At 68.2% G+C, this 56,862-nt stretch carries 50 protein-coding genes, 1 tRNA gene, 3 pseudogenes and 1 riboswitch (1 of these 55 cut by a window edge); of the genes and pseudogenes, 32 read left to right on the top strand and 22 right to left on the bottom strand.

Annotation, left to right across the window (positions count from 1 at the left end):
• Positions 1-59 precede the first annotated feature (59 nt).
• The 3 genes from BG28_RS03835 (at position 60) to BG28_RS03825 (ending at position 2,270) form a co-directional block, all read left to right on the top strand.
• Entirely contained in the window at positions 60-392 is a 333-nt protein-coding gene (locus tag BG28_RS03835; RefSeq protein WP_036474361.1) for a heavy-metal-associated domain-containing protein, read from the top strand.
• A 122-nt stretch (positions 393-514) separates the two neighbouring features.
• The gene (locus tag BG28_RS03830; protein ID WP_084479414.1) at positions 515-886 is read left to right on the top strand and encodes an SHOCT domain-containing protein; all 372 of its coding nucleotides are present in this window, start codon (positions 515-517) and stop codon (positions 884-886) included.
• Positions 783-2,270, top strand: a complete 1,488-nt coding sequence (locus BG28_RS03825; RefSeq protein ID WP_036474360.1) for a multicopper oxidase family protein — start codon at positions 783-785, stop codon at positions 2,268-2,270. The genes BG28_RS03830 and BG28_RS03825 overlap by 104 nt, the downstream gene beginning before the upstream one ends.
• A gap of 195 nt (positions 2,271-2,465) precedes the next feature.
• On the opposite strand, the gene BG28_RS03820 is transcribed toward BG28_RS03825, so the two are convergent.
• The 10 genes from BG28_RS03820 to BG28_RS03775 form a co-directional block, all read right to left on the bottom strand.
• Complete coding sequence (locus BG28_RS03820) at positions 2,466-3,236, bottom strand: enoyl-CoA hydratase/isomerase family protein (RefSeq protein WP_036474358.1); 771 nt, start codon at positions 3,234-3,236, stop codon at positions 2,466-2,468.
• 74 nt (positions 3,237-3,310) lie between these two features.
• Positions 3,311-4,462 carry a 1,2-phenylacetyl-CoA epoxidase subunit PaaE gene (gene paaE, locus BG28_RS03815; RefSeq protein WP_036474357.1) on the bottom strand — a complete coding sequence of 384 codons (1,152 nt, stop codon included), beginning with the start codon at positions 4,460-4,462 and terminating at the stop codon, positions 3,311-3,313.
• The gene (gene paaD / locus BG28_RS03810) at positions 4,462-4,965 is read right to left on the bottom strand and encodes a 1,2-phenylacetyl-CoA epoxidase subunit PaaD (RefSeq protein WP_036474417.1); all 504 of its coding nucleotides are present in this window, start codon (positions 4,963-4,965) and stop codon (positions 4,462-4,464) included. Before paaD ends, paaE begins: the two co-directional genes overlap by 1 nt.
• Before the next feature lie 20 nt (positions 4,966-4,985).
• Positions 4,986-5,813, bottom strand: coding sequence for a 1,2-phenylacetyl-CoA epoxidase subunit PaaC (paaC, locus tag BG28_RS03805; RefSeq protein ID WP_036474356.1), 828 nt, complete (start codon positions 5,811-5,813; stop codon positions 4,986-4,988).
• Complete coding sequence (paaB, locus tag BG28_RS03800) at positions 5,810-6,109, bottom strand: 1,2-phenylacetyl-CoA epoxidase subunit PaaB (RefSeq protein ID WP_036474355.1); 300 nt, start codon at positions 6,107-6,109, stop codon at positions 5,810-5,812. The genes paaC and paaB overlap by 4 nt, the downstream gene beginning before the upstream one ends.
• Before the next feature lie 65 nt (positions 6,110-6,174).
• Positions 6,175-7,206: a 1,2-phenylacetyl-CoA epoxidase subunit PaaA gene (gene paaA, locus BG28_RS03795; protein ID WP_084479413.1), complete on the bottom strand. Its 1,032-nt coding sequence runs from the start codon at positions 7,204-7,206 to the stop codon at positions 6,175-6,177.
• Between the two features lie 309 nt (positions 7,207-7,515).
• On the bottom strand, positions 7,516-7,833 hold the full coding sequence (locus tag BG28_RS03790) for a hypothetical protein (protein WP_152539195.1): 318 nt from the start codon (positions 7,831-7,833) through the stop codon (positions 7,516-7,518).
• A gap of 13 nt (positions 7,834-7,846) precedes the next feature.
• The gene (locus BG28_RS03785; RefSeq protein WP_051500946.1) at positions 7,847-8,377 is read right to left on the bottom strand and encodes a GNAT family N-acetyltransferase; all 531 of its coding nucleotides are present in this window, start codon (positions 8,375-8,377) and stop codon (positions 7,847-7,849) included.
• A gap of 54 nt (positions 8,378-8,431) precedes the next feature.
• Positions 8,432-8,716, bottom strand: a complete 285-nt coding sequence (locus BG28_RS03780; protein WP_036474353.1) for a DUF3253 domain-containing protein — start codon at positions 8,714-8,716, stop codon at positions 8,432-8,434.
• Between the two features lie 82 nt (positions 8,717-8,798).
• On the bottom strand, positions 8,799-9,977 hold the full coding sequence (locus BG28_RS03775) for an acyl-CoA dehydrogenase family protein (protein ID WP_036474352.1): 1,179 nt from the start codon (positions 9,975-9,977) through the stop codon (positions 8,799-8,801).
• Positions 9,978-10,166: 189 nt separating this feature from the next.
• On the opposite strand from BG28_RS03775, the gene BG28_RS03770 reads away from it, so the two are divergent.
• The 10 genes and pseudogenes from BG28_RS03770 (at position 10,167) to BG28_RS03725 (ending at position 21,051) form a co-directional block, all read left to right on the top strand.
• Entirely contained in the window at positions 10,167-10,964 is a 798-nt protein-coding gene (locus BG28_RS03770) for an enoyl-CoA hydratase/isomerase family protein (RefSeq protein WP_036474350.1), read from the top strand.
• A 60-nt stretch (positions 10,965-11,024) separates the two neighbouring features.
• Positions 11,025-12,149 (top strand): TAXI family TRAP transporter solute-binding subunit, encoded by a 1,125-nt coding sequence (locus BG28_RS03765; RefSeq protein ID WP_235180952.1) that lies wholly within the window; start codon positions 11,025-11,027, stop codon positions 12,147-12,149.
• Positions 12,139-14,145, top strand: a complete 2,007-nt coding sequence (locus BG28_RS03760) for a TRAP transporter fused permease subunit (protein ID WP_084479411.1) — start codon at positions 12,139-12,141, stop codon at positions 14,143-14,145. The genes BG28_RS03765 and BG28_RS03760 overlap by 11 nt, the downstream gene beginning before the upstream one ends.
• Before the next feature lie 15 nt (positions 14,146-14,160).
• A pseudogene (locus BG28_RS03755) lies at positions 14,161-14,981 on the top strand (enoyl-CoA hydratase/isomerase family protein).
• A gap of 81 nt (positions 14,982-15,062) precedes the next feature.
• Complete coding sequence (locus BG28_RS03750; RefSeq protein ID WP_051500943.1) at positions 15,063-15,944, top strand: 3-hydroxyacyl-CoA dehydrogenase family protein; 882 nt, start codon at positions 15,063-15,065, stop codon at positions 15,942-15,944.
• Between the two features lie 48 nt (positions 15,945-15,992).
• A complete protein-coding gene (locus tag BG28_RS03745; RefSeq protein ID WP_036474346.1) occupies positions 15,993-17,207 on the top strand; it encodes a CaiB/BaiF CoA-transferase family protein in 1,215 nt (404 codons plus the stop codon).
• On the top strand, positions 17,204-17,665 hold the full coding sequence (locus BG28_RS03740) for a thioesterase family protein (protein WP_084479410.1): 462 nt from the start codon (positions 17,204-17,206) through the stop codon (positions 17,663-17,665). The genes BG28_RS03745 and BG28_RS03740 overlap by 4 nt, the downstream gene beginning before the upstream one ends.
• Before the next feature lie 56 nt (positions 17,666-17,721).
• On the top strand, positions 17,722-18,951 hold the full coding sequence (locus BG28_RS03735) for an acyl-CoA dehydrogenase family protein (RefSeq protein ID WP_036474345.1): 1,230 nt from the start codon (positions 17,722-17,724) through the stop codon (positions 18,949-18,951).
• Between the two features lie 42 nt (positions 18,952-18,993).
• Positions 18,994-20,194, top strand: a pseudogene (locus tag BG28_RS03730) (acetyl-CoA C-acyltransferase).
• A complete protein-coding gene (locus BG28_RS03725) occupies positions 20,194-21,051 on the top strand; it encodes a 3-hydroxyacyl-CoA dehydrogenase family protein (RefSeq protein WP_036474344.1) in 858 nt (285 codons plus the stop codon). The pseudogene BG28_RS03730 and the gene BG28_RS03725 overlap by 1 nt, the downstream one beginning before the upstream one ends.
• An 18-nt stretch (positions 21,052-21,069) precedes the next feature.
• Here BG28_RS03725 and BG28_RS03720 read toward each other — a convergent pair whose 3' ends face one another.
• The 6 genes from BG28_RS03720 to BG28_RS03695 all read right to left on the bottom strand — a co-directional run bounded on the left by BG28_RS03720 (position 21,070) and on the right by BG28_RS03695 (position 27,575).
• Entirely contained in the window at positions 21,070-22,023 is a 954-nt protein-coding gene (locus BG28_RS03720) for a LysR family transcriptional regulator (protein WP_036474343.1), read from the bottom strand.
• Positions 22,024-22,082: 59 nt separating this feature from the next.
• Entirely contained in the window at positions 22,083-23,471 is a 1,389-nt protein-coding gene (locus BG28_RS03715) for an SPFH domain-containing protein (RefSeq protein WP_036474342.1), read from the bottom strand.
• Positions 23,472-23,975: 504 nt separating this feature from the next.
• On the bottom strand, positions 23,976-24,596 hold the full coding sequence (locus tag BG28_RS03710; protein WP_036474341.1) for a TetR/AcrR family transcriptional regulator: 621 nt from the start codon (positions 24,594-24,596) through the stop codon (positions 23,976-23,978).
• A gap of 21 nt (positions 24,597-24,617) precedes the next feature.
• The gene (locus BG28_RS03705) at positions 24,618-25,949 is read right to left on the bottom strand and encodes an AMP-binding protein (protein WP_051500942.1); all 1,332 of its coding nucleotides are present in this window, start codon (positions 25,947-25,949) and stop codon (positions 24,618-24,620) included.
• 4 nt (positions 25,950-25,953) lie between these two features.
• The gene (paaI, locus tag BG28_RS03700; RefSeq protein WP_051500941.1) at positions 25,954-26,415 is read right to left on the bottom strand and encodes a hydroxyphenylacetyl-CoA thioesterase PaaI; all 462 of its coding nucleotides are present in this window, start codon (positions 26,413-26,415) and stop codon (positions 25,954-25,956) included.
• Positions 26,416-26,579: 164 nt separating this feature from the next.
• The gene (locus BG28_RS03695) at positions 26,580-27,575 is read right to left on the bottom strand and encodes an NAD-dependent epimerase/dehydratase family protein (RefSeq protein ID WP_051500940.1); all 996 of its coding nucleotides are present in this window, start codon (positions 27,573-27,575) and stop codon (positions 26,580-26,582) included.
• A gap of 103 nt (positions 27,576-27,678) precedes the next feature.
• On the opposite strand from BG28_RS03695, the gene BG28_RS03690 reads away from it, so the two are divergent.
• Positions 27,679-28,494, top strand: a complete 816-nt coding sequence (locus tag BG28_RS03690; RefSeq protein ID WP_036474340.1) for a hypothetical protein — start codon at positions 27,679-27,681, stop codon at positions 28,492-28,494.
• Positions 28,495-28,583: 89 nt separating this feature from the next.
• Here BG28_RS03690 and BG28_RS03685 read toward each other — a convergent pair.
• Positions 28,584-28,672: transfer RNA gene (locus tag BG28_RS03685), tRNA-Ser, on the bottom strand.
• 139 nt (positions 28,673-28,811) lie between these two features.
• Here BG28_RS03685 and BG28_RS03680 point away from each other — a divergent pair.
• Positions 28,812-30,884: an FAD/NAD(P)-binding protein gene (locus BG28_RS03680; protein ID WP_036474339.1), complete on the top strand. Its 2,073-nt coding sequence runs from the start codon at positions 28,812-28,814 to the stop codon at positions 30,882-30,884.
• Here the strand turns inward: BG28_RS03680 and BG28_RS03675 are convergent.
• Positions 30,859-32,346, bottom strand: coding sequence for an FAD-binding oxidoreductase (locus BG28_RS03675; protein WP_051500939.1), 1,488 nt, complete (start codon positions 32,344-32,346; stop codon positions 30,859-30,861). The genes BG28_RS03680 and BG28_RS03675 overlap by 26 nt on opposite strands.
• 93 nt (positions 32,347-32,439) lie before the next feature.
• On the opposite strand from BG28_RS03675, the gene BG28_RS03670 reads away from it, so the two are divergent.
• The gene (locus BG28_RS03670; protein WP_036474337.1) at positions 32,440-33,423 is read left to right on the top strand and encodes a linear amide C-N hydrolase; all 984 of its coding nucleotides are present in this window, start codon (positions 32,440-32,442) and stop codon (positions 33,421-33,423) included.
• Here the strand turns inward: BG28_RS03670 and BG28_RS15600 are convergent.
• Positions 33,371-33,727 (bottom strand): hypothetical protein, encoded by a 357-nt coding sequence (locus BG28_RS15600; RefSeq protein WP_161634791.1) that lies wholly within the window; start codon positions 33,725-33,727, stop codon positions 33,371-33,373. The genes BG28_RS03670 and BG28_RS15600 overlap by 53 nt on opposite strands.
• A gap of 451 nt (positions 33,728-34,178) precedes the next feature.
• Positions 34,179-34,312: riboswitch (SAM riboswitch) on the top strand.
• Between the two features lie 131 nt (positions 34,313-34,443).
• Here BG28_RS15600 and BG28_RS03655 point away from each other — a divergent pair.
• The 11 genes and pseudogenes from BG28_RS03655 to BG28_RS16680 all read left to right on the top strand — a co-directional run.
• Positions 34,444-35,880 (top strand): O-acetylhomoserine aminocarboxypropyltransferase/cysteine synthase family protein, encoded by a 1,437-nt coding sequence (locus BG28_RS03655; protein WP_235180951.1) that lies wholly within the window; start codon positions 34,444-34,446, stop codon positions 35,878-35,880.
• A 15-nt stretch (positions 35,881-35,895) separates the two neighbouring features.
• Positions 35,896-37,047, top strand: a complete 1,152-nt coding sequence (locus BG28_RS03650) for a homoserine O-acetyltransferase (RefSeq protein WP_051500937.1) — start codon at positions 35,896-35,898, stop codon at positions 37,045-37,047.
• 126 nt (positions 37,048-37,173) lie between these two features.
• Positions 37,174-38,313 carry an acetamidase/formamidase family protein gene (locus tag BG28_RS03645; protein WP_084479409.1) on the top strand — a complete coding sequence of 380 codons (1,140 nt, stop codon included), beginning with the start codon at positions 37,174-37,176 and terminating at the stop codon, positions 38,311-38,313.
• Positions 38,314-38,342: 29 nt separating this feature from the next.
• Complete coding sequence (locus BG28_RS03640; protein ID WP_152539194.1) at positions 38,343-39,677, top strand: amidase family protein; 1,335 nt, start codon at positions 38,343-38,345, stop codon at positions 39,675-39,677.
• Positions 39,664-40,155 (top strand): 2-oxo-4-hydroxy-4-carboxy-5-ureidoimidazoline decarboxylase, encoded by a 492-nt coding sequence (gene uraD, locus BG28_RS03635; RefSeq protein WP_036474333.1) that lies wholly within the window; start codon positions 39,664-39,666, stop codon positions 40,153-40,155. Before BG28_RS03640 ends, uraD begins: the two co-directional genes overlap by 14 nt.
• 52 nt (positions 40,156-40,207) lie before the next feature.
• Positions 40,208-41,449 (top strand): alanine--glyoxylate aminotransferase family protein, encoded by a 1,242-nt coding sequence (locus BG28_RS03630; protein WP_152539193.1) that lies wholly within the window; start codon positions 40,208-40,210, stop codon positions 41,447-41,449.
• Positions 41,446-42,705, top strand: coding sequence for an allantoate amidohydrolase (locus BG28_RS03625; protein ID WP_036474329.1), 1,260 nt, complete (start codon positions 41,446-41,448; stop codon positions 42,703-42,705). Before BG28_RS03630 ends, BG28_RS03625 begins: the two co-directional genes overlap by 4 nt.
• Before the next feature lie 7 nt (positions 42,706-42,712).
• Complete coding sequence (locus BG28_RS03620) at positions 42,713-43,636, top strand: MurR/RpiR family transcriptional regulator (RefSeq protein ID WP_084479406.1); 924 nt, start codon at positions 42,713-42,715, stop codon at positions 43,634-43,636.
• Positions 43,637-43,745: 109 nt separating this feature from the next.
• Complete coding sequence (gene uraH, locus BG28_RS03615; RefSeq protein ID WP_036474327.1) at positions 43,746-44,072, top strand: hydroxyisourate hydrolase; 327 nt, start codon at positions 43,746-43,748, stop codon at positions 44,070-44,072.
• Positions 44,073-44,162: 90 nt separating this feature from the next.
• Positions 44,163-45,101: a factor-independent urate hydroxylase gene (gene pucL, locus BG28_RS03610; protein ID WP_036474325.1), complete on the top strand. Its 939-nt coding sequence runs from the start codon at positions 44,163-44,165 to the stop codon at positions 45,099-45,101.
• Between the two features lie 156 nt (positions 45,102-45,257).
• Positions 45,258-46,462, top strand: a pseudogene (locus BG28_RS16680) (uracil-xanthine permease family protein); the annotation flags it as partial.
• Here BG28_RS16680 and BG28_RS16070 read toward each other — a convergent pair.
• Positions 46,369-46,683, bottom strand: a complete 315-nt coding sequence (locus BG28_RS16070) for a hypothetical protein (RefSeq protein WP_235180950.1) — start codon at positions 46,681-46,683, stop codon at positions 46,369-46,371. The pseudogene BG28_RS16680 and the gene BG28_RS16070 sit on opposite strands and share 94 nt — an antisense overlap.
• Before the next feature lie 38 nt (positions 46,684-46,721).
• Between BG28_RS16070 and allB the strand changes: the two genes are divergently transcribed.
• The 3 genes from allB (at position 46,722) to BG28_RS03590 (ending at position 49,140) form a co-directional block, all read left to right on the top strand.
• The gene (gene allB, locus BG28_RS03600) at positions 46,722-48,152 is read left to right on the top strand and encodes an allantoinase AllB (protein ID WP_084479418.1); all 1,431 of its coding nucleotides are present in this window, start codon (positions 46,722-46,724) and stop codon (positions 48,150-48,152) included.
• A gap of 7 nt (positions 48,153-48,159) precedes the next feature.
• Positions 48,160-48,465 (top strand): helix-turn-helix domain-containing protein, encoded by a 306-nt coding sequence (locus BG28_RS03595; protein ID WP_051500933.1) that lies wholly within the window; start codon positions 48,160-48,162, stop codon positions 48,463-48,465.
• A 141-nt stretch (positions 48,466-48,606) separates the two neighbouring features.
• Complete coding sequence (locus BG28_RS03590) at positions 48,607-49,140, top strand: NTP transferase domain-containing protein (protein ID WP_051500932.1); 534 nt, start codon at positions 48,607-48,609, stop codon at positions 49,138-49,140.
• Here the strand turns inward: BG28_RS03590 and BG28_RS03585 are convergent.
• Positions 49,098-53,207: a molybdopterin cofactor-binding domain-containing protein gene (locus BG28_RS03585; RefSeq protein WP_084479404.1), complete on the bottom strand. Its 4,110-nt coding sequence runs from the start codon at positions 53,205-53,207 to the stop codon at positions 49,098-49,100. The genes BG28_RS03590 and BG28_RS03585 overlap by 43 nt on opposite strands.
• A gap of 3 nt (positions 53,208-53,210) precedes the next feature.
• Positions 53,211-54,254, bottom strand: coding sequence for an XdhC family protein (locus BG28_RS03580; protein WP_036474323.1), 1,044 nt, complete (start codon positions 54,252-54,254; stop codon positions 53,211-53,213).
• Between the two features lie 179 nt (positions 54,255-54,433).
• On the opposite strand from BG28_RS03580, the gene BG28_RS03575 reads away from it, so the two are divergent.
• The gene (locus BG28_RS03575; protein ID WP_084479402.1) at positions 54,434-55,843 is read left to right on the top strand and encodes an amidohydrolase family protein; all 1,410 of its coding nucleotides are present in this window, start codon (positions 54,434-54,436) and stop codon (positions 55,841-55,843) included.
• A gap of 90 nt (positions 55,844-55,933) precedes the next feature.
• Positions 55,934-56,862, top strand: the 5' portion of a protein-coding gene (locus BG28_RS03570; protein WP_036474321.1) for an ABC transporter substrate-binding protein. The gene runs 139 nt beyond the window's last position; only the first 929 of its 1,068 coding nucleotides appear in the window; it begins with the start codon at positions 55,934-55,936; its stop codon lies beyond the right edge, outside the window.

Here is a 56,862-nt window from a genome sequence, read left to right as displayed (position 1 = left end):
GGTATATACCGGGAGTGGATGTGCTGTCCGGCCTCGTCCAAGACATGAGGGAGACCGTCATGACCGAATCCACCCGCACCGCGCTGTCGATCGTCGACACCGGCTGCTCGTGCTGCGCCCCAGCCGGCGACGCGGCGATCCCCACTGGGCGCCAGAGTGCAGACCCCCGCGGGACGCCGGTCGGCGCCGAGACCTACCAGGTGGAGGGAATGACCTGCGGACATTGTGCAGATTCCGTCACCGAGGCGGTGAGCTTCCTGAACGGGGTGAATGACGTCCGGGTCGAACTCGTCGCCGGAGGGGCCTCGCTCGTCAGCGTGACCGGGCTCGCCTCCACCGACGCCGTGCGGGACGCCATCGAAGCGACCGGCTACCGCGTGCTCAACGGCTGACCGATCCCCGAGAGGGCGCGGATGCTCCAGGAGCTCTCGGAACATACCTGACCACCCCGGGGCGTCGCACTCATGCGGCCGCCGGTGAAGAGCGATGGACCGATCGACGAAGGAGGACCGCGATGATGTGGGACACCGGAATGGGAGCGGGCATGGGCTGGATGTGGCTCTTCTGGATCCTGCTGATCGTGGGAACGGTGGTGCTGGTGGTCGTGCTTGTGAAGGCCTTCACCGGCGGTTCCACCGACGGGAGCCGACAGGGTGGTTCCGCTCCGGCGACCGGGGCGCTCCCGCGCCGGTCCCGACAGATCCTCGAGGAGCGCTACGCGCGCGGGGAGATCAGCACGGAGGAGTACAACGAACGATTGCGGACCCTGGAGATGGTGACCGGTGAGCCCGCTGACACGCCGGGAGCTGCTGGCCCTGGGTGCGGTCGGGGCCGGTGCCGCGGCCGTGGGCGCGGGCGGGCTGTGGTGGACCAGCCGCGGCGGTGAGACCCTCGGCGGCGGCAGGGCGCTGCTGCAGCCCGAGGTGCTGACCAGCCGGGACGGGGTCCTGGACCTGGCCCTGGAGGCCGCTCCCACCCGAGTGCGGATCGGGGCGCGCGAGGCGAGCGTGCAGGCATTCAACTCCTCGCTGCCCGGACCCACCCTGCGGATCCGGGGCGGGGACACCCTCCGGGTGGCGATGACCAACGGCCTGGAGGCCCCGACGAACCTGCACGTGCACGGGTTGCACGTGTCCCCCGAGGGCAACGGGGACAACCCCTTCGTGAGCATCGAACCTGGTGAGTCCTTCGACTACGAGTACGTCCTGCCACAGGACCACGCTCCCGGCACCTACTGGTACCACCCGCACAGGCATGGGCACGTGGCCGATCAGATCGCGGCAGGGCTCTACGGGACCATCGTCGTCGAGGATCCGGATCCTGTCCCGGTGGCCCGGGAGCGCGTCCTGGTCGTCTCCGACATCACCTTGGACGGCTCCGGCAACCTCACCGAGGTCTCCCCGCCGCAGCGGATGATGGGCCGGGAGGGTGAGACCGTGCTGGTCAACGGCCAGGTCCGCCCTGAGGCCGCCGCGGCGCCGGGGGAGCGGGAGCTGTGGCGGGTCGTCAACGCCTGCCCTTCCCGGTACCTGCGCCTGACCCTGGACGGGCAGGGGCTGCGACTGCTGGGCCGAGATGTCGGCCGGCTGCCCGAGCCGGTGGAGGTGACCGAGGTGATGCTGGCCCCCGGCAACCGCGTGGAGCTGCTGGTGGACACCCGCGAGGGGACCTCCACGCTTCGCACCGCCCCGGTGGACCGCGGGAGCATGGGCGGCATGATGGGCGGGGCCGCACCCGGGGAGGGCCCCGGCGACGACGAGCCGATCAACCTGCTCATCCTTGAGGTCGCCGGGGATCCGGTCGAGGAGCCCGGACCCGTGCCGGCGGGCACGGCCCTGCGGGACCTGCGCGATGAGCCGGTCGACGCCCGACGCACCCTGGACTTCGACATGGACATGGGCATGGGCATGGGCGGGATGAGAGGCATGAGCGGTCCCGGGGGGATGATGTCATTCACGATCGACGGGCGCGAGTTCGACGCCGAGCGCATCGACCAGCGGGCTCAGGTGGGCACCGTGGAGGAGTGGACCCTGATCAACTCCAGTCCCATGGATCACCCGATGCACCTGCACGTGTGGCCCATGCAGGTCGTGGCAGACGGCGACCGCGACGTCTCCGGACCGCGGTGGCAGGACGTGGTCAACATCCCGGCCTTCGGGGAGGTGACGGTCCGAGTGGCCTTCGAGGCCTTCAGCGGCCGCACCGTCTACCACTGCCACATCCTCGACCATGAGGACCTCGGCATGATGGGCGCCATCGAGGTTCGATGACGTCGCGGCATATTGCGGCACACGACGCCGGACCACGACGCAGGAGCGCGACTCACGACGGCACAGGACAGACAGCCGGAACGCGGGCAGACAGCCGGTCCTGGACCGGATCCCTGGCTCATTCACCGGTCCATCGGCTCCATGTGGGAGGTTTCTGATGACGCGTCGGATCATTGAGGACGCGTCGAGCTTCCATCAGCTCCCGTGGAACACCGGCTTGCGCTTCTCCTGGAACGCGGCGAAGCCCTCGGTGTAGTCCGCAGAGTCGCACAGCCGACCCTGCGCGTGGTTCTCCGCGTTCAGGGACTCCCACAGGCCGATCCGCTGGTCCCTCACCGCGGCCACCAGGGCTTTGGACTCGCGGAACGCCAGAGTGGCCCCGGCGGCGGCCACGGCCGCCTTCTCACGGGTGAACTCGAGCAGCTCCTCGGCCGGAACCGCACGGGAGAAGAGCCCTGCGGTCACGGCCTCCGCGCCTGACATCAGGTCAGCGGTGTAGATCAGATCCAGGGTCCGGTGCGCACCCAGGCGCTCCACGAAGAGCGCATGTCCGCCCGAGTCCAGCGTGGCCCCGAGAGCGGCGAAGGGGGAGCCGATCTTGGCGTTCTCGGCCACGTAGACCACATCGGTGGCGATGGCCAGGCCCAGGCCCACCCCGAGGCAGGCTCCCTGCACGGCGGCGAAGGTCGGCGCGGGGAACTCGGCCATGCGGCGCATCAGCGGGGTGACCTTCCCCTGCAGGTAGCCCAGCGCGTCGTCGGTGGCGGGCACGACGTCGGAGATGTCCCGTCCGGCGCAGAAGCCCTTGCCCTCACCGCGCAGCAGCAGTGCCCGGACTCCTGCCTGCTCAGCCTCTTGGTAGGCGGCATCGAGGTCATCGAGCGCCTGCTCATCCAGGGAGTTGAGCTTCTTCGGCGCGTCCAGGACGATCTCGGCGACGCCGTCGGTGATGCTCAGCTGAATCATGGAGGCTCCTGGTGTGAGGGCTGGGCGTGGGGGCTCAGGGAGAGGTCTTCGCTGAGGTGCGAAGCGGGTTGGACTCAGGCGTCGTAGTCGACCACGAGCTGCTTGGAGGTCGGCCGGGTCTGACAGGTCAGGATGTATCCGGCCTTGACCTCGTCGGCCTCCAGCGCGAAGTTCTCCTCCATCTCGAAGTCTCCGGAGACCACCTTCGCGCGGCAGGTGCCGCAGACCCCTCCGGCGCAGGCGAAGGGCACGTCGGGTCGGGCGCGCAGCGCGGCGTTGAGCACGGTCTCTCCCGAGCCCGCCGGGGAGGCGACCGCTCCGGTGAGCCCGTCGAGGGTGAACTCGATCGCGATGTTGTCACCCTTCGGGTCGGCCTCGACCTTGCGGCCCTGCTGGCCCTCGGGGCGGTCCGGGCGTCCGGTGGTGAAGAGCTCGAACCGGATCTTGTCCTCCTCCACCCCCCGGGCGGCCAAAGAGTCCCGGGCCATCTGGACCAGCTCGAAGGGTCCGCAGAGGAACCACTCGTCGGTGTCTGGGACACGCAGGACCTTGTCCAGCAGGTCGCTGAGCTTCTCCTCGTCGATCCGGCCGGTGAGCAGCGGGTTGATCCGCTGCTCGCGGCTGAGCACATGATGGACCGCCAGTCGCGCGGGGTAGCGGTCCTTGAGGTCACCGAGCTCCTCGGCGAACATGACATCTCCGGCGGAGCGGTTGGCGTAGATCAGGTCGAAGGTGGAGTCCTTCGAGGCGGCCAGCACCGATCGGGCGATGGCCATGATCGGGGTGATCCCGGAACCGGCGGCGAAGGCGACCAGGTGCACATCGGAGCGCAGCGCCACGGCCTCCTCGGCGAGCTTGGCCGGGTTGTTCATCGAGGTGATCGCGGTCTTGGAGACGAACGCCCCGGAGGGGTTCATCACCTCCATCTGATCCCCTGGCTTGAGCGACTCATTGGCCCAGTTCGAGAACACACCGCCGATGTCGCGCTTGATCGCCACCCGGATCTCACCGGGTGTCGGCTCGGTGCAGATCGAGTAGGAGCGGCGGATCTCCTGGCCGTCGAGCTCGGTGCGCAGCGCCACGTATTGACCCGGCGCGTAGTCGAAGTCCTCGTGAAGCTCCGGGGGCACCGCGAAGGTGACCTCTACGGAGTCTGCGGTGAGCGGGCGCACCTCGGAGACGGTGAGCGTGGAGAAGGTCGCCCGGCGGCGGGTGGTCGTCGACATCAGTGCACCTTGAAGTGGTCAAAGGGCTCCAGGCAGGCCCGGCACTGGTACAGCGCCTTGCATGCGGTGGAGCCGAAGCGGGTCATCTCACGAGTATCGGGGGAGTCACACCGTGGGCACTTCACGCTCAGGCCCACGCGGACCGGCCCCAGGGCTGCCTTGCCGGTGGGTGGGGCGATGCCGTATTCACGCAGCTTCGTCTTGCCCTCCTCGGTCATCCAGTCGGTGGTCCATGCCGGGTGCAGCACGGTCTCGATGCGCACCTTTTCGTGTCCGGCATGACGCAGCGCCGCTGTGACATCGGCGTTGATCGTGTCCATGGCCGGGCAGCCGGAGTAGGTCGGGGTGATCACGACGACGGCGGTGCCGTCCTGCTCCACCCGGGCCTCGCGCAGGATCCCCAGATCGGCGATGCTGAGCACCGGGATCTCTGGATCATTGACGCTCGCGGCGACCTCCCAGACCGAGGCGCCGGGGGGCAGGGTCACAACTTCGGGTCCCATCACTGCCATGAGTGCTCCTCTCACCAGGTGGCTCCGGGGTGCTGGCGGGCCAGCACCTGCATCTCGGCCAGAATCAGTCCGCGCTGTTCGGAGTGCCGCCCGGAGCGGTCGGCTCCGTGGGCGCCGGACATGTCGGGGATGCTCAGCCCTGCCTGCTCGATGACCTGGTGGAGCCGGGTCAGCGTGGGTTCACGCAGGGTGGAGGGCAGTACCGCGATATCCCCGAGCTCGGTGATCGGCTCCACGTCGGTGAAGAGCTCTTCGACGTAGGACCAGACCGAGTCCAGGCCGGCCTGGACGCGTCGGGCGGACTCCTGAGTGCCCAGGCCCAGCCGCAGCATCCACTGGGCGGCGTGATCCTGGTGGTAGTCCACTTCCTTCAGCGCCTTCTCGGCGATGGCCGCGAGGGTGGTGTCGGTGGAGTGCACCAGCCGGCTGTAGAGCTCGTGCTGGTAGAAGCTGAAGATCAGCTGACGCGCGATGGTCTTGCCGAAGTCCCCGTTCTCCTGCTCCACCAGGCGGCAGGAGCGGAAGTCCTCTTCGGGGCGGAAGTACGCGAGGTCATCCTCGGACTTGTCCCAGGCGGTGCCGGCGTAGGTGAGCAGGAACCGGGCGTGACCGAGCAGGTCCAATGCGATGTTCGCCAGGGCGACATCTTCCTCCAGCTCAGGGGCCCGGGACACCCAGGCGCCCAGACGCTGGGAGAGGATCAGCGCGTCGTCGCCCAGCAGCAGCGCGTACCGTGCGGTGGCGTCCTCGGCCTTGGCGCCGGAGGCGGCGATCTCCTCGGCGGTGATCGCCTCGCCCTGGGACTGGCGGGTGGCGGAGTCATGCGATGCGAAGCTCACAGGTGCTTCACCCCTTCGGACTGGGTGTAATACGTGGCATGGCGGTAGCTCTTGCCCTGGGCAGATTCGAAGTAGGCGCCCTTGGAGTCGGGGTCCGAGGCCATGATCGCCGCGGCCGGCACCACCCACACCGAAGTCCCCTCATTGCGCCGGGTGTAGAGGTCCCGGGCGTTGCGGATCGCCATGGTGGCATCCGGGGCGTGCAGCGAGCCCGCGTGCACATGGGAGAGCCCGCGCGAGGACCGGATGAAGACCTCCCAGAGGGGCCAGGAGCTTGAATCTGCGCTGGAGGTCATGGCCTCGCCTTTCTAGCGGTGATGTCGGGGGAGTGCAGCTGCACCGGGAGCGCAGCGGGTGAGGCTCAGGCGCCGATCAGGGCGGCCTGGTCGTGGTCCTCGTTGCGGGACGCCCGGTTCGCATACGCGACCGCCGCCTCGCGGACCCAGGCGCCCTCGTCGCGCGCCTTGCGGTAGTGCTCCAGGCGCTGCCGGCTCAGCGGGCCGTTGCCCTTGATGACGGCGAAGAACTCGTCCCAGTCCAGGTCGCCGAAGTCGTAGTGGCCGCGCTCCTCGTTCCACTTCAACTCGGGATCCGGCAGGGTCAGACCCAGGGCTTCGACCTGAGGGACCAGCATGTCCACGAAGCGCTGGCGCAGCTCGTCGTTGGTGAAGCGCTTGATCTTCCACTCCATGGACTGCTGGGAGTTCGGCGAGTCCCCGTCCGGGGGGCCGAACATCTGCAGCGCCGGCCCATAGAAGCGGTCCACGGCCTCCTGAGCCATCTGGTGCTGGGCCTGCGTGCCGTGGGAGAGCGAGTGGAGGATCTCCCAGCCCTGGCGCTGATGGAAGGACTCCTCCTTGCAGATGCGCACCATGGCGCGGCCATAGGGCCCATAGGAGGCGCGGCAGAGCGGCACCTGGTTCACGATCGCGGCGCCGTCGACCAGCCAGCCGATCGCACCGATATCGGCCCAGGTCCGGGCCGGGTAGTTGAAGATCGAGGAGTACTTGGCCTTGCCGGTGTAGAGCTGGTCATACATCTCTTCGCGGGGGCGGCCGAGGGTCTCCGCGGCGGAGTAGAGGTAGAGACCGTGGCCGGCCTCGTCCTGGACCTTGGCCATCAGGATGGCCTTGCGCTTGAGGCTGGGGGCGCGGGAGATCCAGTTGCCCTCAGGCTGCATGCCGATGATCTCGGAGTGCGCGTGCTGGGAGACCTGCCGCACCAGTGACTTCCGATACGACTCGGGCATCCAGTCCCGCGGTTCGACGCGGGAGTCCTCGGCGATGATCTCCTCGAAGCGGTTCTGCCCGGCCTCTGCCTCGGCGAGCGCCGCTGCGGCGTCGCCCTCGTCGGCGAGGTGCAGGGGAGCGTGCTGGTGGTTCTGGGGTGACATGGTCATCCTCTATTCCGTCGCATTATTTACCGACCGTTCGTTCAGTATAGCACCAAGGGTGTGACGGTCAACACGCGGGGTAGCAGAAGGCGAGACGGCTGGATGGGGAGGCCTCTCGAGCCGGGCGACTACCAGTGCTGACGCGCCGAGCGAGAGGTCTCCCGTTCGATGACCCTGTGCCGCGCCTGCGCGTCGACGAGGTCCCGGGCTGGTTCGCCGAGTGTGCGGATCCGCGGATTGAACCGGGCGGCTGCCGCGCCGATGCCCAGGGCAGGCGTCAGGGTCAGGCAGCTGCTGTCAGACCCTGTTTCAGCCCTCCTCGAGCGCCTCCATCTGCTCCTGGATTCGGCCCAGGACGCGGCGTGGGGCCGGGTGGAGCCTGCGCTCGCTCAGCTCGTCCATCAAGGCGATGAACTGGTCTTCCAGGAGTGAGAGATCGGCAAACCTGGCCTGCACGGGGCGCAGGACCGAGATCATCTCCTCGATCAGCGAGTGGATCTCGGTGTCAGTCGTGTCGGCGTCCAGGGCGGCGAAGCGCGCCGTGAGCGGGGCGATCATCCGGGCATTCAGCGCCGCGAACCCCTCGGTGAACACCGCGTGGTCGCGATCGCCCAAGAGGCGTCCCAACGGGACTGACTCCTCAGGCGCTGGTGGGTGGAGCCGCGAGCTGGTACTTGAAACCGCGGTGCGAGGCCACGAACCCCAGGCGCTCGTAGAAGCGGTGCGCATCGCCCCGAGCGTCGTCAGAGGTCAGCTGCACCAGCGAGGCACCGGTGGCCGGGGCGGCCACATCGACCACCCATGTCATCATCGCCGATCCTATTCCGCTCGATCGTTGGGCGCTGGAGACCCTGACCGCCTCGATCAGCAGCCGTGTGGAGCCGCGACGGGTCAGGCCGGGGATCCGGGTGAGCTGCATCGTGGCCATCGGGTCGCCGGATCCGCTGATCACCAGCAGCATCTCGTTGGACGGATCTTTGATCAGGTCCGTGAGTGCTGCGTCGTAGCGATCGACGTCCGCCGCCGCGGCCTGGTCGCCGCGCCCGGCGCTGATCGGGTCATCGGCGAGCAGCCGCATCAGGGTGTCGAGGTCCTCGTGCTGCGCGCGCCGCAGGGTCAGATCGCCGATTCGGGTCGGCAAGGTCGCGGGGAGTTCGAGTGATGCGATCATGCCTGCAGATTCGCACGCGGCCGGACGTGGGGCAAGGCGTGTGGGAGCGCCGGGTCAGCCAGCGGCGCCGTCGGCGGGACGACGCCGGATCCGGATCGGCCCCCGTGCCGTGGTCGGATCGACGACGTCGCCGCGCTGGGTGATGTCGACGACGCCGGCGGCCACCAGGCGTCGAGCCGCTGCCCGTGCCGCGTCCATCTGACTCCGCCACTGCTGGCCGGCCACCGCGCGCGCCGCCTCGGAGGGGCAGATCGTCGCGGCCTCGGCGCGCTGCGCGAGCAGCTCGAGGATCACGCGCTCCATGTCACGGTCGGAGGCTGCGCGCGGTGATTCGTCCATGGCTACAGTGTCCACCACTCGCGGACGGGAGGAGGGCCGCCGGAGCCGGTCCTGGCCCCGAAACCACAGGGCGCAGTCCGGCTCAGCGGAAGGCGGAGTGTCCGGTGAGGTGCTGGCCGAGGATCAGGCTGTGCACCTCATCGGTGCCCTCGTAGGTGCGCACGGACTCGAGATTGTTGGCATGGCGCAGCGGCGAGTAGTCGAGGGTGACGCCGTTGCCACCGAGCATCGTGCGCGCTTCTCTGCACACGTCGATCGCGATCCTGCAGTTGTTCAACTTGCCCGCGGAGATCATGTGGTTCTCCAAGCGATTCTGATCCTTGAGGCGGCCGATGCGCAGCGCCAACAGCTGCCCCTTCTGGATCTCCAGGGCCATGTTCACGAGTTTTGCCTGGGAGAGCTGGTACGCCGCAAGCGGCTTGTCGAACTGAACTCGGTGCTGGGAATACTCCAGGGCGGCATTGAAGCTGTCCCGCGCTGCCCCCAGGGCTCCCCAGATGATGCCGTAGCGGGCCTCGTTGAGGCATGAGAAGGGGCCTCGGAGTCCCGGGTTCTCGGGAAGGATGGCATCGGCCGGAAGACGGACGTCCTCCATGGTGATGTCGCACTGGATGGAGGCGCGCATCGACAGCTTCTGCTCGATGGGAGTAGCGGTGAAACCGGGAGTGTCGGTGGGAACGAGGAAGCCGCGGACCCGACTGCGCCCGCTCTCGTCGACGACCTTCGCCCAGATCACGGCCACCTGGGCGATCGAGGCGAGACCGATCCAGCGCTTGACGCCCTGGAGGACCCACTGGTCGCCCTCGCGCACTGCGGTGGTCGCCATGGTTGACGGGTCCGAGCCCGCGGTGGGCTCGGTCAGTCCGAAGCACCCGATGATCTCACCGGCGGCCATGCCTGGCAGGTAACGCTGCTTCTGCTCCTCGGAGCCATGCTTGGCGATCGCGGACATCGCCAGCGAGCCTTGGACCGAGACGAATGTGCGCAGGCCAGAATCTCCGGCCTCGAGTTCTTGCATGGCGATGCCGTACTGCACTGCGGACTTTCCGGCGCACCCATAACCCTTGATATGCATGCCGAGCAGACCAAGCGTGGCCATCTCAGCGATGATCTCCTGCGGGAAGTGTGCATCCGCGTACCACGCGGCGATGTTCGGACGGATGCGTCTGTCCACGAACTCGCGAACCATTCCCTGGGTCTCACGCTCCTCGGAACTGAAGTCTGCTTCGACATCGAGCAGATCTGCTGCGGCTGGGTTCATGGAGCGCTCCTTGAAGACGGGATGTGCAGAGGTCTTTTCCTAGGATTGCGCACTTGTGATCCGGATAACACCTCGAAGCGGATAATTGCGATACAGGTATCAATCAACCCTTCATTAGGTATTTGAACTTTATCAGTGGCCGTGGAAGTGTGATCTGCACGACATTTTTCCCACACATTGGAGACTTCCGTGCCGCATCAGCTCCCCGCCAACACTTCGGCGCGAGTACGTGTCCAGCGTGCTGGTGCCGTGGCGATCGTGGTGCTCGAGGATCCTCCCCGCCGAAACGTGCTCGGATCCCGGATGCGCACCGAACTGCGCGCCGAGCTGGCGGAGCTCGCCGAAGATCCGAGAGTGCGGGCCGTGGTGTTGACCGGCTCAGGAGAATGCTTCAGCAGCGGTGGTGACCTGGCAGCGATGCCGCCCACGGATCCAGCCGAGGGTGCCGCCCGCATGGAAGATCTCGCGGTTCTCGTCCGTCGGCTGGCAACGCTCGACAAACCGGTCGTCGCCGCGGTGAGCGGTCCCGCGGCGGGTGTGGCGGTGGGCCTGGTGTGTTGCTGCGACGTCGTCGTGATCGGCACCAGTGCGCGATTCTTGTTCCCGTTCACCCGGTTGGGCCTGATCGCCGACGGCGGGCTGATCCACTCGCTGGTCCGAAGAGTGGGCGCCGCACGTGCGCAGAAGATTCTGCTCGAGGCAGTGCCCATCGCTGGGACCGAGGCACTCGCCACAGGTCTTGCCGATCACCTGGTGACGGACCAGGACGTGCTGCCCGCCGCGATGGCCCGCGCCGAGGAACTCGCGAGCAGGGCGCCGCTGGCCGTCGCTGCGGTCAAGCGCGGGATCCGCGAAGCCTCCAGCACCTACGAGGAGGCCCTCCTCTTCGAGCGGGAGCACCAGCCCGCCCTGTTCGAGACCTCTGACTTTATGGAAGGCAAAAAGGCCCTTCTCCAGAAGAGGGCTCCTTCCTTCTCCGGGCGCTGAGCGCCGACCTCTGTAGATCGAAAGGCCACGATGAAGACAGCGAAGATCCGTGCAACTGCCTTGAGCGCCGTCGCACTGCTCGCCCTTACCGGCTGTGCCAGCGGCGACGCCAGCGCGGGTGCGGACTCCGACGCACTGCCGGAGCAATCGGTGTGGTCCACCTACAACGTGGGCACCGGCACCTATAACGACCTTGCCGCTATCGCGAACACCCTGACCAACGAAGAGGGGCTTCAGGTGCGGCTGATGACCTCGGACACCGGCATCGGCCGCCTGGCCCCGCTGGTGAACGGCACCGCAGACTATGCCCGGGCCGGCGACGAGTACTTCTACGCCTTCGAGGGCGACTATGAGTATGCCAACGAGCAGTGGGGGCCCCAGGACGTGAGTCTGGTGTGGGCTCCCCTCGGCTACTACGGCCTGTTGGTCCGCGCGGACAGCGGCATCGACTCCTTCGAGGACCTGGAGGGCACACAGTTCCCTGACCTGACCGCGAGCACCTCCATCAACAACAAGATGGAGGGGTTCCTCAACTATGGCGGCCTCACCGGTGAGGATGTCCAGAAAGTTCCCATCTCCTACGCCGAGCAGCTCGATGCTCTCCAGGCGGGTCGGATCGATTCCCTCTACCAGAACGTCGTCGGCTCCAACATCGAGGAGCTCGCCTCCACGACCGATGTGAAATGGCTGACCTTCGACGACCCAGACCCGGGCCGCTACGAGACCTGGGACGAGCTCATGCCCATGGTGAACGTCGGTGAGGTGACCGACGTCCCGGGTGTGGAGGAGGGCGAGAGCGCCCAGGTCCTGGAGTACACGATTCCGATCACCACGATGGGGGACCGAGACACCGAGGAGGTCTACCTCCTCGTGAAATCGATGGTCGAGAACTATGAGCACTACGAGGACACCACGCCGGACACCCAGCAGTTCTCCCTCGACGCGGTCCTCAAAGAACCTCTGGTGGTCCCGTTCCACGCCGGCACCGTCCGCTTCTTCAAGGAGCGCGGAGTGTGGACGGAGGAGCTCGAGGAGAAGAACAACGAACTGATCGAGCGTGGCGAGCGGATGCGGGAAGCCTGGCCCACCGTCCTGGAGTCCTCTTCCGAGCAGGACCTCGAAGAGAACTGGACCGAATGGAAGGCCGAGAACTTGGGAAACGAGAGGACCAGCGATGAGAACTGAGAACCGAGTGACGCCGTTCTGGCGGATGGTCGTGATCGTGCTGACGGTCCTGGGCGTGCTGCTCGCCATGAACCAGGTCTTCTTCTGGAACGTGGGCGGACTGGCTCTGCTGAGGAACTCGTACCTCTATCTGATCCTGGGCGTGTTCCTCCCGGTGGTGTTCATCGTCAATCCGCTGCGCAAGATCCCGCTCGCTCAGGCGGCGGAGCAGCGGGAGGACGGATCTGGCGACGACCTCGCTCCCGAGGAACGCCCAGTGCAGGCTTTCGATGTGCTGCTGATGGTGGTTGCGGCGAGCGTCTGCGGCTATTTCGCCGTCAACGGGACCCGTATCCACGACTTCGGCTGGGAGTACATGGCGCCCACCGCCGCGACAGTCGCCGCGTTCCTGCTGTGGATCGTGGTGCTCGAAGCGCTGCGCCGGACCGGTGGAATGATCGTCACGGTGATCGCCCTGCTGTTCTCACTGTATCCACTGGTGGCGGGGGATCTTCCTATCGGAGTCCTTCAGGGTGTCAGCTACGACCTCAAGACCCTGGCACAGGTGCACACCATGGGAGCCGAGAGCCTGCTGGGCCTGCCCATCCAGACTGCGGCAACCATCCTGGTCGGTTTTCTGGTCTTCGGGGTGGCCCTGCAGCACACTGGCGGTGCCGACTTCTTCCACAGACTTTCGATGTCGATCTTCGGCCGCTACAGAGGCGGCGCGGCGAAGGTGTCCGTGGCGAGCAGCGCAGCGATGGGCATGATGAGCGGAAGCGCGGTCTCCAATGTCCTGACCACGGGGCCGATGACCATTCCAGCCATGAAGCGCTCCGGGTTCAGTCCCACCTATGCCGGTGGGGTCGAGGCCACGGCAGCCTCAGGCGGGTCCATCACGCCTCCCATCATGGGTACCGCAGCGTTCCTCATGGTCTCCTTCGTGGGAGTGCCCTACACCGAGATCCTCATCGCCGCGTCCATCCCTGCAGCCCTCTTCTTCCTCGGCATCTACCTGCAGGTCGACGGCTACGCCGCCCGAAAGGGTCTGAAGGGCGTCTCGGTGGCGCTTCTCCCTCGGACCCTCATCACGCTGGTGCAGGGCTGGCCCTACATCATGGCCCTGCTTCTGCTCACCGGGCTGCTCTTCTTCACGAACTCCGAGACCCAGGTGCCGTATTGGGTGATCCTGGTGCTGCTGGTCGTGGCTGTCCTGCGCCCGAGCCAGAAGTTCGGCCTGCGCGAGTTCGCCGACTTCCTTGTGGCCGCCGGTCGGACGCTGGGAAACATCATCGGGATCATCGCCGGCGTCGGCCTGATCGTCGGGGGCCTCACGGCGACGGGGGTGAGCCTCTCCCTCGCCCGCGAGCTGGTGGCAGCGGTCGGCGACAATGTGGTGCTCATCCTCATCGCCGGCGCCGTCACCTGCTTCATCCTCGGCATGGGCATGACGATCTCGGCGGCGTACGTGTTCCTGGCAATCGTGATGGTCCCCGCGGTCATCGAGCTGGGGGTCAACCCGCTCGCTGCCCACCTGTTCGTCATCTACTGGGCGTCCGTCTCCTACATCACCCCGCCCGTAGGTCTCGCCGCCTTCGCCGCGGCAGGAATCGCCAAGGCTTCTCCCATGGGCACCTGCGTGGCGGCCATGAAGCTGGGAGCGGTGAAGTACATCGTTCCGTTCGGATTCGCCCTCAATCCCGCGCTCGTGGCACAAGATTCAGCCGGGCGGGTGCTGCTCGCGTTCGCACTGAGCATCGTAGGCGTCTACGCCCTGGCCTCGGCCATCGAGGGCTGGACGGTCGGCTTCGACCGCCGGATGCCCGTCCTGGGTCGCCTCTTGGGCGCCGTCGGAGGGTTCCTGCTGTTCATGCCAGCGCCGCTCAGCGCCGTCCTGGGACTGGCGCTCGTGGCGGCCAGCCTCCTGCTCGCCTTCCTGATCGTGAAGCCCGGGACCCCCGCCGACGACGGTGCTATCCCCGCCCAGACTCCCGCGCCTGCGACAAGCGTCGCCTGATCGAAAGGACCAGACATGACAGAGACCACCACCACCAGCAGCGCCAGCGGCGCTGCCCCCGGGACAAGCGTCGTCACCACCGAGATCAGAGGCGGTGTTGCTGTTGTGACCGTGAACCGGCCGGAGGTGCGCAATGCCCTGAACTTCGGCGTGCTGGATGGGATCGAGGCCGCGCTCGACTCGCTCGAGCGCAACGGTGACGTCGGTGCCGTCGTGTTCACCGGTCATGGAGAGAAGGCGTTCGTGGCCGGCGCGGACATCAATCAGCTCATCGGCTACACGCTGCGTGACGGGCTCACTGCTCGGATGCAGCGGTTATGGGACCGGATCCAGGAATCTGATCTGCCCACCATTGCGGCGGTCAACGGCTTCGCACTGGGCGGGGGCAACGAATTGGCGATGTCCTGCGACATCCGCGTGGCGGCGCAGAATGCTCAATTCGGCCTGCCTGAGACCAACCTCGGAATCCTTCCCGGCGCCGGAGGCACCCAGCGGCTGTCACGACTTGTCGGCCTGGGCCGGGCGCAGGAGATGATCCTCACCGGCCGCATCATCGACGCGGATGAGGCTCTGCGCATCGGTTGGTGACCAGCGTGGTCCCTGCCGAGGAGCTGATGGACACCGTGCTGTCCACGGCCGAGACGATCCTGGCCAAGGGTCCGCTGGCCGTGCGGCTGGCCAAGCTCGTCGTGCGCGGCGGCGCCGAGACGGACCAGTCCACAGGGCTGCTGCTCGAACGCCTGGCGCAGTCCCTGCTCTACGCCTCCGATGAGAAGGCTGAAGGCGCCACGGCGTTCCTCGAGAAGCGCCGCGCGCGATTCCGCGCCGAGGAGTGACGTCCACAGCCTGATCGATGATCCCGTGACCAACCCGGGACAGTTTCCAAGCACTTCAGCGAAGCATCTCAAGGAGCAGACATGACGCCCGATTCGACCATCGACACCATCGACGACGTCCTCGTCGTCGGAGCTGGGGCCATGGGAACGCAGATCGGGGCGGCCTTCGCCCTGGCCGGCTACACCGTGACCACAGGCGACCTCGCCGCCGAAGCTCTTGACCAGTCGCGGGATGAGGCGCAGCGGCGCCTCCGACGACTGGCCGAGAAGGGGGCCTTCAGCAGCGAGGAGGTCGACTCCGCGCTGGAGCGGATGACGTATACGACGGACTCCCTCGAGGCGGCTCGGACGACCGACTTCGTGCTCGAAGCCGCCGTGGAACGGATCGACATCAAACGAGAGCTGTTCGCCGCTCTCGACGAAGCCGCCCCGGAACATGTGATCCTGGCGACCAACTCCTCGACCATCCCTTCGTCTCTGCTCATGGATGCCACAGCCAGGCCCGACCGGGTGTGCAACATGCACTTCTTCAACCCGGCGCTGGTGATGAACTGCGTCGAGGTGGTGCGCAACCCACAGACCTCGGACGCGACTGTGGAGGCGGCGCTTGGGATGGTGGACCGGCTCGGGAAGCAGCCTGTCCGGTTGAACAAGGAGATCCCGGGGTTCGTCGCCAACCGTCTGCTGGGTGCACTGCGGAACGAGGCTCTGCGGCTGGAGGCCGACGGCGTGGCGAGCTACCAGGACATCGATGTGGCCGCCCGGACAGCCCTGGGCCACCCCATGGGTCCGTTCGAGCTCATGGACCTGGTGGGGATCGACGTGTCGTATCTGATCCGACTCTCCGAGTACGAGCAGAGCGGAGACCCGGCAGATCTGCCGCACCCGTCGGTGCAGAAGCTCTATGAGCAGGGCCGCTATGGACGCAAGAACGGCCGTGGCTGGTATGAGTACACAGGCTGAGCAGCCCCGACGTCGAACAGACATGAGAAGAAGAGGAAGAGAGACGACATGAGTCGATTCGATGACTTGGGTGTTCTGGAGGAGATCTTCGGTCGCCGAGGCACAGGCCCGCTCGCCGGGGTCGTGGTGGCGGATCTCAGCCGCGTGCTTGCAGGGCCCTACGCCACGATGCTCCTCGCCGATATGGGCGCGACCGTCATCAAGGTGGAATCCACCACCGGGGACGACGCCCGCGCATGGGTTCCTCCGCACCGGGACGGGGAGAGCACGTTCTTCCTCTCGGTCAACCGCAACAAGCAATCCATCTCCTTGGACTTCTCGGACCCGGCACAGCTCAAGGTCGTGGAGCGGATCATCGCCCGGGCCGATGTGTTGGTGGAGAACTTCAAGCCCGGCGGACTCAGGCGCTACGGACTCGACTACGAGAGCGTCAGCGCGTGGCGTCCTGATCTCGTCTATGCCTCCATCACCGGTTTCGGCACCGCGGGTGGAGCCGATCTTCCCGGCTACGACCTGCTTGCCCAGGCGCTTTCGGGGATGATGAGCCTCACCGGCAGCGAATCCGGCGAACCCTACCGCGCGGGCGTGGCGCTCTTCGACGTGATCACCGGACTCCACGCGGTCTCCGGCATCCTGGGGGCATTCCATGAGCGTCAGGGTTCCGGGACCGGGCAGCACGTCGAGCTCAACCTGTTGACCTCGGCGCTCTCGGGGCTGGTCAACCAGTCCGCCGCCTACGTGGCCGGCGGCAGCGTCCCGACTCGCATGGGCAACGAGCACCCGAGCCTGTATCCCTATGAGCCGTTCCCCACTCAGGACAAGAACATGGTGATCGCCGTGGGCAACAACGGGCAGTTCACCCGCCTGTGCCAGTGCCTCGGGGCCCCCGAGCTCGCTGTGGATGAGCGCTTCGCCACCGTGGGGGCTCGAAACGCCAACCGCGTGGAGCTGCGTCAGCTCCTGATCGACGGACTCAGCACGCGCAACGCCGCCGACTGGTTCGAACGACTCAAGGCGGCACAGGTGCCCTGCGCGCCGATCCTCGGGGTGGACGAAGGTGTTCATTTCGCCGAAGGCCTCGGCTTGGAGCCGGTGGTCATGGCCGGTTCCGGAGAGCGGAAGATCCCCACGGTCCGACATCCGGTGGACTTCAGCCGAACTCCGGTCGACTACACCCATGCTCCGCCCCGCCTCGATGGCGACCGAGATCGGGTGATGGCGTGGCTTGAGCGCGTCGAGCCTGAAGTGCGGAAAGCCTCATGAGCGCCGTCCACCACGTCGTGCTACCCGTTCGCTGGTCGGATCAGGACCTCAACGGGCACGTCAACAACGCCCGTGTGGTGACCCTGATCGAGGAGGCGCGGATATCTGCGATCACCTCCTGGTTGGGCGAGGACGGCATTCCTGACCCAGCCCGGCCGCGGGTGGTCGTCTCCCTCACCGTCGACTACCTGCGCCCACTGGACCATGGACCGGAGCTGACGGCGCGTGTCTGGGTCGCTGCGATCGGCCGTTCCTCCTACACGGTGGACTACGAGCTGGTCCAGTACGACGAGATCGCGGTCCGTGCTCGGACAGTGCTCGTCCAGACAGACCCCGCCTCAGGACGGTCCGCCCCGCTTCCCGAGCGCCTGAGCCGCACGCTCACCCAGATCCTCACCCCAGAGTCGAAGCCGGTTCCGCCCGGGGCTGAGCCCGGCGCCTCGACCGAACAGCAGTGAACGCACGAACCCACCACCAGGCCGGGTCCACCGACCCGTCGACGAAAGGACCGACCATGACCGCAACCACATCGACCCGGAGCGCACCCGCAGCGGCCACCGGCACCACCACCGACGCCGACTACTTCCGTCTCGACGACGATCTCAGCCCAGAGGAGATCGCCGTCCGAGACAAGGTGCGGTCCTTCGCCGAGCTGCAGGTGCTGCCAGTCATCAACGACTACTGGGAGCGGGCTGAGTTTCCCTGGGAGCTGGTGCCCGGATTGGCAGAGCTAGGCATCATCGGCACCACCATTCAGGGCTACGGCTGCCCTGGAATGAGCAGGAAGGCCGCCGGACTGGTGGCTCGTGAGATGGCCCGCGCCGACGGCAGCATCAATACGTTCATCGGAGTGCACGCCAACCTGTGCATGGGCACCTTGAACATGCTCGGCAGCGAGACGCAGAAGGCGCGCTGGCTGCCGGAGATGGCACAGCTGAAGAAGACCGGTGCGTTCGCGCTGACCGAACCCGACCACGGCTCCGACTCTGTCGCGCTGGAGACCAGCGCCCGCCGCGAGGGTGACACGTGGGTGATCGACGGGCACAAGCGCTGGATCGGCAACGGGGATGCTGCCGACGTCGTCGTCGTGTTCGCACGCAACGTCGAGGACGGGAAGGTCAACGCGTTCGTCGTGGAGAAAGACGAGAACAACGACTACCCCGCCGGATACGCGCCCGAACGCATCACAGGCAAGGTGGGTAAGCGGGCCATCCAGCAGGCTGACATCTTGATCAAGGATCTGCGGGTCCCGGACGAGAACCGACTCACCGGATGCAACTCGTTCAAGGACGTGTCTCGGGTGCTCCAGGCAACCCGCGGAGGCGCCTCCTGGGAAGCGGTGGGCCACGCGATGGCGACCTTCGAGATCGCCGCTGACTACGCGTCCAGACGCAAGCAGTTCGGCAACGTCATCGGGGGCTATCAGCTCGTGCAGTCCCGGCTGGCCAACATGCTCAGCGAACTCACCACGATGCAGCTGTTGTGCAACCGGATGGCCGAGCTTGCCGACCGCGGTCAGCTGACCAATGCGCAGGCCTCGATGGTGAAGATGGCGACTGCTCAGAAGGGAAAGTGGATCTGCAACGAGGCCCGGGATCTGCTCGCCGGCAACGGTCTCCTGCTGGAGAATCACGTGGCCCGGCACATGACCGATATGGAGGTCGTCTCCACCTATGAAGGTACCGACGCCATCCAGTCCCTGCTCGTAGGACGAGACATCACCGGGATCTCCGCCTTCAAGTGAAAAGCCCAGACAACCTGACCTCACGACAGATGGGAAGAGACAGTGACGGAAGCATTCTTGGTCGGCGGTTCCCGCACCCCGACGGGCAACTACGGCGGCGCGCTGGCCAGCGTCCGCCCGGACGACCTGGCCGCCCTGGTGATCCAGCACACGGTGGCTGAGGCGGGCATCGACCCTCACGACGTCGACGAGGTCATCCTCGGCTGTGCCAACGGTGCCGGGGAAGACAACCGCAACGTCGCCCGCATGGCCTGGCTGCTGGCAGGCTTCCCCGACACCGTTCCGGGGATCACCGTCAACCGGCTGTGCGCCTCCAGCCTGTCGGCGATCATCACGGCCTCACACATGATCAAGTCCGGGGCGGCTGACCTTGTCATCGCTGGTGGTGTCGAGTCCATGTCCCGTGCCCCATGGGTCATCGAGAAGCCGACCGCAGCCTTCGCAAAGCCCGGGGAGGTCTTCGACACCTCAATCGGCTGGAGGTTCACAAATCCAGAGTTCAAGAAGATCGACAAGTTGACCTACTCGATGCCCGAGACCGCCGAGGAGGTCGCGGTCGTGGACGGCATCACCCGGGAGGATGCAGACGCGTTCGCCGTCGCCTCCCACGAGCGCGCCATCGCCGCGAGCGACGCCGGTCGCTTCACGCAGGAGATCGTTCCCGTCACCGTGAAGGGTCGCAAGGGCGCCGAGACGGTCGTAGTCGCCGATGAGGGACCCCGCGCGGGCACCACCCCCCGAGGTCCTCGCGCGTCTGCGTCCCGTGGTCAAGACCGACGGGATCGTCACGGCCGGGAACTCTTCCTCCCTCAATGACGGCGCCTCGGCGATACTGGTCGCCTCGGAGCGGGCCATCAAGAAGTATGGCCTTGCCGCTCGAGCGCGGATCGTGGACGGCGCCTCGGCCGGGGTGGCCCCTCATCTCATGGGACTCGGACCGGTTCCGGCCACCAACAAGGTGCTCGAGCGCAGCGGCTACTCCATCGACGACCTCGGCGCCGTCGAACTGAACGAGGCCTTTGCCACCCAGTCATTGGCCTGCATCAGGCGCCTCGGGCTCGATGCCGGGACCGTGAACAACGACGGCGGCGCAATCGCCCTCGGTCACGCCCTGGGCTCGTCAGGGTCCAGGATCACCACCACTCTGCTGGGGCGCATGGAGCGTGAATCCGCAACGATGGGCCTGGTCACGATGTGTGTCGGCGTCGGCCAGGGCACGGCGATGCTCGTGGAAAAGACCTGATGAGCGCTGCGGTCCCATCAGCGGTCGGAGTTCTCGGGGGAGGCCGCATGGGGGCAGGGATCGCCCACTCCTTCCTGCTCGCCGGCGCTCGGGTGACGATCGTCGAACGAGACCTGGAGTCTGCACGAGCGGCCAAGGAGCGAGTCGAGCGGGACATCTCGAGATCGCTTGAGCGAGGCTCGGTGGAGGGGGGTTTCCAGGAACTGGCCGGACGCCTCAGGACGAGCGTGGACCATGCTGATCTTGCGCAGGCGGAGCTGGTTGTTGAAGCCGTCCCAGAATCCTGGGCACTGAAGATCTCTGCCCTGCAGGACGTCGAGCGGCATCTCTCGGGGACGGCCTGGCTGGCCACGAACACATCCTCTCTGTCCGTGGATGACCTCGCTGGGCAGCTATCGAACCCCGAACGGTTCTGCGGCCTCCACTTCTTCAATCCGGTCCCCGCCTCGAAGCTTGTCGAGGTCGTGCTCTCGAAGCACACGCACCAGGAACTCCGCGATCTGTCGGTGCGATGGGTGGAGGGGTTGGGCAAGACTCCGGTGGTGGTTCACGACTCGCCCGGTTTCGCATCCTCGCGTCTTGGACTGGTGATCGCCCTCGAAGCGATTCGGATGGTCGAGGAAGGCGTTGCCTCGCCTGAAAGCATCGATGACGCGATGGTGCTGGGCTACAGGTTCCCGATCGGTCCACTTGCTCTGACCGACGTCGTTGGCCTGGATGTGCGCCTGGGAATCGCGGAGTACCTCGAGTCCAAGCTGGGGGACCGGTTCACCCCACCGCCGCTCATGCGGGCGATGGTCGCCAGAAATGAACTGGGACGCAAGACCGGCAGAGGCTTCTACAGCTACGGCGAGTAGCCCCGCGAGGAGGCGCCCTCATGATCGCCGCTGCGGCGGACCCACAGACGGGGCTGAGGCGGATTCTGGGTCCAGCGTGTCGGGCGGGGGGAAGACGGACTTGGAGATGTCGACGACGGCACGCAGGCCCGGACTGACGTCGTCGCGTCGCCAGATGAGCCGGACCTCCACTGGTTTCTGCCGGTTTCGCAACGGTCTGTAGACCACGCCACGGGAAGGAACATGGTCGCGCACGCTTGAAAGGGTGAGGGCGATCCCCATCTCCGCGCCGACAAGCACGACGAGAGTCCCGGAGTCCGGTGCCACCTGCACGATTCGCGGCACGAAGCCCGCGTCTACGCCGAGTGCGTTGAGTCGATTCGGCAGGGTTGCCCCCGCGCCGCCAGGAAGGACCAGCCATGACTCATCGACAAGGTCTTCAGCTGCCACGGTGTCCTGACCTGCGAGACGGTGGTTCTCCGGGAGTGCGATCAGCAGCTCTTCCACACCGACGACACGGGAGCTGATCTCGGCGGGCAGGAAGTCCCAGCGGCCAATGACCAGGTCCAGGGAACGGTCCAGAACCTTCTGCAGGCCCAGGTGTGAAAACTCCGAACTGTAGAGCTTCAGAGAGATCCCTGGACGTTGCCTCCGGATCTGACGTGCGAGTTCCCCCACTGCCTGGTTGACTGATGCGCCGGCGAAACCCAGCCGGGCGCCCCCCACCTCACCCTTCTGTGATTTCACGACTACATCCTTGATCCGCTGCGAGAGCATGAGCAGTTCGCGAGCAGGTTGCAGGATCGCTTCACCCTCTGGCGTCAGGGTCACATTTCGAGTGTCACGTTCGAAAAGCTTGGCTCCCAGCTCGGTCTCCAACTGGTGGATGAGCCGACTGAGCGGCGGTTGGGCCATGTGCAGCCGCTTGGCGGCTCGACCGAAGTGCAGCTCCTCCGCGACGGTGAGAAACGCTCGAGCTTTGTGAACCTCCATTCGGCCATGCTAGTCCGCAAGCGAACAGCTGCCATAGTGATTCGTCCGGTCGTCCGTCGTCACTGGTTCTGGCCGCTGCCAGCATCAGTGTGATTGGACTCGGCAAGCGCCTCGCCCATGGCCGTTCCCTGAACCTTCGCCTGCAGGATCGATCCCAGGTCGATGCCGGTGGCTGCTTCGACCCGTTTGAACACCCCGGCCAGTGCCACGGAGGCCTCGCCGTCGAAGTGTTTGGAGGCGCCTGATTCGCCGGAGCCGCCGATCAGTGTCATCGAGCCGATGTTGGCATAGCCGGCGGCGAAGGAGTCCATGAGCTGTGGGAGCACCGCGAGGGCCTCGCGAGCCAGCACGGCCTCCTGGTTCTCGCGCAGTGCTTCTGCCTCGGCGCGGATGGCGGCGGCCTTGGCCTCGCCCTCTTCGCGGATCGCGGTGGCCTCGGCCTCGGAGCGCTTCAGCCGTGCCCGAGCCTCGGACTCGGCGACGAGTGCTTCGGCCTCAGCAGCCTTGGTGCGCTGGTAGGCCTCGGCGTCGGCGCGCTTCTGCTGCTTGTACAGATCCGCATCGGCCACGCGCTTGACCTCGGCGTCGAGCTCGGCCTGCCGGTTCTCGGCTCGCTGGCCGAGCACCTCCTGCCGAGCCTTCTCGCCCGCCAGAGCTTCGGCCTGCTCGGCCTGGGCGCGGGCCTGGCCCACCCGTGAGGTGGCAGCGGCCTTGTTCGAGTCGTATTCCGTCTCCTCGACCAGGTTCTGCTCGCTGTTGAAGATGCGCTCCTTGGCGATCGCGCGCTCGGCGTTGGTCGCAGCGATCTCAGCGGCCTGGCGCTTGGCCTCGATCTCCGGGGCGCCCAGGGATGCGATGTAGCCCGAGTCGTCGGTGATCTCCCGGATCTGGAAGGAGTCCAGCAACAGGCCCTGGGTCAGCAGCTCCGGAGAGATCGACCTTGAGATCTCGTCGGAGAACTTCTGTCGATCCCGCATCAGCTGGATGACGGTCTGCTGGGCCATCAGGCCGCGCAGCGCACCTTCGAGCTGGTCCTGGGTGTACTCGACCACGGCGTCGTCCTGGGAGGCGAAGCGCTCCGAGGCAGCCTTGACGTCTTCGACAGCACTGCCGATCTTGACCAGCGCCACGGCCTCGGCCTTGATCGTCACGTTGTCATGGCTCTGGGCGGTGACCGTCATCAGCACCTGGCGGGAGCGCAGCGAGATGATCTCGTGGCGCTGCCGGATCGGGTTGACCAGGGCGCGGCCGTTGACGATGACCTGTTTGGGACGCGAGCCCGGAACGTCGGATCGCGAGGACTTGCCGGTGACCACCAGCGCTTCATCGGCCCGGGCGACCTTGGTCCATGCCCGCATGATCAGCAGGGTCACGATGCCGATCAGCACTGCTGCGATCAGCAGGCCGATCACCAGGGCGAACGTGCCGCCGGTTGTCAGGATGTCCATTCGTGAATACCTCTATCTGGGGGAGTGGTCGGAGGTCGGCCGCCGGCGGAGCGGTGTCGAAGCAGCGCTGCTCCGCGGGTGATGCGTCGCGCGGGTGCGGCTGAATCTTCAGGACCATCTGCCCGGCGGTGATGAGAAGAGCGAGCATCGACACCGGGAATGGACCCTAGGAAGGCTTGCTGACAAGCCGAGATGAACCGGATGTGATCCCGGGTGTGAGCTGACGCTAACCTGAACAAAACATCGGGGTCAACAGGTTTTGGCACTATGTCGTGGCATGTCTGAGGGGCGGAATGTGCCGGATGAGCGCGGATGCCTGTCAGCTCGCGGATCCGATCCGTTGCCTCACGCACATAAAGTGACGGCCGCGACAGGCCGCGCGAGGCCGCGACGGGGCGCGAGAGGGCGCGCGAGGCCGAGACAGGTGCGGGTGAGGCCGTGACGGGGGCGGGGGAGACCACCGCAGGCGGCGGGGCTGGCTCTCAGTCCGCGGCCCGGCGGCGGTCAGCGCGGCTCAGGCGCTCGCAGTCCGCCGAGGATGATCTGTTTCACGGTCTCGGCCAGGGCCGCGTCCGGAGCGCCGCCGACCGGTCGGTACCAGTCCACGATCGAGTTGATGGTGCCCATGGCCAGGCGCGAGGCGGTCCGGGCGTCGATGTCCTGGCGCAGGTCGCCGTCGCTCTGGGCCTGCCGGATCAGCTCGGCGATGCGCAGCGTGATCTCACGGCGACGCTGCAGCGCCTTGACCTCCATCTCGGAGTTCCCGCGCAGCCGCAGCAGCAGCGTGACATAGGGCAATGAAGTGGTCAGCACCTTCACCGATTCACTCAGGATCATCTCCAGCTCGGCCAGAGCGGAGGCGTCCAGCGCCTCCGCCTCGGTGACCACCCGCTCCAGCTCGGCCAGCGAACGGTTCAGCGCGATGTCGAGGATCTCTTCCTTGGAGCTGACATGGTGATAGATCGCTGACTTGGAGATGCCCAGCTCCCGGGAGAGCGCGCCCATCGAGGTCGCCTCATAGCCGTGACGGTTGAAGGTCTCGACACAGACGGTGATGAGCCCCTCACGGTCATAGCCGGGGCGGCCCCGGCGGGAGGCGGACGCCGTCGTCGAAGTGGAGGTCATGACTCCACACTAGTCGCGGGACTATCGGGGTCGCTGATCATAGATTCGGCGCAGCTTGCCCGAGGAGCGGGCCAGAGACCCGGGCTCCTCCACGCTGATCTTGCAGCTGGAGCCGACCTTGACCTTGATCTGACGGGCCAGCTCGGCACCCGCCGTCTCGGCGTCCGCCGCGGAGGTCTCCGGGCGGCGTTCGATGTGCACGGTCATCTCATCCATCTTGCCCGGCCGGGCCAGGCGCAGCTGGAAGTGCGGTGAGAGTTCCTTGATCTCCAGGGCGATCTCCTCGATCTGGGAGGGGAAGAGGTTGACCCCGCGCAGGATGATCATGTCGTCGCTGCGCCCGGTGATCCGCCCCATTCGGCGGTGCCCCGGTCGTTCCGAGCCTGGCAGCAGCCGGGTCAGGTCGTGGGTGCGGTAGCGGATGATCGGCAGCGCCTGCTTGGTCAGCGTGGTGAAGACCAGTTCGCCGTGCTCACCGGTGCGCAGCACCTCTTCGCTGATCGGGTCGATGATCTCCGGTCGGAAGTGGTCTTCCCAGATGGTGGAGCCGTCCTGGCGCTCCACCGATTCACCGGCGACGCCGGGGCCCATCACCTCGGAGAGCCCGTAGATGTCGCAGGCCTTCAATGCGAAGGTCTGCTCGATCTCATGGCGCATCTTGTCCGTCCACGGTTCGGCACCGAGGACGGCGACCTCCAGGGAGGTCTCCCGCGGGTCCACCCCGGCGGCGCGGAAGGCGTCGGCCAGGGCCAACAGGTAGGTCGGGGTGCACAGGATCACCCGAGGCTTGAAGTCTTGGATGAGCTGGACCTGCTTCTCGCTCTGGCCCCCCGACATCGGGATCACGGTCGCCTTGAGCTTCTCGATCCCGTAGTGGGCGCCCAGGCCGCCGGTGAAGAGCCCGTAGCCGTAGGCATTGTGCACCAGGTCTCCCGGGCGGACCCCGGAGTAGCGCAGGCAGCGAGCCAGCAGGGTCGCCCAGTTCTCGATGTCCGCATCGGTGTAGCCGACCACCGTGGGTCGCCCGGTGGTGCCGGAGGATGCGTGCACCCGGCGGATCTGCTCCATGGGCACGGCGAAGGCCTTGAACGGGTAAGCCGCACGCAGGAATTCCTTGTCCGTGAACGGGAACTTCGCAAGGTCCTCCAGCGTCTGCAGGTCCTCCGGGCCGACGCCGTGGGCGTCATAGAGCTCACGGTAGGCCGCGACGTTGTCGTAGGCGTGGCGCAGGGTCTGCTGCAGCCGGGTGAGCTGGAGCGCCTCGATCTCCTCGCGACTCATCAGCTCCTGGGCATCGGGCAGTCCGGGGTCGGTGGCGGGGATCGCGGCGGTTTCGGTGTTCAAGATGCTCATCGGGTCACTTCTTTCCGGGGGAGGCGATGGTGCGCGAGCGACCGCGGAAGACGCCGAGCAGGTCGTCTCCGCGAGTGATTAGCACGTCGTAGACGCCGCTGCGTCCGGTGCTCGCCACTTCGGTCGCCTCGGCGGTGATCGTCTCGCCGAGCAGGGCAGGCTTCAGGAAGTTGATGTCGACCCCGGAGGCCACGGTGATGGTGCCCTCGTCGAGGCTCGGATGGTTGCAGGCCATGGCGAAGCAGGTGTCTGCCAGGGCGAAGAGCATTCCCCCGTGGGCGATGTCGAAGCCGTTGGTCATGTCTTCGCGGATCTCCATGCTGATCCGGGCGTGGCCCGGGTCTGCGGTGAGCACCTCGATGCCGAGCGCCTGTGAGGCCCGGTCATTCTCCAGCATTCGGTGCCGCGGGCGATCCGTGGGGCGCGAGTCAAGGCTCTCGGGGGCGAGCTGGGCGGACTCAGTCATCGGTGCTCCTCATCGCATTTCCAGACCGAATGGTCAGTAAGTAAACTCAAGCACCGGAGTGGATGTGATGTCAAGCACAGATAGCAGTGGTCCACCTGCTGGCCCCACCGGGCAGCACCATGACTCAGCGTGGCTGGGGTCGGAACCGAACCGGCCGGGGGCTCCTACTGGCGCAGCGCGTCGGTGTAGCCCGAACGGAAATCCGGGTGCAGCACCTCGCCGAGCAGACCATGCAGCACCGACCCGTCCAGGGCTTTGCCGTGGCCCGCGCGCAGCAGCGCGGAATCGAACAGGGCGTCGGTGCGCTGGCGGACCGGCGAGTTCGAGGGCAGCGAGTCCAGCACCGCGGGATCCAGTCGCGGATCGCTCCACGGTCGGGGAAGTTCCAGCTGGTCGGCCATCCAGTTGTGCACCACGCCCAGGGGCACCGGGAGCTCATCCACGCCCAGCACCAGCTCCGGCGGGGCCGTGGAGGTCAAGAGCTCGACGGCGGCGCGCGCGGCGTCCTCGGAATGGACTCGGTTTGAGATCCTCCAGGCCTCATGGGTGTCCTGACCTGCGGACTCACCCACCGAACCGGAGCGCAGCTGCTTGATCAGGCGGTCCCGGCCCGGTCCGTAGATCCCGGCCAGGCGCAGGATGCCGCTGCGTGAGCGCCCCGAGGACTCGGCGCCGGCGCTCCGCCACTGCTCCAGCAGCGCCTCGGTGCGGGCCAGGATCTCACCGGTCGGGCTGGCGGGGGTGCGCGCGGCGGACTCGTCCAGCCGTCCTGCGGCGTCGCCGAGGACCGAGGTGGAGGAGACCAGGAGCACCTGCACCGTCTCGGCGAGACCTGCCTGCGTGATCCGCTCCAGCACTCGTTCGAGTCCCCGGAGGTAGACCTGCTCGTAACGCTGCGGGTCACGGCTTCCGGCGGCGGGGGAGAAGACCACTGCCGTGGTGTCGGAGGGCAACGTCGGGATGCTGGACTCCTCGGTGAGGTCCATGGCCGCGCCGTCGAAGGCCGCAGGCAGGCGCTCCGGACTGCGTCGCCAGCCCGAGACGCTCCAGCCGCGCTCGAGAAGCCGGTGTCCGATCCGGGTGCCCACATCGCCGCATCCCACCAACACGGCACGCGGCACTGAGGAGTCGGCGGGCAGCGGGGCGGCGGAGGAAGTCATGGTCCGAGCCTAACGATTTCCCGCAGGATACGGTGATCAGTGCTGGTCACAAGTCGAGATGACAGCAGATGCCCACCCCGACCCCTGAGAAGAGCGCCGGACGATGAGCCCCAGAGACGCATTCCTGCCCACCGCGGCGATCGCCGCAGCGCTGGCCCTGAGCAGCTGCGGTTCCCCGGAGGACGAGCTGCCCCAGGACGATCCGACGCAGCAGAGCGCAGGTCAGGCTGAGGAATCGGCAGAGCCCACCGAGTCAGCTGAGGCGGATGGCTCTGCCGAACCGAGCAGTGGCGCCGATGCAGACGAGTCTGAGCAGCCAGCCGTGGACGAGGGCGTCAGCGATCCCGAGACCGACGAGCCCGACGCCGACGCGGGGGAGACCGACGATCCCGACACCGACGAGGCCGACACCGACGAGGCGTCCGAAGAGGAGGCCCCCGAGGCGGCCGACCTCAGCGATTTCAGCACACAGCCCCAGCCCAGCGAGGACTACGCGGACTTCATGCTCGACGTCAGCCATGACACGGTTCAGGTGCTCAGCGAGATCCGGCTCGGCTCGCATGCGGGCTATGAGCGGATCGTGCTGGAATACGCTCTGGACACCGGCCTGGCGCACCAGGCCCAGTACATCGAGACGGGTGAGCAGGGAACGGGCTTCACCGAGGTGCAGGACGGCGCGGTGGAGGCGATGCTGCTGATCGACGTGCTCGGCACCACCGGAGGCCCCGACGCCGAGGCCGCCGCCTGGAGCGAGGCCTGGAGTCCCGAGTCCGACGCGGCGATGGTGCGCGAGATTCAGCCTGGGGAGCTGGCAGGCGGGGAGAGCCAGGTGCTGATCAGCCTCGATCAGCAGCGCGACTTCCGGGTCCAGCAGCTGACGGATCCGGTGCGCATCGTGGTGGACATCGCCCACAGGTAGATCCCGACGCCCCGTACCGGCCGGGAGGCCGACGCAGAAGAACCCCCGCCAGGACTGCTCCCGACGGGGGTTCTTCTTCACAAAAAGGGCGGAGGCGGGGAGATTTGAACTCCCGGTCCGCTTTGAGGCGGACACTTCATTAGCAGTGAAGCCCATTCGGCCGCTCTGGCACGCCTCCTGTGCCCACGAATCCGGCGAACCGTTCTCATGCGCCCGTCTAGACTAGCGGTTCGTCCAGGAAACTGACAAAGCGCGCGCTCGCAGTACCCTGGTCGGAACCCGACACTCGAAGAATCCATCAGGAGAATCCGCCGCCCATGCCCCGCCAGACCGAGGATCGCAGCGTCGCGCTGATCGGCGCCGGACCCCGCGGCACCTCGTTCCTGGAGCGGCTGCTCGCCGCGCTGGAACACGGCACGGCCGCTGCCCGGACGCCCCGGCTGCGCATCCTGATCATCGATCCGGCACCGCATGGTCCCGGCCGCGTGTGGAATCCGCAGCAGTCGCCGCTGTACCTGATGAACACCCCTGCCAGCTTTCCTACCGCGGCGCCAGCCGGTGCGACCCAGGTCCAGCTGCCGGCGTCCTCGGTGTCCCGTTCCTTCGCGCAGTGGCGTCACGAGCACGAGGCCGAGGAGACCGCCACCTCGGTGCGCGCCGACAGCTTCGAGCCCCCGGTCCTGAGAGGGATCGACCACGGCGGGACCGACACCGACTACCCGACCCGCGCCGCCTACGGGCAGTACCTGAGCTGGCTTCATGCCGAGGTCTGCGCCGGCCTGGAGCGTCAGCCCGGGATCACCGTGGAGCACCTCAGCGCCGAGGTCACCGAGCTGCAGCGCGCCGACGCCGGGTACCAGCTGATGCTCAGCCCCGCCGGCGCGGCCAGCCCGCTCGGCGATGTTCAGAACGGCGAGGCTCAGATCCGTGATGAACCGCTCAGGGTCGATCAGGTGGTGCTGGCGCTGGGACACATCCCGGCCGGATTGAATGAATCCGGGGAGCACTTCACCGAGGTCGCCGAACAGCTCGGACTGCACTACCAGCCGCCGGCGATTCCCACCGAGGTGGACTACTACTCGCTGCCCGCGGGGGAGAACGTCCTGGTCCGGGGGATGGGGTTGAACTTCTTCGACCTGATGATCCAAGCCAGCGTCGGCCGTGGAGGAGTGTTCCATGAACACGCCGACCGTCCGGCCGGGCAGCGGTTGGAGTACCTCGCCACGGGGGATGAGCCGCATCTGGTCGCCGGGTCGCGGCGCGGCACCCCGTACCGGGCCAAGTCCACTGCGCTCACCGAGTCGCCGGGCTTCGCCCCGGTGGGGATCACGCTGCACCACTTGAATCCTGTGGCGGTGGCGGAGGCTGAACGGCGCCACGACCTGCTCGACTTCTCCGCCCACCTGTGGCCGCTGATCCAGCGCGATGTGCTGCGCACCTACTACCGGACTCTGGTGGAGCTCGCTCCGCAGCTCTTTGGCCCGGAGTTCTCCAGCGCGCTGGATGAGCTGCTCGCGGACGCCCATCTCGGTGAGGCCGTGCTGCAGACCCGCGGCCAGCGGCTGCTGCGCGAGCTCGCTCCTGACGTGCTCTGGTTCGACATCCGCTCGCTCGGCAGGCCCTTCGGCGGGCTGACCTTCGAATCCGCCGAGCAGTACCAGGAGCACATGAGCGCCTATCTCGAGGACGACGCCGCGACCTCCGCTGCCGGGGTGCGCAGCCCGGTGAAGATGGCGATCGGCGCGCTGCACCTGGCCCGGATGGAGGTCAAGGCGCTGATCAGTCAGGGCCGGGTGTCCCAGTCCAGCCAGATCAGCGAGATCGAGGGCTGGTTCGAATCTCTGGTGGAGGGCCTGGCCAGCGGTCCGCCGCTGCAACGGATCGAGGAGCTCGCCGCGCTCACCCGGGCCGGAGTCGTCGAGTTCCTCGGACCGGAGCCGATCTTCGACGTGGACCGAGAGACCGGGTTCTACACGGCTGAATCTCCGGCGGTCGCCGCCCCGGCCTACCAGGGGCGCTGGCTGCTCGAGGCGATGATGCCCGCGAATCGTGTCCAGCTCTCCCGGTCACCCCTGGTGGCAGGACTGCTGCGCGGGGGTCTTGCCCGGCCGCGGGAACTTGTCGACGCCTCGGGGGCGCCAAGGGCAGGCAAGGGCTTCGACGTGACCACCGTCCCGCATCGACTGATCCCGATGGACCGCGCCGAGCCGGAGGAGATCTACGTGCTCGGCCTGCAGCTCAGCTCGGTCCAATGGGGCACCGCTATCGCTGCCGAGGCCGGCGGGGACGTGGACTCCTCGGCCCGATCGCTCGCGGACGCAGACGCCGCGGCCCGCGCGATCCTCATCGGTCCGGGCTGCGCGGCTACAGGATCGCCCGCCCAGGATTGAGCCTGTGCTCCGGGTCGAACACGTCCTTGATCCGGCGCTGCACCGCGATGACCTCCTCGGACTGCTCCCAGTCCAGCCAGCGCAGCTTATAGGTGCCGATCCCGTGCTCTCCGCTGATGGTCCCGCCCATCTCCAGCGCGAGCCGAACCGAGCCGTCCAGCGCCGCATTCAGCCGCAGCATGGCCGATGCCGCAGGATCATCCGCTGCGGGATCGACCGTCACTGAGGTGCCCTCGGGCCGAGCGGCGGAGGCGGCGTCGTCGTTGGCTGTGGTCTCGGGGGCGGTGCCGGGGCTCAGCTCGGCGCTGGGGACGCTGAAGGTGGGATGCAGGTTGCCGTCTCCGGCGTGCGCGACCACCTTGAGCTGGACCTGGTGCTCCTCGGCAAGGCCTTCGATGGCGCGGATGTAGTCCACCAGCTTCGAGCGCGGGACTGCGACATCCTCACCCACGCGCACCTCGGTGACGACCCCGTCGCCGCGGGCGTGCCGACGCAGCTCGATCAGCCGCTCGGACTCGGTGGAGCCGGGGTCGCTGACCAACGCGCCGAGGCCGCGCAGCACCTCGCGGATGATCTCGGCCTCGATGGCCGCACCGTGGCCATCGGTCTGGATCAGCAGCAGCGTGTTGCCGCGCCCCGCCAGATCCGAGCCCTGGGCCTCATCCAGGGCGAGCATGGTGTTGTGGTCCAGCAGCTCGGTGATCGCCGGCTGCACCCGAGCCTTGCCGATCTCCAGGACTCCCTGGGCGGCGGTGGTCAGCTCCTCGAAGAACGCCGCGATGGTCTCGGTGTGCTCACTCAGATGGCGCAGTCGCACGGTGACCCCGACGACGATGCCCAGGGTTCCCTCGGACCCGACGAACAGGCTGGTCAGGTCGTAGCCGGCGACACCTTTGAAGGTGGCCTGGCCGGTATGGATCAATGTGCCGTCGGCGAGGACCACGTCCAGGGCCAGCACCGAGTCCCGAGTCACCCCGTACTTGGCGCAGCGCAGGCCGCCGGCGTTGGTGGCGACGTTGCCTCCGATGGTGGAGATGCGGTAGCTCGCCGGGTCAGGGGCGTACATCAGCCCGTGCTCCGCGGCGGCAGCGTTGAGGTCGGCGTTGATCACGCCTGGTTCGACCACGGCGACCTCGTCCTCCGGCCGCATTGCCAGGATCCGGTTCATCCGGGCCAGGTTCAGCACCACGGATCCCTCGGTGGTGTTCGCCCCGCCGGAGACGGAGGTCCCGGCGCCGCGGGTGATCAGCGCGAACCCGTGTTCGGCCGAGAGTCGCACCAGCTTCTGCACGTCCTGGGTCGATTCAGGGAAGACCACAGCGCGCGGTCGGTGCACCTGCCAGTGCTCCAGCGGCCCCTTGTCCACCGAGTGGGCGTCAAGCTCGGCCGGGTCGGTGCTCAAGGCATGCGACGCAAAGGCGCCGCGCAGGATCATCGGGACGTCAGGGTCAGAAGCGGTCATGGAAGCTGAGTCTAGGTCAGGGTTGACCTCGGGATATGGCCTGGAACACACTGAGGCCCAACGAACGCCCCGGATCGGGGAGAGGCGGGTCTGATGTGCACACGAGTGGTCTACCTGGGCGAACAGGACCGTGTGCTGACCGCCCGGTCCATGGACTGGAACGCCGACCTGGGGACGAATCTGTGGGTCTTCCCGCGCGGTCTCCCGCGGAAGGGAGGAGCCGGGCCGCGCTCGCTGACCTGGACATCTCGCTACGGCAGCGTGATCGCCACCGGCTATGACGTCTCGACCACCGATGGGATCAATGAGTGCGGCCTCGTCGCCAATGCGCTTTGGCTGGTGGAATCGCGCTACCCCAGGCTCGATGACGTCCGGCCGAAGCTCTCCCTCGGCGCGTGGGCCCAGTATGTGCTGGATAGCTGCGCCACCGTGGCGGAGGCGGTGGAAGTATTGGCCCGGGAAGACTTTGCCGTGGTCACCGCCGGGGTGCCAGGGCAGCCGCGCGAGGCGACCATGCACCTGTCGATCTCCGATGCTTCTGGGGACAGCGCGATCTGTGAGTACCTGGACGGGACGCTGCAGATCCACCACGACCGGGCGCACCAGGTGATGACCAATTCGCCGCCCTTCGCGGAACAGCTGGCGGTCGACGCCTACTGGCGCGGGATCGGCGGGACCGTGATGCTGCCGGGCACCAACCGCGCCGCAGACCGCTATGTCCGGGCCAGCTTCTACGTCAACGCGGTGCCCCAGGTCGAGGACCGCACCATCGCGACCGCGGCGGTGTTCGGAGTCATCCGCAACGCCTCGGTCCCCTATGGGATCTCCACCCCGGGGCAGCCGAACATCTCCTCGACCCAGTGGCGCACCGTGGCGGACCACAAGGACCGCCGGTACTACTTCGACTCCGCGCTGCGGCCCAGCGTCATCTGGGTCTCGCTGGACCGGCTCGCGCTCGGCGAAGGCTCCGGGGTCCGCCGTCTGGTGCTCAGCGAGGGGCCGCCCGAGGGTCACGTGGGAGAGGTCAGCGATCTGTTCGAACCGGCCGAGCCGTTCGCGTTCCTCGGTCCTGAGTGACCCGTGCCAGCGTGGGATCCTCCGTCGGTGCGGTTCCCTCGGTCTGACCTCGAGCCGAGGGCCGCGCGTGGGTCCGGACCAGCAGAATGGTCAGAACCGAGCCGATGAACGGTGCCAGGACCATCAGGAACGCGAAGGCGATCTTGGGCGCGAGGTCAAGGCTCTGGTTCCGGACCAGCTCCACCGCGGCCCAGAGGAGAGCCGTGGCGTAGGCGATCGGTATGCCCCACCACGCAATGTCGATCCAGGAGGAGTCGATCACTGGATTAAGCGCAATCACTGCGGGAGATGTCGCAGAAGGCATGAGATGGATATCCAATATTTTGGTTCTCTATTTCGAAAGAAACGCTACATTCTCTCGGGCCGGGAAGCCAGTGACCGTCGGCTTCACGGAGCTGGGGCAGACGGGGTGACCGTCCACTGTGGGGCCTCGGCATCACACGCATCGGGCGCGAGGTCTGCGTCGCACTCCTCCGGGACCGGGTAGCTGATCGACTGCGCAGTGCTTGCCCCGACGAAGACCTCGTCCCCATCGGCGTAGTCCTCCCCGTGGAAGGAGATCCCGGATCCGGTGGGGGATTCCGCAAGGATCTCGGTCGGGAAGAGCGCATGGGGGAGAGTCCAGAGATGGAGCGCCTCGACCCGGCAGCAGCGCCACGGATCCTCGCCCGTCGGGCGCCGAACATGACGAACTGCGAACCCGCCGGACCCACCGCACTTGCACCGGAGCATTCCGCGATGCAGACTTATCCCTAGGTCAAGAGTGCCAGCGCAAAACCCCGGTTTGCTGGCCGGCAACCCTCCAGTTCGCGGTGGGGTGCCCCGGGTGACGACCTGGTTGCGGCAGTCCCGGAGAAGATCCAAGGACTGACCGTGGCAAGCGCGGGCCACACACCAGTGCGGGCCCTTCACCCCAGTCCTCAGGACAGGGCCGTACAGGATTCGGCGCCGGCAACACGCTCACCGGCAGCGACGTTCAGATCCGGTCCAGATCCTGGGCCGCATTGAATGGAGAATCCCTTGAGCCACGAGAACACCTGGCAGTTCGAGACCCAGCAGATCCACGCCGGCGTCGCCCCCGACCCGGTCACCGGAGCACGGGCACTGCCGATCCAACAGACCACCTCCTTCGTCTTCCCGGACACCGCCGCGGCCGCGCGCCGCTTCGGCCTCGAGGAGATCGCCCCGATCTACTCCCGCATCGGGAATCCCACCGTCCAGGCGGTGGAGGACAAGATCGCCGCCCTCGAAGGCGGAGTCGGGGCGCTCGCCGTCGGCTCCGGACAGGCCGCCACCTCGCTGGCACTGCTGAACATCGCCCACGCCGGCAGCCACATCGTCGCATCGCCCACGCTCTACGGCGGCACACAGAACCTCTTCAAGCACACCCTGCCGAAGTTCGGCATCGAGGTCTCCTTCGTGGAGGACCCCGATGACCTCGAGTCCTGGCGCGCCGCCACCCGGGAGAACACGGTGGCCTTCTTCGGCGAAGCCGTGGCGAACCCGCGCGGCGACGTGCTCGACATCGAAGGCGTCGCCTCGGTGGCGCACGAGTTCGGCGCGCCGCTGATCATCGACTCCACCCTGACCACGCCCTACCTGATCCGGCCCTTCGACTTCGGCGCCGACGTCGTGGTGCACTCGGCCACCAAGTTCCTCGGTGGGCACGGCACCGCCATCGCCGGGGTGATCGTGGACTCCGGACGCTTCGACTACTTCGCCCACCCCGAGCACTTCCCCGGCTTCTCCACACCGGATGAGAGCTATCACGGGCTGGTCTTCGGCCGCGATCTCGGATCCGAGGGGATCTTCGGAGTCAATCTCTCCTTCATCCTCAAGGCCCGGGTCCAGCTGCTGCGCGACTTCGGACCGGCGCTGTCCCCGCACAACGCCTTCGAGATCAACCTCGGGCTCGAGACCCTCTCGCTGCGGATCGAGCGCCACGTGGAGAACGCCCAGAAGGTGGCCGAATACCTGGAGGCCCACGACGACGTCCGGCGGGTCTACTACTCCGGGCTGCCCTCCAGCCCCTGCTTCGAACGCGCCAAGAAGTACCTGCCGCGCGGGTCCGGGGCGGTGCTGGCCTTCGAGCTCGCCGGGGGAACAGCCGAGGACGACGCCGCCCAGGCGCGTGCCGGCCAGGCCTTCGTGGACGCGCTTGAGCTGCACTCGCTGGTGGCCAACGTCGGGGACGTCCGTTCCCTGGTGATCCACCCCGCCTCGACCACGCACAGCCAGCTCAGCGCCGCCGAGCAGCGCGCCGCCGGGGTCAAGCCCGGACTGGTCCGGCTCTCCGTGGGCCTGGAACACATCGACGACATCATCGCCGACCTGGCCCAGGGCTTCGAGAAGGCCGCCCAGGCCGCAGCATCTGCGGCATCGGAGCATGCTACAGACACCGCCTCCGAGGCCGGCGCGAACAATGTGACGAAGCAAGAAACCGCAGCGGCGGTCTGAGGCTAGGGTGATCAGGTGCTGAACGACTTTGGGAACCGACCTGCCGGAGCGCTGAAGACCGCTGAGGTCGGCGCGTACACCTTTGAGGCCGGCGGGCGGCTGCCTGACGTCACCCTTGCCTACGAGACCTGGGGCACGCTGAACGAGGACGGCAGCAATGCCATCCTGGTCGCACACGCCCTCACCGGTGACTCCCACGTCGCCGCGACCGCGGCGGACCCTTCCATCGGATGGTGGGAGGGGCTGCTCGGGCCCGGCCGCCCGATCGACACCGAGCGCTGGTTCGTCATCGCCCCGGCCATGGTCGGCGGCTGCTACGGCTCCACCGGACCCGCCTCCCTGGATCCCGAGGGGAAGCCTTATGGCTCCCGATTCCCCTTCGTGACCATTCGCGACTCCGTGCACCTCGAAGCCCGGCTGGCTCAGGCCCTGGGCATCGAAAGGTTCCACACGGTGATCGGCGGATCCATGGGAGGTGCCCGGGCGCTGGAATGGGCCGTGACCTACCCCGAGATGGTCGAAGGCGTGGCCGTCTTCGCCTGCGGGGCGGCCTCCACCGCAGAGCAGATCGCCTTCGGCCAGGCCCAGGTCCTGGCCGTGGAGAATGACCCGCACTTCGCCGGCGGCGACTACTACGCCGGTCCGGCTCCGCAGGCCGGGCTCGGACTGGCCCGGCGGATCGCGCACATCACCTACCGCGCAGAATATGAGCTGGCGGTGCGCTTCGGCCGCTCCGCCCAGGGGTCGGAGGATCCCTTCGGCGCGCCCCAGCGCCGGCGCGGCCGCTATCAGGTGGAGTCCTACCTGGACCACCAGGCCGAGAAGCTTCTGAAGCGTTTCGACCCCAACGCCTACATCGTCCTCGCCGAGGCACTGATGAGCCACGACGTCGGCCGCGGACGCGGGGGAGTGGACGAGGCGCTTGCCGGAGTCACCGCAGTGCCGTTCCTGGCCGCGGTCACCACGGATCGGCTGTACTTCCCAGAGCAGTCCCAGGAGATCGCCGACGCAGTTCCGGGGGAGCATCAGGTGCACATGATCGACTCCCCGATCGGGCACGATGGGTTCCTCACCAGCGCCGAGCAGCTGGGTGACGCCATGCGCGAGACCCTGCGGCTGGGCACCCACACCTCGCTCGCCGCGTCCCTGGCGCACCAGCAGCTCTGATGCACCAGCGGTTCTGATACACCAACAGCTCTGAAACACCAACGGCTCTGAAACATCGGTTTCCGGGGCGTCATTCTGCTGTAACACCTGATCGGGCAGACTGGATCGGGACGAGGAGAGTGATCCATGAGCCTGCCAACCGACCAGCAGTCCAGCACCCGCATCAGCGTGGAGTCCAGCCCCGAGCCCGTCCTGCAGCCCGGCGAGCACCTGCCCGAGGGGGCCCGTTACCTCCCGGCCACCGCGGAGAACATCTTCTGGGGGCGCCTGCCGTGCGCCAGTGACGTTCCGGTGCTGCACATCCAGCCCGGGGAGCAGGTCGTCATCGACACCCTCTCGCATGAAGGCATCCTGGAGGATCAGGGCCGGGACCCCGCCGGATACTTCGCCGGCCACGGCGTCCCGGCCGAGCAGGTGCTCAACGACGCGATCGAGCTGGCCGCCAGCGATCACGCCCGGGACCCGAAGCTCGATGGACCGCATGTGAACACCGGCCCGATCCATGTGGCCGGCGCGCAGCCCGGAGACCTGCTGAAGGTCACCATCGACAAGCTTGAACGCCGGGTGCCCTACGGAATCATCTCCAACCGGCACGGCAAGGGCGCGCTGAACGGGGAGTACCCGCGCGGGGAGGCCAACGTGTCGATCTTCGCCGCCGTGGAGCCCGACGCCGAGGGCGTCCCGCGCGGCTGGATGGCCCCGAAGGCAGGCGCCCCGCGACGGCTGAGCTTCGACCTCGCCCCGTTCTTCGGGACCATCGGGGTGGCCGTGGCCGGCGAGGTCCGGCCGCACTCGGTGCCCCCCGGCGCCCACGGCGGGAACATCGACATCAAGGTGCTCACCGAAGGAACCTCGCTCTACCTCCCGGTCCAGGTGCCCGGCGCGCTGGCCTTCGTCGGGGACCCACACTTCGCCCAGGGCGACGGCGAGGTTGCGCTCACCGCCATGGAAGCCTCGCTGCGCGGACACCTGAGCTTCGAGGTGGTTCCCCGTGAGGAGGCGCTGCGAGCCTTCGGCGAACAGATCGGCCCGCTCGCCGAGACCACCGATCACCTGATCCCCACCGGGATGGATGAGGACCTCGACATCGCGGTGCGCAACTGTGTGCACAACGCGATCGTGCTGCTTCAGGCCCGCTGGGGGCTCGACGCCGAACACGCCTACGCGTATCTCTCCGCGGCCACCGACTTCAACATCTCCCAGGTGGTCGACATCGTCAAGGGCGTCCATGCGAAGGTCTCCGTCAAAGACTTCGCAGGGCTGTGATGGACCGGGTCACGCAGCAATCACCCGCGATGCCCCCGTCCCAGGCCGCGGCAGAGCACCCGATCGACGCGACGGTCTGGCGGGTCGGCGGGGACGCCGGCGCGCCACTGGTGCCCGCCACCGGAACGGGGAGTCTGGACGGGCACACCCTCGCGGTGAAGGACCTCTACGCCGTGGCAGGGCATCGGATCGGCGCCGGGAACCCGAGCTGGCTCGCCGACGCGCCGGTTCAAGACACCACCGCCACCGCGATCACCCAGCTGCTCGACGCCGGCGCCGCGATCGCCGGCATCGCGCAGACCGATGAGCTCGCGCTCTCCCTGGCCGGAACCAACCAGCACTACGGCACCCCGCCCAATCCAGCCGCACCGCAGCGGATCAGCGGCGGGTCCAGCTCCGGCTCCGCATCCGCCGCGGCGCTGGGCCAGGCGAGCATCGGACTGGGCAGCGACACCGGCGGCTCCATCCGGGTGCCCGCCTCCTACCAGGGGCTCTGGGGCATCCGCAGCACCCACGATGCCATCGCCCTGGACGGAGTGCAGCCGCTGGCGCAGAGCTTCGACACCATCGGGTGGATGACCCGCGACGCGGACACCCTCGCCGCCGTCGCACAGGTGCTGCTGCGCCACCCCGCCACTTCTCCAGGTGATCCGGTCCTCAACTCCGAGCCGGCGCTGAAGATCATCCCGACCCTTTTCGACCAGGTGCAGCCGGAGGTCACCGAGGCCGTGCGCGCGGCACTGACCGCCCAGTCCGGCTCCGGAGCTGACGGCAGTGCCGAACGCTCGCCGCAGAGCCCCGGGAGTCCGATCGAAGAGATCGAAGGCGTCACCCCGGAGATGCACGCGGCCTGGTTCGAGGCGTTCCGGATCATTCAGTTCCGCGAGGCCTGGGCCAACCACGGAGAATGGATCGCCCACCACTGGGAGACGATGGCCTCCGACGTCGGCGCCAGGTTCCGGATGGCCAGCGAGCTCACGGCAGACCAGGAGATGCAGGCCCGGGCGCTGGCCGCCGGAGCCCGCCGGATCATCCGCCGCTGGGTCGGCGACGAGATCCTCGCCGTGCCCTCCGCCGCCGGGCCGGCACCGCTTCGTGCGGATGCCGCCTTGGGCGGCACCGTGATCGAAGAGCATCGCCGCAGCACCATGCTGCTGACCTGCCTTGCAGGCCTTGCCGGTCTTCCCGCGGTCAACGTCCCGCTGCGCACCCGCGACCACCTGCCCACCGGCGTCTGCCTGATCGGCCCCGCTGGCAGCGATATCGCGCTGATCCATCGGGCCGCCGCCTTCCATGCCAGAATCCCGGCCCACCAGAGCTATGGGTCCGGAGTCACGGAAACGGAGATCCATGAGACTGACTGAGTTCAACGCCGCGTCGCCCGAGGAGCTCAAGGAGCTGCTCGATGCCTGCGTGCCGATTCCCGCCTGGCGAGCTGCGCTGCTGGCCCGGCGGCCCTACGCGCACGTCGAGCAGCTGACCCAGGTCGCGACCGAGATCGCCCAGGACTGGACCGACCTGGAGGTGGACGCCGCACTGGCCCATCACCCCCGGATCGGCGAGAAGGTCCAGGGCGAGACCCGGGAGGCGCGGGCCTCCCGGCGTGAACAGGGAAGCCTCAGCCAGGACGAGGCCGCGCAGCAGGAATGGATCAGCGCGAACCGGGCCTATGAGGACCGCTTCGACCGGATCTTCCTGATCCGGGCCGCCGGACGCACCCCGGCCCAGATGATGACCCAGCTGCAGCTGCGGCTGCAGAACACCCCCGAGGAAGAGGCCATCATTCGCAGAGGACAGCTGGCCGAGATCGCTGTCGGTCGCCTGGAGCACAGCGTTTCCTGAGGATACGTCCTCGTTTCATGGATGAAACAATAGTTTCAGTACGATGGTTTCCATGAGTTCCAGCCAGATCAATCCGCCCCCGCGGCTGCTGATGGGCCCCGGCCCGATCAATGCCGACCCGCGCGTGCTGCGCGCCATGTCCGCCCAGCTGGTGGGCCAGTACGACCCGGCGATGACCGGGTACATGAACGAGGTCATGGAGCTCTACCGCGGAGTGTTCAAGACTTCCAACGAGGCCACCGTGGTAGTGGACGGCACCTCCCGGGCCGGGATCGAGGCCGCACTGATCTCGCTGATCGAACCGGGAGCCAAGGTGCTGGTCCCGATCTTCGGCCGCTTCGGGCACCTGCTCAAGGAGATCGCCGTGCGCGCCGGGGCCGAGGTGGCCGTCCGCGAGAAGGCCTGGGGCCAGGTCTTCACACCCGAGGAGATCGAACAGGCCATCCTCGAGGAGCAGCCCACCCTGCTCGCGCTGGTCCAGGGCGACACCTCCACGACCATGAACCAGCCGCTTGAGGACATCGGCGCGATCTGCCGAACCCACGGCGTGCTGTTCTACACCGACGTCACGGCCTCCCTGGCCGGCAACGAGTTCCGCGCCGACGACTGGGGGATCGACGCGGTCACCGCCGGGCTGCAGAAATGCCTCGGCGGGCCCTCCGGCTCCGCTCCGATCAGCCTCTCCGATCGCGCGGTGGAGGTCATCCGCTCCCGCCGCCACGTGGAGGAGGGCATCGCCGACGGCACCGAAGGTCGCGGCCGGCGCATCGCCTCGAACTACTTCGACCTGGCGATGATCCTCGACTACTGGGGCCCGCAGCGACTGAACCACCACACCGAGGCCACCTCGATGCTCTACGGCGCCCGCGAATGCGCCCGGCTGCTGCTTCAAGAAGGCATCGACACCGCCATCGCCCGGCATCAGCTCCACGGCGCGGCCATGCTCGCCGGCGTCCAGGGCCTGGGCCTGCAGGTCTTCGGGGACATCGCCCACAAGATGAACAACGTGGTCGCCGTGCGGATCCCGGAGGGGATCGACGGCGATGCGGCCCGCCAGGCGATGCTGCATGACTTCGGGATCGAGATCGGCACCAGCTTCGGTCCGCTGCACGGGAAGGTCTGGCGCATCGGCACCATGGGCTATAACGCCCGCAAGGACGCGGTGCTGCTCACCCTGGCCGCACTGGAACAGGTGCTGCGCGCCGGCGGTGCCCACCTGAACCCGGGCGGAGGAGTTGGCGCGGCCACCGAGGTGTATCAGGACGCCGCGGCCCCCGAGGAGGCCGCCCGATGAGCCGTGACCCTGTCATGACGAGCGACGCCGCGGCCGCGCTGATTATGGCCCGCTGCGATGAGCTCGCCGGGATCAGCGCGATGCCCGAGGGCATCCTGCGCGCCTACCTCACCGAGGAGCACCGCCGGCACAACGCGCTCGCCGCCCGGTGGATGGTCGAGGCCGGACTCGAGGTCTGGCAGGACGCCGCAGGCAACCAGTGCGGGCGGCTCGAGGGCACCCGGCCCGGACTGCCCACCCTGGTCATCGCCTCCCACCTGGACACCGTGCCCGATGCCGGGCGCTACGACGGGATCCTCGGGGTGCTGCTCGGGATCGAGACCGCGCGTCGACTCGCCCCGCACGCCAGCGAGCTGCCCTTCGCCGTGGAGATCGTCGCCTTCGCCGATGAGGAGGGCACCCGCTTCGGCGCCACCCTGCTGGGCTCCCGGGCCATGGCCGGCACCTGGGACGCGGGCTGGTGGGAGGCCACCGACGCCGCGGGCATCAGCATGGCCCAGGCCTTCTGGGACTTCGGCCTGGACCCCGAGAAGATCCACGACGCCGCGCGGGCGCCCGAAGACCTGGTCGGCTATCTCGAGGCCCATATCGAACAGGGCCCCTACCTCGAGGCCGCCGGACGACCGCTGGGACTGGTCAGCTCGATCGCCGGAGCCCGTCGGTTCAAGCTCACCATCCTCGGGGAGGCCCGGCACGCCGGGGGCACCCCCTACGAACGCCGCCGCGACGCGCTGATCGGAGCCGCCCAGGCGGTGCTCGACGTCGAACGGATCGGCCGAGACCGCGGGGTCATCGCCACGGTCGGTCAGCTCGACACCCGCCCCGGCGCGGTCAACGTGGTCCCCGGCGAGGTGGAGTTCTCCCTGGACCTGCGCGCGGAATCCGACACGCTGCGCGACTCCGCCTGGGACGAGATCCACGCCGCGCTGAGCGGCTTCTGCACCCAGCGCCGCCTGGAGCTGGTCATCGAAGAGATCCACTCGGCCCCCACGGTGAGCTGCTCACCGCGGCTGCGCCAGGCGCTCGCCGCCGGGGTCGCCGAGACCGGGGACCACGACCCGATCACGCTGTACTCCCGGGCCGGTCACGACGCCATGGCCATGGCGGCGGTCACCGAGATCGGGATGCTCTTCACCCGGTGCGAGGACGGGATCAGCCACCATCCGGAGGAGAATGTGCTGGAGGCAGACGTGGCGCTGGCCCTGCAGGCCCTGGAGCGCGCGGTCTGGGCCGTGGCCGCCGAGCACCGAGAGTGAGCAGCAGATGACGAAGTCCCCCGCCCAGGATCCTGATTCCCGATCCCGCGCAGAGTCCCGATCCGAGGCCGACCCGCGGCTCGACACCGAGACCCGGATCGACGCCCGGATCGACGCGCGCTACGGCAGCCTCCCGCCCCAGGAGCGCCACGTCGCAGACTTCCTGCTCGAACACCTGGGCGACCTGGCGATCTTCTCCGCCGCGGACATCAGCCGCGAGACCGGGGTCTCGAAGGCCACCGTCTCCCGGCTCTTCCGGAAGCTGGACTTCGAGGACTTCCGCGAGGTCAAGGACCACGCCCGGGCGCTGCGCAGCCGCGGGGTCCCGACCGCGGCACCGGTGACCTCGGCCGACAACGACGCCTCCACCGGAGTCCAGCGCCACGAGGCGCGCGACCACGAGAACCTCGCCCGGCTCGGCGCCGGTCTGGCCGAGGGCCGGCTGCAGCAGGCGGTGGAGATGCTCGCCGCCGCGGAACGGGTGATCGTGCTGGGCCTGCGCAACAGCTATCCGGTCGCGCTGCACCTGCACCAGCAGCTCATCCAGACCCGGTCCAAGGTGCGCCTGGCCCCGCAGCCGGGGCAGACCCTGGGCGAGGAGCTTGCCGGGATCGGCTCCGGGGACCTGGTGGTGGCGGTGGGCTTCCGACGTCGTCCCGTGGTCTTCGGGCGGGCGGTGCGGGCGGTGGCCGCATCACCGGCACAGCTGCTCTGCCTCGGTGACTCCACCTCGCGGCACTACGCGATGGAGGCGGACTGCTGGATCGAATGCCCCATCGACTCCGAGGGCGCCTTCGACAGCTACGCCGCCGCGATGTCACTGGTCAGCCTGCTGGCCAACGGGGTGCTCAACCGGCAGCTCGGCGCGGGACGCAGACGGCTCTCGGCGATCGCGAAGGCCTACGACGAACTCGAGGAGCTCGAACACTGAACGGGACGGGCTCGACCACGGAACACAGGCGCTCGAACGCTGAACGGGACGGGCCCGACCCCGACCCCACCGCCCCGGAGCACGCACGCAGATCACGACAGGAGCCACGATGAGCCTGATCACCACCCACGTCCTGGACACCAGCACCGGAACCCCCGCCGCGGGCATCCAGGTCACCCTGCGCGGACCGCAGCAGCAGCAGATCGCCACCGGAACCACCGACGCCGACGGGCGCGTCGGCGACCTCGGCCCGGAGTCGCTGACCCCCGGGACCTACGAGCTGGTCTTCGCCACCGGGGAACACTTCGAGGCCCGCGGGGTCGAGCACTTCTTTCCCCAGGTGAGCCTCGCGTTCTCCGTAGAGGCCGCGGCTGAGCACTATCACGTGCCGCTGCTGCTGAGCCCCTTCGGCTACACCACCTACCGGGGCAGCTGAGCCCCCGGCCACACCCGCCCCGGACGCGCCTGCCAGCACCATCCTCAGTCGCCACAACCTCCGCGCCCCACCCAGAAACAGGAGCACCCCATGAGCAGTTCCGACGTCGTCCTCGGTCCGAACCAATACGGCAAGGCCGAGGTCCGGGTGGTCCGGGTCAACCGGGAGACCCCGGTCCATAGGCTCATGGACCTCAATGTGAGCTCGCTGCTGCGCGGTGACTTCACCGACTGCTACCGCAGCGGAGACAACTCCAGGGTCATCGCCACCGATACCCAGAAGAACACGGTCTACGCCTTCGCCAAGGAGCACGGGATCTCCACCCCGGAGGAGTTCCTGCTCCTGCTGGGCCGGCACTTCACCGCGCAGGACGAGGTCAGCGGGGGCCGCTGGACCGCGGAGTCCTACCCCTGGGAACGGATCCAGGTGCCCGGACCCGAAGGTGAGCCGCGCGCCCATGAGCATTCCTTCGTGAAGTCCAAGCAGGAGATCCGCACCGCCGCGCTCACCGTCCAGGACGGGGTGGAGCACCTGCTGGGCGGGTTCAGCGATCTCACCGTGCTCAAGACCACCGGCAGCGAATTCTCCGGATTTCCCCGAGACCGGTACACCACCCTTCCGGAGACCCAAGACCGGATCATGGCCACTGACATCACCGCCCGCTGGCTCTTCGCTGCGGACCCCGGCGCCCAGGGAGGCGCTGCGGAGACCGACTTCGACGCGGTCTTCGCCACGGTCAAGCAGCTGGTGCTGGAGCAGTTCGCGCTGGTGCATTCGCTGTCCCTGCAACAGACCCTCTACGCCGCCGGCGAGGCGGTGCTCGGCGCCGTGCCCGAGATCGAGGACATCCGCTTCGTGATGCCCAACAATCACCACTATGTGGTGGACCTGAGCCGATTCGGCCTGGAGAACCCGAACGAGGTCTTCCAGGCCGGGGACCGGCCCTATGGTCTGATGAACGCCTCCGTGACCCGCCGCGACGCCCCCTCCCGGCCGCATGCCTGGGAGTGGCTGGGCGGTTTCTGCTGACCACCTGCGCGGGGTACGAGAAACAGGTGTTCCGTAGTGCATGAAACGCGGAACGCATGTTTCTTATGGCGGTAATCGCTCGGAAACACGGCCCTAACAACGGACTCATACCGTGGGAGCAACCAGCCGGTTTCACCGTGACAGGAAGTTGCTCCCATGACTGCCGAGACCACCGCCGCCCGCACCTCCGAGCAGGCGCAGGCCTCCCCGGCGGAGCCTGACGCCGCGCACGCAGGGTCGGCGACGCGCAGCCCGGTGGATCAGATGCCGCCGCTGCGTCGGGCGTTCCCGCTCGCCATCCAGCATCTGCTGGCGATGTTCGTCGGCAACGCGGCGCCTCCGCTGATCGTGGCCACCGCCATCGGCATGGCGGCCGGCGAGACCACCCTGATGGTGCAGCTGGCGATGATCGTCTCCGGTGTGACCACACTGCTGCAGACCCTCGGCGCGGGGCCGATCGGGTCTCGGTTGCCGGTGATGCAGGGCACCAGCTTCGCCTTCCTCGCGGTGGCGATCCCGATCGCCCAGGAGTTCGGCATCGCCGCGGTCTTCGGCGGGGCCTTCGTGGCCGGGTTCGTCCAGGTGATCTTCGGCGGGGCGCTGCACTGGATCTCCCGGCTCTTCCCGCCGCTGGTCTGCGGGGTCATCATCTTGATCATCGGGATCAAGCTCATGCCCACCGCGATCGACTACGCCGCCGGCGGGGCCCCCGCCCAGGCCGCGGGTGACTACGGGGCGCTGTTCCACTTCGGCATCGCCGCCCTGGTGGTCGCCGTGACCGTGGCATGCAACCAGTTCGGCCGCGGCTTCCTCTCGGTGGCCTCCGTGCTGATCGGTCTCCTCGTCGCTACGCCGTGGCGGCCGCCTTCGGCATGGTGAGCCTGCAGGCCGTGGCCGAGGCCGACTGGATCTTCGCCCCGACGCCGCTGCACTTCGGCCTGGACTTCACCAGCGCCGCCATCATCGCGATCACCATCATCGCGCTGGCCTCCTCGATGGAGTCCATCGGGGACCTCACCGCGGTCTCGCGCACCGCGATCGGCAAGTCCCCGACCTCGCGCCAGCTCAGCGGCGGTGTCATGGCCGATGGCATCGGCACCTCGCTGGGCGCGCTCTTCGGCGCCATGCCCAACACCACGTTCAGCCAGAACACCGGAGTCGTGGTGCTCAGCGGGGTGGTCAGCCGGTTCGTCGTCGCACTGGCCGGCGGCATCCTGCTGCTGGCCGGCTTCGTGCCGAAGTTCGCCGCCTTCTTCAGCACCATCCCCTACGCCGTGCTCGGTGGTGCGGTGCTGGTGATGTTCTCGATGGTCGCCTCCGCGGGCATCCAGGTGATCGGCAGCGAGGTGCTCAACCGCCGCGCCATGCTGATCGTCGCGGTCTCCCTCGGGCTCGGCATCGGCTTCTCCTTCGCCCCGGAGGAGGTGACCGCCGCCTTCTCCGCCGACATCGCGCTGCTGCTGTCCTCCGGGATCGTGCCGGCGATGCTCAGCGCGGTGGTGCTGAACGCTGTGCTGCCGAAACAGGCCCCGGCGGGTCGAGACCCTGCGGCAGGCTCTGCGGCAGGCCCTGCGGCAGGCACCTCGCAGGCCCCGCGGCAGAAGCGGAGCCGAGCCGATGATGCTGCGCCATCTCATCGCCGAGCAGGTCCTGCTCGAGGGCGAATTCGCCCCGGCCCACCTGGAGATCCTCGGGGGCGAGATCGTCCGAATCCACCGACTCAGCCCGGGGGAGGGGCGACGTCGTGCCGAGATCGTCAAGGCCAGCGACGTCGGCGCAGGTGCGGGGATGACCGTGGTGGACCCCCGGCATCAGGTGCTGCCCGGCAACGTCGACACCCACGTGCACATCAACGAACCTGGCCGGACCAGCTGGGAGGGCTTCGCCACCGGAACCATGGCCGCGGCGCTGGGCGGGGTCACCGCAGTGGTCGACATGCCGCTGAACTCCATCCCACCCACCGTGGACGTGGAGTCGCTGCGGATCAAGCAGCGGGCCGCCGGCGGTCAGACCTTCGTCGACGTCGGCTTCTGGGGCGGCATCGTCCCGGGCAACACCGCGCAGCTGCGCCCGCTCTGGGAGGCCGGGGTCTTCGGCTTCAAATGCTTCCTGCTGCCCTCGGGGGTGGACGAGTTTCCCCCGGTCAACGCCTTCCAGCTGCGCGAAGCGATGACCGAGGTCGCCAGCTTCGACGGGCTGGTGATCGTCCACGCCGAGGATGCCGAGACCATCGAGCGGGCCACCGAGCTCACCGGAGGCCGACGCCGGCTCAGCCACTACGCGGACTGGGCCCAGACCCGGCCCCACGACGCCGAGGTGGCGGCGGTGAGCGACCTGATCGAAGCGGTGCGCGAGACCGGCTGCCGCACCCACATCCTGCACCTGGCCTCGGCCCGTGCCCTGGACATCATCGCGCAGGCCCGCGATGAGGGCCTCCCGCTGACCGTGGAGACCTGCCCGCACTACCTCTGCTTCGACGCCGAGGCGATCCCGGACGGTGCGGTGGAGTTCAAATGCTGCCCGCCGATCCGTGACCGCGGCAACCGCGAGGCGCTCTGGGAGGGACTGCGCGAGGGCATCATCGACGCCGTGGTCAGCGATCACTCGCCCTCCACCGCGGAGGAGAAGCGCCGCGGGGCACCTGATCTGCAACAGGCCTGGGGTGGAATCTCTGGGCTGCAGGTGGGCTTCTCCGCGGTGGCCCATGAGGCCCGGCTGCGCGGCATCGGGATCGAGACGGTCAGCGCGTGGATGGCCACCAACACCGCGCTGCTGGCTGGGCTGCCCCGGAAGGGAAGCATCACACTGGGCAGGGACGCGGACCTGGTCATCTATGACCCGAGGCAGACCAACCTGATCTCCGCCGCAGGTCTGGCCCATAAGAACCCGATCTCGGCCTATGACCACTATGAGATCACCGGCGCCGTGGTCGGCGCGGTGCTGCGCGGCACCCCGCTCTACACCGCCCAGGACACCACCAGCGCACTGGCCCCGGTGGGCGGGTTCCTGCAGGGACTGGGCAGCCCCGAACTCAGCACCCTCAGGCGCTGAGCCAAGCATGGATGAGCAGAAGGAGCAGACCGTGGTCGCAGCGACCGGCACAGCCGCACCGAGCTCAGCCCCGCGTGCCCCAGGGGTGCAGTCAGTGGATCGGGCGCTGGACATCCTCGAGGTGATCAACGCTCATGGCGGGCAGCTGAGTCTCAGCGAGCTCGCCGAGGAGACCGGACTGCCCGCGCCGACCGCACATCGACTGCTGCGCACGATGATTGCCAAGGGATACGTCCGGCAGCTCGCAAACCGCAGCTATGGCCTGGGCGAGAAGCTGATCCTGCTCGGCAGGGCCGCTTCCGCGCGCGCCTGAGTCAGGAAGGCGCCGAGATGCAGGAACTGCCATGCCCTACGTGACCGAGAAACCTGACGCGACCGCCAAGCCGGACGTGACCGTGATCCTCGCCGCCGGCGCCGCACCCGTCTCCACGGGCAGGGCAAGGCGTTGATCCGCGTGGCCGGGGAGACGCTGGCCGCACGGGCCCTGCGCTGCGCCCGAGAGGCCGGGACCTCGCCGCTGCTGGTGCTCGGCCACCGGGCCGGCGAGGTCCGTGCCGCGCTGAGCCAGCATCCTTCCTGGACGGACTCGGAGGTCGTGGACTGCCCCGACTGGGAGCAGGGACTCTCGGTCTCTTTCCGGGCGGGCGTCCGAGCCGCGGCCGAGCGCGGAGCCGGGCGGGTCGCCGTCGTCCTGGTCGACCAGCCCGGCATCAGCTCCACCGCTCTGCGCCGGGTGCTCGAAGCACAGGCTCCGGGGCGCATCGCCCGCGGCGTGCTCGGCGGGACTCCGACCCATCCGTTGGTGTTCGACCTGGACCGGGCGCGGCAGGCCGCGGCGCTCGCCGTCGGAGATGAAGGTGCGCGCGCCTACCTGCGTGCGCACCCGGGGCTCGTGGATGCCATCGACATCAGCGAGGTCGCAGATGCGGCGGATATCGACACCCCTCAGGACCTTCTTGCCTGGTCCACCATCGGCTCACAGGACTGAGCACTCCGCAGCGCCTTCGCGATCCGGTCCTTGCGGAACGGGGTGCGGGTCATCCGCAGCCCGATCGCATCCCGGATCGCATTGCCCAGCGCCGGGGCCACCGGGTTGAACGGGGCCTCGGACATCGACTTCGCGCCCAGCGGGCCGATCGGATCGTGGGTCTTCGCGAAGTACACCTCGGTGCGCGGCACATCGGCCATCTGCGGCACGTGGTAGTTGCGCAGGATGTCGGTGGTGACGTGTCCGGCCTCGTCGATCTCGAGCTCCTCGAACATCGCCGCGCCCAGCGCCTGAGCCACCCCGCCCTCGATCTGTCCGCGGCACTGGGCCTCGTTGAGCACCACCCCGGCGTCGGCGGCGTGGACCGACTGCAGGATGGCCAGGGTGCCGCTGTGCCGGTCCACCGCGATCCGGAACCCCTGCACGTTGAAGGACACCGAGCGCGGCGTCCCGGCCCAGGTGCCCTCGCCGGTCATTCCGACCGGGTCCGCCTCGGGATCGGCCGCGAGCTTGCCCAGCAGGTCCTGCGCGGCGGCGTGGGCCGCCTTCACCCCCACCGTGATCCCGGTGGAGCCGAAGGCGCCGGTGTCGAAGCGCACCGCGTCGGTGTCGGCCTGGATCAGGTGGATCTTCTCCGCGGTGGTGCCCAGCACCTCGGCGACCACCTGCCGGTGCACCGTGGAGGTGCCGTTGCCGAACTCTGCGGTGCCGACCTTGAGCAGGTAGCGCCCCTCGCCCTGGGCGGTGACGGTGACGTGGGAGTGGTGCCCGTTGGGCGGGACGGTGTCGATCATGGCCACGGCCGTGCCGGTGCCCACCGCCCAGTCCCCCAGGACCGCACCCGCCGGTGAGGCGGCAGGCCTGGTGCCCGCGCCGTCGCCGAACCCGCCGTGGCGCTCCTCGCTGAGCAGCCGCTCGCACTGGGCATGCTCGGCGGCGGTGAGCTCCCCGGTGCGCAGCCGGTCCCCGATGATCTGCAGGCACTGCTGCAGCCCGTCGACGTCGGCGGCCACATCATCATGCTCGGCGCCGAAGAGCAGCTCCCCGGGGGCCACGATGTTCGCGGCCTTGAAGCGCAACGGATCCTCACCGAGCCGGCGGGCCAGCTCGTCCATGGCGGAGTCCACCGCGAAGGTGGTCTGGCTCAGCCCATAGCCGCGGAACGCCCCGGCCGGAGGGTTGTTGGTGTAGACGACCTCGGCGTGGACCTGCTTATGCGGAGCCGAATAGAGCTGCATCGACTCGGTGATGCTGTGGAACATCACCCCGGGCCCGTGGTTGCCGTAGGCCCCGGTGTCGGAGAGCACCTGCAGCGCCAACGCCTGAAGCCGACCCGTCGCGGAGGCACTCACCGAGACCTGCATCTGGAACGGGTGCCGGGTGGTGGTCGCCGCCAGCGCCTCGGAGCGAGTCAGCTCCAGCTGCACCGGGCGGGTGATCCCGCGGGCCGCCAAGGTGCGCAGGGCCAGCAGCACCAGGTCCTCGGTGAGCACCTCCTGCTTGGAGCCGAAGCCGCCCCCGACCCGCGGCGCGAACACCCGCACCGCCTCCGGGGCGAGCCCGAAGACCCGACAGAGCGTGCGCCGGACCAGGAACGGGACCTGGGTGGAGGACCGGAGCGTGTAGCGGCCGAGCTCATCGATCCAGCCCAGCGCACCGTGGGTCTCCAGGGCCACATGGGAGGTCCGATGGGTCTCGAAGCTCGCCGAATACGCGGCGCCTCCCAGGGAGTCGGAGCCCGGGGCAGCGGACCCAGCCGGCACAGCTGACCCGGTCGGGCCGGCTGATCCGGCTGCACCGGGACCCTCAGCCGGTCGGGAGAGCTCCTGGGCGGCCTGGCCCTGCGAGCTGGAGGCCACCGCGATCAGGTTCTTCTGCGGGAACAGGATCCGGTGGGTGGCAGAGTCCTTGTCTCCGTGGATCGCCGGCGCGGAGTCCGCCTGGGCCTGGCGGGGGTCGAGCACCGCCGGGAGCAGCTCGTAGTCGACCTCGACCAGGGCGGCGGCGCGCTCGGCCTGCCGACGCGTCTCCGCGACCACGACGGCGACCCGCTGCCCCACGTGCCGGACCACGTCGTCGAGGACCCGGGTGTCCGCGGGGTCGTCCTCCACCAGCTCATGCTGTGCCGAGGAGTAGAGCTCGGCGGGGGCGTCCGCGTGGGTGAGCACCGCGAGCACCCCGGGGGAAGCAAGCGCTGCGGCGGAGTTGATGCCGCGGATGTATGCGTGGGCGTGGGGGGAACGGATCACCACCAGGTGCAGCGGCGGCTCCTGGGGGCGCTCGCCGGCCTCGTCGAAGGTGTAGGCCGCGGTGCCGGTGACCACGGCGGGTCCCGCCGGAGGCATCGGGCTGCTGCCGGGAGCGGAATCGGTGCTGACCCGTGGGGTCTTGGTCAGCGCGTCCTTGATCGAGCAGTAGCCGCTGCACCGGCAGAGATTGCCCTTGAATCGGCGCAGCGTGTCCGGGTCCTCGGGATCGGTCTGCGCCCCGGTGGCCGGGGAGTAGGGGCTCTGCGCCGTGGCGGTCATCAGGAATCCGGGGGTGCAGTAGCCGCACTGGAACCCGTGGGCCTCGAGGAAGTCGCGCTGGGTGGGGTGCAGTGCGGCGTGCAGGGCCTCGGGGTCCTCCGCATCTCCGCCGGCCTGGACCCGCGCGACAGCCTCAGGACTCAGGCCCTGTACGGTCGTGACTTCCGATCCGGCAACACGTTCTGCCGGGATGATGCAGCTGTGCACGGCGGTGGGCGTCTCGCCGGGCCGGCCCAGGTGCACCGTGCAGGCGCCGCAGTCTCCGGCGTCGCAGCCGCGCTTGACTCCTGCCGAGCCGGCGTCGCGCAGGAAGGTGCGCAGGCACTGGCCCGGGGCAGGGTCCAGGGTGAGCTGCCTGCCGTCCACGGAGACCTGTGGCGGGCTGGTGTCAGCAGTTTCAGCAGTGTCAGGAGTGTCGGAGAAGTCGGAGAAGTCGGTGGCGCGAGTGGCGTCGGTGGGGTCAGCGAGGTCGGTGGAGGAGGTCCCGGTGGAGCCGGCCGGCAGGGTCGAGGTGGGCTCGGGCAGTCGCGCTGTGGCGGACCCGCCGAACTCGGGGGAGCTGCCCACGCAGGGGAGGGTGCGCAGCTCCTGGCACAGCTCGGCGGCCAGTCGGATGGTGGACTCGATCCGCCAGTCGCGATCACCGTGCACGTCGTCGTTCCACAGCGATGCGGGGATCTGGTTGCGGATCACCTCGGCCACGTCGTCCTCGGCGTGCAGCTGCAGGATCATCGGACGCACGGTGCTCGCGGTGACGGTCAGCCGGACAGCGCCTGAGGTGCGGCCGGGGACCGGGGAGGCCAGCAGCAGGGTGGCGGAGCGTCCGTAGCGGGTGAGTGATTCGCGCACCATCAGCGTGGGCCGCGCGAGTGTGCTGGCGGGGACGAAGAAGGCCCGGATCAGCTCGCCCGGGGCCAACCAGGTGTGACCGGTCCTGCGCAGCAGCTCGGAGACCGGGGCGGTGCGCCGGGTGCCGCCGGGGCACAGGATCAGCGCGGTGGCCTCCATCGCGCTCAGCCAGGAGGTCATCGGTCCCGCGGGCAGCGCGGTGACCACGTTGCCGCCCACCGTGGAGGTGTTCCACACCTTCCAGGAGGCCACGAAGCACTCGGCCGCAGGCTCCATCAGGCGCACCCCGGGCAGCTCGGCGAGGCTGACAGTGGAGGCGGTGGATTCGGTGGTGGCGGTGGATTCGGTGGTGGACGAGCGGGCGGCCAGCTCGGTGGCTGCGGCATGGAACTGCGCGATGGTGCAGGTGGCTGCGATCTCCAGCCCGGTCCAGCCTGCCACGCCGGCATCCACGGCATCCACGGCGGCCACGGCGGCCCCGGTCGCGTCAGGCGCTTCATCGCCGCCGTCGTGCCAGGTCAGCGGGGCCCATCCGGCCGCGGTGATGTCCAGCAGCCGGCGCGGCGCCGGATTGGTGAAGTCATAGCCGTAGGAGTAGAGCACGGTGCCCCCGGCCAGCCAGGAGTCGCCCGGAGCGAAGACGTCCGGGTCGGTGGTGCGCAGGGTCTGATCAACGCTGGTGATGTCCACGTGTCACACTGCCATTTCTTCGAGGAGGCTCACGCTGTGTGGCCGCAAGGTGTTGATCGCTCCGCTGCCCCGGGTCAGGGGTGCGGCGCTGGCGGGTGCGTTCTTGGCCGCGATGAGCTGGGCCATCATCGACACCGCCGTCTCAGGGGCGGTCTGCGCGCCGAGGTCCAGGCCCAGCGGAGCGACCACTCGGTCTCGGGCGGCCTGGCTGTGGCCCAGCTCGGCCAGGGCGGCATCCCGGCGTCGGGCCGAGCTGCGTGATCCCATGGCCCCGATGAAGCAGCGGGCTGCGTCGTCGGCCCGCTGGGCCTGCCAGCGCAGGGCCCTGTCCAGCACCGTCACGTCGAGGTCGGGGTGGTGGGTCATCACGCAGATCCCGGTCCAGGAGTCTTGATCCCAGTCCTGGTCCAGGTGCTGGTCGAGCAGCTCGGTGATCACGCTGGCCGGGTGGCCCAGGTGCAGCGTGGCACCGGCGGGGACGCGCTCGTTCGTGGCGAAGGCGGGGCGCAGGTCGACCAGCTCCACGCGCCAGCCGGCCTGGAGGCCCAGCTGGGCCAGGTGGAAGGAGAAGTCATGGACCCCGCTCAGGATCAGCCGCGGGGCGCCCGCGCGGTGCTCCGTCACGGTGAACCGCGCACCATCGCCGTCCTTGAGCTCTCGGGTCAGGGTCGCTGGGGTGCGTGGATCCTGGCCCGCGAGCGCTCGGAGGGCCCCCAGGTCCGCGGTGGCCAGCGGCTGGATCAGCACTTCGATCTCACCGCCGCAGGTCAGGGCGACGCCGAGGCCTGCAACGCCGAAGGGGGTGCCGTCGGGCCCGAAGGATTCCCGGCGGACCCTGCCTGCGGCGAGCGCATCCTGGGCGGAGACCGCCACTGCCGATTCCACGCAGCCTCCGGAGAGCGACCCGATGATCCGCAGGTCGGCGGAGACCGCCATGGAGGTGCCGACCGGGCTCGGCGAGGAACCGCGGACCGAAACGATCGTTGCCACCGCCCAGTTCTCGGGGTCCTGGAGGCAGTCCAGATAGGAGCTGAGGCGATCAAGCATGGGGTCTGCTCCTCCGGTGGCCAGCGATGCGGAAAGGGACGTGGGATCGGCCTCCAGCATAGGCAGGTGCGGGTTACGGGGCCGTTACAGGATCGGCATTTACATGCCCGTAACCGGGCAGGATGAAGGAAGAAACATCCGTTTCATAGGTTGGGGTCAATCTACTTTCAGGAGGACGGATGCCCCCGGCCCAGACGCGCGTCGACACGCTGATCACCAACGCCTATATCGTGCTCGAGGCCTCAGGCGCCGGCACCGATGCCCAGCAGCAGGCGCTGGCGGCAGGCCGAGAGATCGACGGCGGCTGGATCGCGCTGGACGCTGGCCGGGTGCACAGCGCGGGGCCCTCCACGCTCCCGGCGCCCGCCGCGGCTCGGGTGATCGACGCCGGAGGCCGGCTGGTGACCCCGGGCCTGGTGAACACCCATCACCACATGTACCAGAACCTGACCCGGGCCTTCGCCCCGGCGATCAACGGGACGCTCTTCGCGTGGCTGAGCACGCTCTACCCGCGCTGGGCGGCGCTGGATGAGGAGTCCACCTACCTCTCCACCTATGTGGCCTGCGCGGAGCTGCTGCTCAGCGGCTGCACCACCTCCTCGGACCACATGTACGTCCACCCCAGGCCGAATCTGATCGACGCCCAGATCAAGGCCACCACCGAGATCGGGTTCCGGTTCATGGCGAACCGCGGCTCGATGACCCGCTCGGTCAAGGACGGCGGGCTGCCACCGGAGTCGGTGGTCCAGGACGAGGAGACCATCCTGAGCGACTCCGAACGGCTGATCTCCAGCTTCCACGACCCGGCCCCCGGCGCGATGACCCGGGTGGCGCTGGCACCGTGTTCGATGTTCTCGGTGAGCGAGTCGATCATGCGGGCCACCGCCGAGCTGGCCGAGAAGCACGATGTGCGGCTGCACACCCATCTGGCCGAGGATAAGGACGAGGACACCTACGCGCTGGAGGTCTATGGTCGGCGTCCGGTGGAGTACTTCGAGGACGTCGGCTGGGCCACGCCGCGCTCCTGGGTGGCGCACTACGTCTACGGCAGCGCCGAGGAGAACCAGCGGCTCGCCGCCGCGGGGGTTAGCGCGACCCAGTGCCCCAGCTCCAACATGATCCTCGCCGGAGACACCGCCGATGCCCAGGCGCTGCGCTCACTGGGCATGCCGGTGGGCATCGGCTGTGACGGATCGGCCTCCTCGGACTCGGCCAATCTCTGGATGGAGACCCGCGGCGCGATGCTGCTCGCCCGCTACCGCAACGGCCCCGCGGCGATGTCCGCCCGCGAGGCCCTCTCCATGGCCACCGCCGGGTCTGCCGCGAACCTCGGCTGGTCCGAGGAGATCGGCCACCTGCACCCCGGCGCCTGCGCCGACCTGGTCATCTGGGAATCCGCACCGCTGTCCCAGGCAGGGGCGCTCACCGACCCGGTGGAGGGCTGGCTGCGCTCCGGGCCCGCCCGCGGCTGGTACGTGCTGGTCGCCGGCACCCCGCTCATCGAGTCCGGAGAGCTGACGCTGCGCGAGCTCGCCGACGTGCTTCCCCGCCACGCGGCCGCCGCCGCTGCGATGCAGGGCCTGAACTGACCACCCGCCCCCGATGCCGCTGCTTGACCCCACGGCTGCTTGAACCGACTGCTGCCCGACCCCACCGCACCCTTGATGAAGGAGAATCCCATGAAGAACCGCACCCACCACCGCCGACTCCGGCTCAGCGCCTTCTCCGCCGTGGGCCTGCTGGCCCTGACCTCCTGCGGAGGCGAGGACTCCGCCGCCGCAGAAGACGGTGAGGATGCCAGCTATGGAGACATCAGCATCGCGCTGTCCTGGATCGAGAATGCCGAGTTCGCCGGAGAGTTCTTCGCCCAGGAGAACGGATACTACGAGGAGGCAGGGTTCGAGACGGTCGAATTCATCCCCGGCCCCGGCCCGATCGAGAACATGGTCGCCTCGGGGGAGGCCACCTTCGGGACCTCGAACGCCGTGGCCACCGGAGAGATCATCGCGCAGGAGGATGCGCCGCTGAAGATCGTGGGCGCGAAGTATCAGCGCAACCCGTTCACCATCCTCTCGCTCTCCGACGAGGGGGACATCGCCTCCCCCTCAGACCTGGTGGGCAAGACCATCGGCGTGCAGGCCGGCGGCAACGAGGCGCTCTTCGAAGCGCTGTTGGAGGTCAACGACATCGACCCCGAGTCGGTGGAGATGGTCCCGGTGGAGTACGACCCCGCCCCGTTGATCGACGGGGAGGTGGACGGCTTCTTCGCCTATGTGATCAACGAGTCCATCACCGTGGAGCTGATGGGGCACGAGGTCACCGACCTGATGCTCAGCGAGAACGGTCTGCCTTTCGTCGCCGAGGCCTTCATCACCTCCGAGCAGATGATCGAGGAGGAGCCCGAGCTGATCAAGTCCTTCCTGGAGGCCGAGGCCCAGGGCTGGCAGGACGCGGTGAGCGACCCGGAGGAGGGCGCGCGGCTTGCGGTGGAGGTCTACGGCGAGCACCTGGACCTGGAGATGGACAAGGAGCTGCGCCAGGCAGAGATCCAGGTGGATCTGGTGGTGACCGACGAGGTCCGCGAGAACGGACTGTTCACCATCTCTGA

It is taken from the genome of Nesterenkonia sp. AN1, assembly GCF_000582475.1.
Taxonomy (GTDB): Bacteria; Actinomycetota; Actinomycetes; order Actinomycetales; family Micrococcaceae; genus Nesterenkonia; species Nesterenkonia aurantiaca.
Note: the sequence above shows the minus strand (reverse complement) of the source record. Positions and strands in the feature narration are given on the sequence as shown.

What these genes read in the sequence shown, in the direction of transcription:
- BG28_RS03705 (WP_051500942.1), bottom strand. Translation starts at nt 25,949, where the DNA reads ATGAGCATCTTGAACACCGAAACCGCCGCGATCCCCGCCACCGACCCC.
- BG28_RS03820 (WP_036474358.1), bottom strand. Translation starts at nt 3,236, where the DNA reads ATGATTCAGCTGAGCATCACCGACGGCGTCGCCGAGATCGTCCTGGAC.
- BG28_RS03680 (WP_036474339.1), top strand. Translation starts at nt 28,812, where the DNA reads ATGCCCCGCCAGACCGAGGATCGCAGCGTCGCGCTGATCGGCGCCGGA.
- BG28_RS03835 (WP_036474361.1), top strand. Translation starts at nt 60, where the DNA reads ATGACCGAATCCACCCGCACCGCGCTGTCGATCGTCGACACCGGCTGC.
- BG28_RS03640 (WP_152539194.1), top strand. Translation starts at nt 38,343, where the DNA reads ATGCCCCCGTCCCAGGCCGCGGCAGAGCACCCGATCGACGCGACGGTC.
- BG28_RS03625 (WP_036474329.1), top strand. Translation starts at nt 41,446, where the DNA reads ATGAGCCGTGACCCTGTCATGACGAGCGACGCCGCGGCCGCGCTGATT.
- BG28_RS03645 (WP_084479409.1), top strand. Translation starts at nt 37,174, where the DNA reads ATGAGCCTGCCAACCGACCAGCAGTCCAGCACCCGCATCAGCGTGGAG.
- BG28_RS03670 (WP_036474337.1), top strand. Translation starts at nt 32,440, where the DNA reads ATGTGCACACGAGTGGTCTACCTGGGCGAACAGGACCGTGTGCTGACC.
- BG28_RS03775 (WP_036474352.1), bottom strand. Translation starts at nt 9,977, where the DNA reads ATGAACCCAGCCGCAGCAGATCTGCTCGATGTCGAAGCAGACTTCAGT.
- BG28_RS03735 (WP_036474345.1), top strand. Translation starts at nt 17,722, where the DNA reads ATGACCGCAACCACATCGACCCGGAGCGCACCCGCAGCGGCCACCGGC.
- BG28_RS03580 (WP_036474323.1), bottom strand. Translation starts at nt 54,254, where the DNA reads ATGCTTGATCGCCTCAGCTCCTATCTGGACTGCCTCCAGGACCCCGAG.
- paaE (WP_036474357.1), bottom strand. Translation starts at nt 4,462, where the DNA reads ATGTCGACGACCACCCGCCGCCGGGCGACCTTCTCCACGCTCACCGTC.
- BG28_RS03745 (WP_036474346.1), top strand. Translation starts at nt 15,993, where the DNA reads ATGAGTCGATTCGATGACTTGGGTGTTCTGGAGGAGATCTTCGGTCGC.
- BG28_RS03725 (WP_036474344.1), top strand. Translation starts at nt 20,194, where the DNA reads ATGAGCGCTGCGGTCCCATCAGCGGTCGGAGTTCTCGGGGGAGGCCGC.
- BG28_RS03675 (WP_051500939.1), bottom strand. Translation starts at nt 32,346, where the DNA reads ATGACCGCTTCTGACCCTGACGTCCCGATGATCCTGCGCGGCGCCTTT.
- uraD (WP_036474333.1), top strand. Translation starts at nt 39,664, where the DNA reads ATGAGACTGACTGAGTTCAACGCCGCGTCGCCCGAGGAGCTCAAGGAG.
- BG28_RS03780 (WP_036474353.1), bottom strand. Translation starts at nt 8,716, where the DNA reads ATGGACGAATCACCGCGCGCAGCCTCCGACCGTGACATGGAGCGCGTG.
- BG28_RS03630 (WP_152539193.1), top strand. Translation starts at nt 40,208, where the DNA reads ATGAGTTCCAGCCAGATCAATCCGCCCCCGCGGCTGCTGATGGGCCCC.
- BG28_RS03760 (WP_084479411.1), top strand. Translation starts at nt 12,139, where the DNA reads ATGAGAACTGAGAACCGAGTGACGCCGTTCTGGCGGATGGTCGTGATC.
- allB (WP_084479418.1), top strand. Translation starts at nt 46,722, where the DNA reads ATGCTGCGCCATCTCATCGCCGAGCAGGTCCTGCTCGAGGGCGAATTC.
- uraH (WP_036474327.1), top strand. Translation starts at nt 43,746, where the DNA reads ATGAGCCTGATCACCACCCACGTCCTGGACACCAGCACCGGAACCCCC.
- BG28_RS03715 (WP_036474342.1), bottom strand. Translation starts at nt 23,471, where the DNA reads ATGGACATCCTGACAACCGGCGGCACGTTCGCCCTGGTGATCGGCCTG.
- paaB (WP_036474355.1), bottom strand. Translation starts at nt 6,109, where the DNA reads ATGACCTCCAGCGCAGATTCAAGCTCCTGGCCCCTCTGGGAGGTCTTC.
- BG28_RS03720 (WP_036474343.1), bottom strand. Translation starts at nt 22,023, where the DNA reads ATGGAGGTTCACAAAGCTCGAGCGTTTCTCACCGTCGCGGAGGAGCTG.
- pucL (WP_036474325.1), top strand. Translation starts at nt 44,163, where the DNA reads ATGAGCAGTTCCGACGTCGTCCTCGGTCCGAACCAATACGGCAAGGCC.
- BG28_RS03750 (WP_051500943.1), top strand. Translation starts at nt 15,063, where the DNA reads ATGACGCCCGATTCGACCATCGACACCATCGACGACGTCCTCGTCGTC.
- paaI (WP_051500941.1), bottom strand. Translation starts at nt 26,415, where the DNA reads ATGACTGAGTCCGCCCAGCTCGCCCCCGAGAGCCTTGACTCGCGCCCC.
- BG28_RS03595 (WP_051500933.1), top strand. Translation starts at nt 48,160, where the DNA reads ATGGATGAGCAGAAGGAGCAGACCGTGGTCGCAGCGACCGGCACAGCC.
- BG28_RS03785 (WP_051500946.1), bottom strand. Translation starts at nt 8,377, where the DNA reads ATGATCGCATCACTCGAACTCCCCGCGACCTTGCCGACCCGAATCGGC.
- BG28_RS03740 (WP_084479410.1), top strand. Translation starts at nt 17,204, where the DNA reads ATGAGCGCCGTCCACCACGTCGTGCTACCCGTTCGCTGGTCGGATCAG.
- paaD (WP_036474417.1), bottom strand. Translation starts at nt 4,965, where the DNA reads ATGGGACCCGAAGTTGTGACCCTGCCCCCCGGCGCCTCGGTCTGGGAG.
- BG28_RS03690 (WP_036474340.1), top strand. Translation starts at nt 27,679, where the DNA reads ATGAGCCCCAGAGACGCATTCCTGCCCACCGCGGCGATCGCCGCAGCG.
- paaA (WP_084479413.1), bottom strand. Translation starts at nt 7,206, where the DNA reads ATGTCACCCCAGAACCACCAGCACGCTCCCCTGCACCTCGCCGACGAG.
- BG28_RS03710 (WP_036474341.1), bottom strand. Translation starts at nt 24,596, where the DNA reads ATGACCTCCACTTCGACGACGGCGTCCGCCTCCCGCCGGGGCCGCCCC.
- BG28_RS03695 (WP_051500940.1), bottom strand. Translation starts at nt 27,575, where the DNA reads ATGACTTCCTCCGCCGCCCCGCTGCCCGCCGACTCCTCAGTGCCGCGT.
- BG28_RS03620 (WP_084479406.1), top strand. Translation starts at nt 42,713, where the DNA reads ATGACGAAGTCCCCCGCCCAGGATCCTGATTCCCGATCCCGCGCAGAG.
- BG28_RS03575 (WP_084479402.1), top strand. Translation starts at nt 54,434, where the DNA reads ATGCCCCCGGCCCAGACGCGCGTCGACACGCTGATCACCAACGCCTAT.
- BG28_RS15600 (WP_161634791.1), bottom strand. Translation starts at nt 33,727, where the DNA reads ATGCCTTCTGCGACATCTCCCGCAGTGATTGCGCTTAATCCAGTGATC.
- BG28_RS03830 (WP_084479414.1), top strand. Translation starts at nt 515, where the DNA reads ATGATGTGGGACACCGGAATGGGAGCGGGCATGGGCTGGATGTGGCTC.